Annotated in this window: 50 protein-coding genes (1 of these 50 running past the window's edge); 31 read left to right on the forward strand and 19 right to left on the reverse strand. The window is 32.2% G+C overall.

The window, feature by feature from the left end:
* Positions 1–30: 30 nt before the first annotated feature.
* From AABL85_RS01885 to AABL85_RS01930, 10 genes are all read left to right on the forward strand, one after another.
* Positions 31–2142 (forward strand): RHS repeat-associated core domain-containing protein, encoded by a 2112-nt coding sequence (locus AABL85_RS01885; RefSeq protein WP_341308942.1) that lies wholly within the window; start codon positions 31–33, stop codon positions 2140–2142.
* Positions 2143–2153: 11 nt separating this feature from the next.
* Positions 2154–2624 (forward strand): hypothetical protein, encoded by a 471-nt coding sequence (locus AABL85_RS01890; protein WP_341308943.1) that lies wholly within the window; start codon positions 2154–2156, stop codon positions 2622–2624.
* 491 nt (positions 2625–3115) lie between these two features.
* Entirely contained in the window at positions 3116–4144 is a 1029-nt protein-coding gene (locus AABL85_RS01895) for an RHS repeat-associated core domain-containing protein (protein WP_341308944.1), read from the forward strand.
* Positions 4144–4647, forward strand: coding sequence for a hypothetical protein (locus AABL85_RS01900; RefSeq protein ID WP_341308945.1), 504 nt, complete (start codon positions 4144–4146; stop codon positions 4645–4647). The genes AABL85_RS01895 and AABL85_RS01900 overlap by 1 nt, the downstream gene beginning before the upstream one ends.
* A gap of 422 nt (positions 4648–5069) precedes the next feature.
* Positions 5070–5978, forward strand: coding sequence for an RHS repeat-associated core domain-containing protein (locus AABL85_RS01905; RefSeq protein ID WP_341309248.1), 909 nt, complete (start codon positions 5070–5072; stop codon positions 5976–5978).
* Positions 5932–6591, forward strand: coding sequence for a hypothetical protein (locus AABL85_RS01910; protein ID WP_341308946.1), 660 nt, complete (start codon positions 5932–5934; stop codon positions 6589–6591). The genes AABL85_RS01905 and AABL85_RS01910 overlap by 47 nt, the downstream gene beginning before the upstream one ends.
* A 534-nt stretch (positions 6592–7125) precedes the next feature.
* Complete coding sequence (locus AABL85_RS01915) at positions 7126–7359, forward strand: hypothetical protein (protein ID WP_341308947.1); 234 nt, start codon at positions 7126–7128, stop codon at positions 7357–7359.
* A 50-nt stretch (positions 7360–7409) separates the two neighbouring features.
* Positions 7410–7640 carry an RHS repeat-associated core domain-containing protein gene (locus AABL85_RS01920; protein WP_341308948.1) on the forward strand — a complete coding sequence of 77 codons (231 nt, stop codon included), beginning with the start codon at positions 7410–7412 and terminating at the stop codon, positions 7638–7640.
* A 40-nt stretch (positions 7641–7680) separates the two neighbouring features.
* A complete protein-coding gene (locus AABL85_RS01925; RefSeq protein WP_341308949.1) occupies positions 7681–8490 on the forward strand; it encodes a hypothetical protein in 810 nt (269 codons plus the stop codon).
* A gap of 5 nt (positions 8491–8495) precedes the next feature.
* Complete coding sequence (locus AABL85_RS01930; RefSeq protein WP_341308950.1) at positions 8496–9041, forward strand: hypothetical protein; 546 nt, start codon at positions 8496–8498, stop codon at positions 9039–9041.
* 905 nt (positions 9042–9946) lie between these two features.
* On the opposite strand, the gene AABL85_RS01935 is transcribed toward AABL85_RS01930, so the two are convergent.
* The 3 genes from AABL85_RS01935 to mnmE form a co-directional block, all read right to left on the reverse strand.
* A complete protein-coding gene (locus tag AABL85_RS01935; protein ID WP_341308951.1) occupies positions 9947–10240 on the reverse strand; it encodes a helix-turn-helix transcriptional regulator in 294 nt (97 codons plus the stop codon).
* 120 nt (positions 10241–10360) lie between these two features.
* Positions 10361–11494: a site-specific integrase gene (locus AABL85_RS01940; RefSeq protein WP_341308952.1), complete on the reverse strand. Its 1134-nt coding sequence runs from the start codon at positions 11492–11494 to the stop codon at positions 10361–10363.
* Between the two features lie 180 nt (positions 11495–11674).
* The gene (gene mnmE, locus AABL85_RS01945; RefSeq protein WP_341308953.1) at positions 11675–13066 is read right to left on the reverse strand and encodes a tRNA uridine-5-carboxymethylaminomethyl(34) synthesis GTPase MnmE; all 1392 of its coding nucleotides are present in this window, start codon (positions 13064–13066) and stop codon (positions 11675–11677) included.
* Between the two features lie 318 nt (positions 13067–13384).
* On the opposite strand from mnmE, the gene AABL85_RS01950 reads away from it, so the two are divergent.
* On the forward strand, positions 13385–14218 hold the full coding sequence (locus AABL85_RS01950) for a universal stress protein (protein WP_341308954.1): 834 nt from the start codon (positions 13385–13387) through the stop codon (positions 14216–14218).
* Between the two features lie 653 nt (positions 14219–14871).
* Here the strand turns inward: AABL85_RS01950 and AABL85_RS01955 are convergent.
* Both AABL85_RS01955 and AABL85_RS01960 read right to left on the reverse strand, forming a co-directional pair.
* Positions 14872–15519: a DUF6891 domain-containing protein gene (locus tag AABL85_RS01955; RefSeq protein WP_341308955.1), complete on the reverse strand. Its 648-nt coding sequence runs from the start codon at positions 15517–15519 to the stop codon at positions 14872–14874.
* Positions 15520–15521: 2 nt separating this feature from the next.
* Positions 15522–16631 (reverse strand): enoyl-CoA hydratase/isomerase family protein, encoded by a 1110-nt coding sequence (locus tag AABL85_RS01960; protein WP_341308956.1) that lies wholly within the window; start codon positions 16629–16631, stop codon positions 15522–15524.
* 1062 nt (positions 16632–17693) lie between these two features.
* Between AABL85_RS01960 and AABL85_RS01965 the strand changes: the two genes are divergently transcribed.
* Complete coding sequence (locus AABL85_RS01965) at positions 17694–18602, forward strand: DUF6268 family outer membrane beta-barrel protein (protein WP_341308957.1); 909 nt, start codon at positions 17694–17696, stop codon at positions 18600–18602.
* Positions 18603–18638: 36 nt separating this feature from the next.
* Here the strand turns inward: AABL85_RS01965 and AABL85_RS01970 are convergent, their stop codons facing one another.
* From AABL85_RS01970 to AABL85_RS01980, 3 genes are all read right to left on the reverse strand, one after another.
* Complete coding sequence (locus AABL85_RS01970; RefSeq protein ID WP_341308958.1) at positions 18639–18815, reverse strand: hypothetical protein; 177 nt, start codon at positions 18813–18815, stop codon at positions 18639–18641.
* Positions 18816–19169: 354 nt separating this feature from the next.
* Positions 19170–19913: a LytTR family DNA-binding domain-containing protein gene (locus tag AABL85_RS01975; protein WP_341308959.1), complete on the reverse strand. Its 744-nt coding sequence runs from the start codon at positions 19911–19913 to the stop codon at positions 19170–19172.
* The gene (locus tag AABL85_RS01980; protein WP_341308960.1) at positions 19904–20971 is read right to left on the reverse strand and encodes a sensor histidine kinase; all 1068 of its coding nucleotides are present in this window, start codon (positions 20969–20971) and stop codon (positions 19904–19906) included. Before AABL85_RS01980 ends, AABL85_RS01975 begins: the two co-directional genes overlap by 10 nt.
* A gap of 809 nt (positions 20972–21780) precedes the next feature.
* Between AABL85_RS01980 and AABL85_RS01985 the strand changes: the two genes are divergently transcribed.
* Complete coding sequence (locus tag AABL85_RS01985; protein ID WP_341308961.1) at positions 21781–22239, forward strand: copper resistance protein NlpE; 459 nt, start codon at positions 21781–21783, stop codon at positions 22237–22239.
* A gap of 87 nt (positions 22240–22326) precedes the next feature.
* Here the strand turns inward: AABL85_RS01985 and AABL85_RS01990 are convergent, their stop codons facing one another.
* The 7 genes from AABL85_RS01990 to tsaD all read right to left on the reverse strand — a co-directional run bounded on the left by AABL85_RS01990 (position 22327) and on the right by tsaD (position 28260).
* Positions 22327–22542 carry a hypothetical protein gene (locus tag AABL85_RS01990; RefSeq protein WP_341308962.1) on the reverse strand — a complete coding sequence of 72 codons (216 nt, stop codon included), beginning with the start codon at positions 22540–22542 and terminating at the stop codon, positions 22327–22329.
* Between the two features lie 219 nt (positions 22543–22761).
* Entirely contained in the window at positions 22762–23202 is a 441-nt protein-coding gene (locus AABL85_RS01995; RefSeq protein WP_341308963.1) for a hypothetical protein, read from the reverse strand.
* A gap of 288 nt (positions 23203–23490) precedes the next feature.
* Positions 23491–24069 carry a hypothetical protein gene (locus tag AABL85_RS02000; RefSeq protein ID WP_341308964.1) on the reverse strand — a complete coding sequence of 193 codons (579 nt, stop codon included), beginning with the start codon at positions 24067–24069 and terminating at the stop codon, positions 23491–23493.
* A 172-nt stretch (positions 24070–24241) separates the two neighbouring features.
* The gene (locus AABL85_RS02005) at positions 24242–25420 is read right to left on the reverse strand and encodes a class I SAM-dependent methyltransferase (RefSeq protein ID WP_341308965.1); all 1179 of its coding nucleotides are present in this window, start codon (positions 25418–25420) and stop codon (positions 24242–24244) included.
* Positions 25421–26512: an AI-2E family transporter gene (locus AABL85_RS02010; RefSeq protein WP_341308966.1), complete on the reverse strand. Its 1092-nt coding sequence runs from the start codon at positions 26510–26512 to the stop codon at positions 25421–25423.
* Between the two features lie 11 nt (positions 26513–26523).
* Positions 26524–27228: a 16S rRNA (uracil(1498)-N(3))-methyltransferase gene (locus AABL85_RS02015; protein WP_341308967.1), complete on the reverse strand. Its 705-nt coding sequence runs from the start codon at positions 27226–27228 to the stop codon at positions 26524–26526.
* A 9-nt stretch (positions 27229–27237) separates the two neighbouring features.
* Positions 27238–28260, reverse strand: a complete 1023-nt coding sequence (gene tsaD / locus AABL85_RS02020) for a tRNA (adenosine(37)-N6)-threonylcarbamoyltransferase complex transferase subunit TsaD (protein ID WP_341308968.1) — start codon at positions 28258–28260, stop codon at positions 27238–27240.
* A 76-nt stretch (positions 28261–28336) separates the two neighbouring features.
* Here tsaD and AABL85_RS02025 point away from each other — a divergent pair, with 76 nt between their 5' ends.
* The 6 genes from AABL85_RS02025 (at position 28337) to AABL85_RS02050 (ending at position 38046) form a co-directional block, all read left to right on the forward strand.
* Positions 28337–32899, forward strand: coding sequence for a translocation/assembly module TamB domain-containing protein (locus AABL85_RS02025; protein ID WP_425355288.1), 4563 nt, complete (start codon positions 28337–28339; stop codon positions 32897–32899).
* A gap of 71 nt (positions 32900–32970) precedes the next feature.
* The gene (pfkA, locus tag AABL85_RS02030) at positions 32971–33957 is read left to right on the forward strand and encodes a 6-phosphofructokinase (RefSeq protein WP_006259209.1); all 987 of its coding nucleotides are present in this window, start codon (positions 32971–32973) and stop codon (positions 33955–33957) included.
* A gap of 26 nt (positions 33958–33983) precedes the next feature.
* Positions 33984–34985 (forward strand): type I glyceraldehyde-3-phosphate dehydrogenase, encoded by a 1002-nt coding sequence (gap, locus tag AABL85_RS02035; RefSeq protein ID WP_041890678.1) that lies wholly within the window; start codon positions 33984–33986, stop codon positions 34983–34985.
* Between the two features lie 13 nt (positions 34986–34998).
* Positions 34999–35844, forward strand: a complete 846-nt coding sequence (locus AABL85_RS02040) for a BadF/BadG/BcrA/BcrD ATPase family protein (protein WP_341308970.1) — start codon at positions 34999–35001, stop codon at positions 35842–35844.
* Between the two features lie 8 nt (positions 35845–35852).
* Positions 35853–36227, forward strand: coding sequence for a methylglyoxal synthase (locus tag AABL85_RS02045; protein ID WP_341308971.1), 375 nt, complete (start codon positions 35853–35855; stop codon positions 36225–36227).
* A gap of 763 nt (positions 36228–36990) precedes the next feature.
* Positions 36991–38046, forward strand: a complete 1056-nt coding sequence (locus tag AABL85_RS02050) for a linear amide C-N hydrolase (RefSeq protein WP_341308972.1) — start codon at positions 36991–36993, stop codon at positions 38044–38046.
* A gap of 75 nt (positions 38047–38121) precedes the next feature.
* Here the strand turns inward: AABL85_RS02050 and AABL85_RS02055 are convergent, their stop codons facing one another.
* Entirely contained in the window at positions 38122–38502 is a 381-nt protein-coding gene (locus AABL85_RS02055; RefSeq protein ID WP_016649569.1) for a RidA family protein, read from the reverse strand.
* Between the two features lie 60 nt (positions 38503–38562).
* Positions 38563–41262, reverse strand: a complete 2700-nt coding sequence (locus tag AABL85_RS02060) for a putative LPS assembly protein LptD (protein ID WP_341308973.1) — start codon at positions 41260–41262, stop codon at positions 38563–38565.
* 121 nt (positions 41263–41383) lie between these two features.
* Between AABL85_RS02060 and AABL85_RS02065 the strand changes: the two genes are divergently transcribed.
* From AABL85_RS02065 to AABL85_RS02100, 8 genes are all read left to right on the forward strand, one after another.
* Entirely contained in the window at positions 41384–42529 is a 1146-nt protein-coding gene (locus tag AABL85_RS02065; RefSeq protein ID WP_341308974.1) for an N-acetylmuramoyl-L-alanine amidase, read from the forward strand.
* A 56-nt stretch (positions 42530–42585) separates the two neighbouring features.
* On the forward strand, positions 42586–43551 hold the full coding sequence (locus AABL85_RS02070; protein ID WP_341308975.1) for an MlaD family protein: 966 nt from the start codon (positions 42586–42588) through the stop codon (positions 43549–43551).
* A gap of 64 nt (positions 43552–43615) precedes the next feature.
* The gene (locus tag AABL85_RS02075) at positions 43616–44941 is read left to right on the forward strand and encodes a (Fe-S)-binding protein (protein WP_341308976.1); all 1326 of its coding nucleotides are present in this window, start codon (positions 43616–43618) and stop codon (positions 44939–44941) included.
* Positions 44942–44992: 51 nt separating this feature from the next.
* The gene (locus AABL85_RS02080; protein ID WP_041890710.1) at positions 44993–45784 is read left to right on the forward strand and encodes a (Fe-S)-binding protein; all 792 of its coding nucleotides are present in this window, start codon (positions 44993–44995) and stop codon (positions 45782–45784) included.
* 3 nt (positions 45785–45787) lie between these two features.
* Positions 45788–46273 (forward strand): ABC transporter ATPase, encoded by a 486-nt coding sequence (locus tag AABL85_RS02085; RefSeq protein WP_341308977.1) that lies wholly within the window; start codon positions 45788–45790, stop codon positions 46271–46273.
* An 85-nt stretch (positions 46274–46358) separates the two neighbouring features.
* Positions 46359–49229, forward strand: a complete 2871-nt coding sequence (locus AABL85_RS02090) for a glycoside hydrolase family 3 N-terminal domain-containing protein (RefSeq protein WP_341308978.1) — start codon at positions 46359–46361, stop codon at positions 49227–49229.
* A gap of 278 nt (positions 49230–49507) precedes the next feature.
* Positions 49508–51868 (forward strand): TonB-dependent receptor, encoded by a 2361-nt coding sequence (locus tag AABL85_RS02095; protein WP_341308979.1) that lies wholly within the window; start codon positions 49508–49510, stop codon positions 51866–51868.
* A gap of 10 nt (positions 51869–51878) precedes the next feature.
* A complete protein-coding gene (locus tag AABL85_RS02100; protein ID WP_341308980.1) occupies positions 51879–53084 on the forward strand; it encodes a hypothetical protein in 1206 nt (401 codons plus the stop codon).
* 184 nt (positions 53085–53268) lie between these two features.
* On the opposite strand, the gene AABL85_RS02105 is transcribed toward AABL85_RS02100, so the two are convergent.
* A complete protein-coding gene (locus AABL85_RS02105; protein ID WP_341308981.1) occupies positions 53269–54078 on the reverse strand; it encodes a hypothetical protein in 810 nt (269 codons plus the stop codon).
* Positions 54079–54292: 214 nt separating this feature from the next.
* On the opposite strand from AABL85_RS02105, the gene AABL85_RS02110 reads away from it, so the two are divergent.
* A complete protein-coding gene (locus AABL85_RS02110) occupies positions 54293–54865 on the forward strand; it encodes a hypothetical protein (RefSeq protein ID WP_341308982.1) in 573 nt (190 codons plus the stop codon).
* Between the two features lie 30 nt (positions 54866–54895).
* On the opposite strand, the gene AABL85_RS02115 is transcribed toward AABL85_RS02110, so the two are convergent.
* Complete coding sequence (locus AABL85_RS02115; RefSeq protein WP_341308983.1) at positions 54896–55477, reverse strand: thioredoxin family protein; 582 nt, start codon at positions 55475–55477, stop codon at positions 54896–54898.
* Positions 55478–55571: 94 nt separating this feature from the next.
* Here AABL85_RS02115 and AABL85_RS02120 point away from each other — a divergent pair, with 94 nt between their 5' ends.
* The 3 genes from AABL85_RS02120 to AABL85_RS02130 form a co-directional block, all read left to right on the forward strand.
* Positions 55572–56156, forward strand: a complete 585-nt coding sequence (locus AABL85_RS02120) for a Crp/Fnr family transcriptional regulator (protein ID WP_341308984.1) — start codon at positions 55572–55574, stop codon at positions 56154–56156.
* Between the two features lie 61 nt (positions 56157–56217).
* On the forward strand, positions 56218–57243 hold the full coding sequence (locus AABL85_RS02125; protein ID WP_341308985.1) for a saccharopine dehydrogenase NADP-binding domain-containing protein: 1026 nt from the start codon (positions 56218–56220) through the stop codon (positions 57241–57243).
* Positions 57243–57671 carry the 5' portion of an NAD(P)H-dependent oxidoreductase gene (locus AABL85_RS02130; RefSeq protein ID WP_341308986.1) on the forward strand. Its footprint extends 150 nt past the window's final position, so only the first 429 of its 579 coding nucleotides appear in the window; its start codon is at positions 57243–57245; its stop codon lies beyond the right edge, outside the window. Before AABL85_RS02125 ends, AABL85_RS02130 begins: the two co-directional genes overlap by 1 nt.

Here is a 57671-nt window from a genome sequence, read left to right on the forward strand (position 1 = left end):
TTTTAGGTGGTCACTTTCCACCGGAATGACATGGTCACTTTCTCAGGAATCTACACAAGAGTGCTAACCAATAGTAACGAACAGAAAGCAAATATTACTTTTATGTTGTATGATTATAACAGTCGTGTTCTTAGAAGTTATACTAAGAATTATTTACAAGGATATACACAAGTAGATACAAAGTATACTTTTACAGGACTTCCATTAAAAGTAACCACTAAACACAAAAGAGATAACGTTGCAGTGCAAAGTATTGTTGAAGAAAACTTTGTTTATGATCACGCAGAAAGGTTATTACAGCAAACTCATAAGGTTAATAATTTAGCAGAGGTTGTACTTTTTAAAAATGTTTATGATGAGTTAGGAGCTTTAGAGAAAAAGGATGTGGGAGGAAATCTTGCTAAAAATATATTTTTTAATACAAATCTATACTTATACAATGTTAGAGGATGGTTAACAGACATAAATAGTATAGCTAATTATTATCACCCTAACTTGAGACGTCCATTATTTTTATTAAAACTTAACTACAACAAACCTGAGCAAAGTATTACAGGTGTAAACGCCCTTTATAACGGTAATATCTCAGAACAGATATGGACAAGTGGTATAGATAATAAAAAGCGTAGTTACGGCTATGTCTATGATGGAGCTAATAGATTAGTATTAGGTTCTTTTAAATCTCCAGACTTAGGATCAGCTTCAACAGCTAATCTATATGATGAAAAACTAGCCTATGACAAAAATGGAAATATTTTAAAACTTGATAGAAACGGAGCTTCTGTAGGGGGAGTAACAACAGTAATTGATAAGCTTACTTATGGATATGAATCAGGGAGTAATAGATTATCCACTGTAAGAGATGCTTCTGGAAATCAAGAAGGTTTTAAACAAGTAAATACAGTAGGTTCTGATTACACCTATGATGAGTTTGGTAATCTTACTAGTGATAAGCACAAGAAAATAACTAAGATTAAGCATAATCACCTAAATTTACCTGTAGAGATTAACTTTGGAACTGATAAAATAGAGTATCTTTATACAGCTAGTGGAGAGAAACTACAGAAGAAAGTAACAGAGAAAGGAGTTGTAACTCTAACGGATTATCTAGGAGGGTTTCAGTATGTAAAGGGCAAGCTTAGTTTTTTACCAACAGCGGAGGGATTCTTTAATGCTGAAACAAATTCTTATGTGTATCAATTTAAAGATCATCTGGGCAATGTGAGAGTATCCTATAGTGATATTAATAATGAAAATTTAATATTACCTCATAAGATCATTGAAGAAATAAACTATTATCCTTTTGGATTGGCTCATAAAGGTTATAATCAGAAGAATGATGCTTTAATGAAGGATTATAAATATCAATACAATGGCAAGGAGAAACAGGAAGAGTTAGGTCTTAACTATTACGATTATGGCGCTCGTAACTATGATGCAGCTATTGGTAGATGGATGAATGTGGATCCGCTGGCGGAGCAGATGCGTCGTCACAGTCCTTATAACTATGCGTTTAATAATCCGATTAGGTTTATTGATCCTGATGGGATGAAACCAGCTGAATTTGAAAATGATGATACCTTTACAGTTACTCAAGGAGGAAAAATAGAGTATTTAAATAATGAAAGACATGAAGATAAAAATGGAAAAGAAGTTGATAAGTTAATTGTATTAGATCAAAAGAATAAACAAACAAATAAATCAATTTATGTTGATAGAGGAATTTTAAAAGAAAATAAGGATAAATCACTTTCTGGAATTAAATTCTCATATTATTTTGGTACTAATAGAAGTAAGATGAATCAATTATTTAATTTTTTATCCCATAATACCTTGGTTGAGTGGTCTTTGATAAAAGAAAATAAAACAAATAATAATTGGATTTCCACTTCATATTCTAGAGATACAGAAGGAGGAGGAGCAACATTATTAACGCGTTTTTTGGAAGAAGATGAAACACAAAGTTATGACTTCATACATAATCACCCTAATGGAACTACAATTCCTTCAGGGTTAGATGGAAAAGATAATAAAAATGGAGGTAATGATATAAAATTAAAAAACTTTATTCAGAAAAAATTTCCTAACAAGGTCAATTGGTATATAAATGCCAAAGGACAAAAAGAGTTAATTAAATATTAAATCAAAGACTTATGAATAAATTTATTAAAATTAGTATAATTGCAATAATATATATAGTATTGACATCTTTTAATTCAATTGATTATAATGAATTATTATCTCAAAAAGTAAGTTTTCAGATCACCTCAATTAAGTTAAAACGTTTAATTGATGAAAAAATAAAAGAAAAAGATCCTGTTTTTGTAGAAAATGAAGTGTTTTTATTGTTAGTTAATCAAAAAAATAATTATTATGAAATTTATATAGGGAAAACTGACTTTAATGTTTTTGATAAATATAGACCAGATACATTTAAAAATTTTATTGGATACACTTTATATAAGGGAAAACCTGTATTATTATTTGGAGATTATCCTAAAAAATTAATTGTAAGTACTAATAATGTTTTTTGCAATTTTTTAGGTAATGTTTATGATTATGACAGTGATTTTCCACCAATAATTTATGAGCCGATATTAATCAAATATAAGATTAATTATTAGCTTCAACAGCTAATCTATATGATGAAAAACTAGCCTATGACAAAAATGGAAATATTTTAAAACTTGATAGAAATGGAGCTTCTGTAGGGGGAGTAACAACAGTAATTGATAAGCTTACTTATGGTTATGAATCAGGAAGTAATAGACTATCAACAGTAAGAGATGCCACAGGAAATCAAGAAGGTTTTAAACAAGTAAATACAGCAGGTGCTGATTACATCTATGATGAGTTTGGTAATCTCACTAGTGATAAACACAAAAAAATAACTAAGATTAAGCATAATCACTTAAACTTACCTGTAGAGATTAGCTTTGGAAGTGATAAAATAGAGTATCTTTATACAGCTAGTGGAGAGAAGATACAGAAAAAAGTAACGGAGAAAGGTGTAGTTACGCTAACAGATTATTTAGATGGATTTCAGTATGTAAAGGGAAAACTTAGTTTCTTACCTACAGCAGAAGGATTCTTTAATGCTGAGACTAATGCTTATATGTATCAATTTAAAGATCATCTAGGTAATGTAAGACTGTCCTATAGTGATAAGAGTAAGAACAACACAATTGAAGCAAGTGAGATTATAGAAGAAACAAACTATTATCCTTTTGGGTTAGCACATAAGGGCTATAATCAGAAGAATGATGCTCTGATGAAAGATTATAAATATCAATACAATGGCAAGGAGAAACAGGAAGAGTTAGGTCTTAACTATTACGATTATGGTGCTCGTAACTATGATGCAGCCATCGGTAGATGGATGAATGTAGATCCGTTGGCAGAAGAATTCCCTGCATGGACACCATATCATTATGTACACAATAACCCAATGAATTTAGTTGACCCTACAGGGATGAGTGCGAATCCAGTTTTTGGATCTAATGGTGATTATCTAGGAAATACGAAAGAAGGATATACAGGAGATGTTATTATTTATGATGGGAATAAGAATTTTAGTAATATGTCTGCTGATGAGCTTCTTTATGACAATTTTGATGTAAATACACAACGTGGAGAAGGGAATACTTATGACAGAGTGAGAGGAGAATTATCAGGAAATGCTAAATCGAAAATATGGACTCATATTGCCTCTCAATTAGAAGGGCAACAAATATATGATGAAACGTTTAGTATGAGCGATTTAGAAGGCAGTAAGATATACCACAATTCTAATGATTCAGGAGGATGGAATTCGAGACCTAAAAGTATGTATGCTGGATGGAATGATAGGATAACGGGAACTGATAAGTATGGATATGAAACAACTGTAGAAAATATTCAGTCTTCAATTGCAGTTCATGAATGGTATTCTCATATCAAGAAGGGACAAGGAAATGATTCAGATGATAAGTCGCATAGGTTGGCCTATAAGAATGTAATAAATTTTAAAAGTTTGTGGAATAAAACAACAGACGGGTATAAAAGTTTTAATCTCCAACAATTGAAAAATTATACCAAAAAAGAAACGGGAAAAAATCAAGTGGATGTTTTGTATAGAAGGTTGTATAATAAATATGTGAAGTAATGAAAAATGTATATTTTATTTTATTTTGTTGTTTAGTTGTATCTTGTATTTCAAAAACAGATAATAGTAAAAACGTTTATACTAGTAAGGAGAATCAAGTGGGAAAAGTTAATATCTTAAAATTAGGTAATAATGTTGATCGAGTGGAAATAGAATGCTTTTTTTTTGGAGAGTTTAATGATAGAAGTTTCGTCGTGAGATTAACAAATGATAAATTAATAATTTTACTCAATGATGATGAATCCGAAATTAAAAATGATCACAATCATCAATATTTAATAAACTATATTAATAAATTTTATATTGAAAAGAAGGAAAGAATAGTTGTTTCTAAAAACGCAGAACCTGCACCAGTAGCCGACTATCCCTCAATTCTTGTTAGAGTATTTAAAAATAATAAGGAGATTCTAGTTAAAGAAGAAATTTTATATAGTAATATGGAGTTTAATCCTTCTTTTATAGCATTTTATAGTTTATTAAATGACTTGATTCAGATAGAGTAACTAAAATTTTATAGATTCACCAGCTGAACGTAAACATTTTACTCATGGCCTTCATGAAAAGATAAAAACAAACCCACTAGTCCTTAGATTAGAGGGTTTTATATTTACATAGTACTTTTCAGTTTCGTTTGTTTAAGGAAGGAGTTGTAGGCTTCCTTAATAAAAAATAGGAGAATCAACATTTACTTTTAAAGGATGGGAACTTGCTATTAAAGTTTATAGTGGCGTAGTTACGCTAACTAACGGATTATCGAGGAGGGTTTCAGTATGTAAAAGGAAAACTTAGTTTCTTACCTACAGCAGAAGGTTTTTTTAATGCTGAAACTAATGCTTATGTATATCAATTTAAAGATCATCTGGGCAATGTAAGACTGTCTTATAGTGATAAGAGTAAAAACAACATAATTGAAGCAAATGAGATTATAGAAGAGACGAACTATTATCCTTTTGGATTAGCACATAAGGGCTATAATCAGAAGAATGATGCTTTAATGAAAGATTATAAATACGAATACAATGGTAAAGAAAAGCAAGAGGAATTAGGACTTAACTACTTTGATTATGGTGCCCGTAACTATGATGCAGCTATTGGTAGATGGATGAATGTGGATCCGTTAGCGGAGAAGTATATGAGTTTTACGCCTTATGCTTATGTGGGGAATAGACCTTTAAATTTTGTTGACCCTGATGGAAGAAAGATTGTACCAAGTGCCTATGTTTATAATAGTAAAACAAGATCAATTGATTACCATAAAAATAGATTTACCACCAATTTTGCAAAAGCTACACGAGCATTTGCGTCATCGACTGAAGGTGGAAACTTTTATAGACAATTTATGAGTAAAGGTGATAATTTTGTGGGAATAACAGCTACAGAGGAAGGAAAGTTTTCAAAATATGAATTAAGAATAACCGATATAAATATATCTGATCCAGGAGAAAGAGGAGCATATTGGGGAACTACTGAAGCTTTGTTTAGAGGAAGAATTGATAAGGAAAGTGGAAATTTATATTTTGAGACTAATTTTGATACCATGTATGGAGAAGGAACTCTTTTAGAATCGCTAGGACATGAAAATTTTATGCACGGTTACAAAGTAGAAGATATGATTGAATTTTATGAAAAAAATGGTAGTGAAGCAACAGCTAAAGCATTAAAAAACGGTACTTTTCCTTCGGGCGACAGTGATCATCAAGCTTTGAAAAAAGGAGCAGAAGGAAAAGAAGTAAATCATAGAGGGTATGGTAAATATAAATCTTTTAGAAATGAAATGTCACCTAAATATGAGAAATCATTTAAGAATGCTGATAAAAAGTATAAGTCTTATTAGTTTTACTTTACTTTTGATAGGATGTCAATCAAAGGTTAATGATGAATTTATTCAGATTTCTGTTAATAAAAAAACAAAATACTATTATGAATGTAATTTAGAGGTTATTTATAACAAAGATAGCATAGTTGTAAAAACCACTACTAACGATTCTATTGATACAAATGAAAACTTATTAGTATTAAGAAGACAGAATGAGTCGTTTGTTTTGGTGTCAAATAAAGTGTTAATGAGAAATGACAATAAATTAATAAATAAAGAAATATTGTCAACTAAAAATTTCCATTATAGTGTCTTTGATACGTTAGCTCCGTTGAATGATGTGTATAAGATAGATGTTTATAATTATAGTATAGGAAAGGAATTTATCTCAACGATATCTCAATATTATAGACCGCAATCAATGATTAGAATTTGCTATAATAAAGATTTTCGTATCCATAAAGTTAAGGTAGTATTTGGTGTAGATGAATTTGTTTTTGAAAGTAGTAAGTATAAGATGGATGATATAATAGATGAGAAAACAATAGTTTATCCTAAATTTTTTAATGATATGAAAAGAGATAGTTTAGAATTTCTTAAAGAGAATCAACATGGTGAATGGGCATTGTGATAAAAATAGTTTGTTTAACCATTAAATAAAAACACTACCCCAAACCTTCCAAACGGATCGTTGGGGTTTGTTTTTTAGTTAACAGTAAACTGTTAACGGTTGACGGAAGAATATTCAATACATAGAAAATTAGAACCGTAAGCTGTAAACCGTCCACTGTAAACCAAATAAAACACCCTGCCACCGTTACACTATTAAAAAAGGCTTCGACATTTTAAACGACAATGGTAGAAGTGTTTGCAACGATAAAGTACAGCCTTAGACTACAATAAAACAACAGTGGTGTAGTAAAAAGTGTAGTTGGGCTTTTAGCGATGGTTTAGTATAAAAGCAAAGTATGGAGTACAACTTATTTTAAAAGTAGTTTAAACACTTTTTAAAGTAAATAGTAGTCAAGCTATTATGACAATTATAATTGAGGTAAGGCATTAGAAATGCTTTGCTGTATTTTAAAAGTGGTTTGTTGTCAAAGTGGTAGTAAAGTCAATATAGTAAGACGAATGTTATCACATTGGCGATAAACTTTTTTTTATTGTGGATACTCTTTTTTTTGCTTTAAAGCTAAAGTTTAGGGTATTAAAAATGATGTTCTTTTATATTACAGACATCTTAGGGAAACCATGCCAATATGTAGATTATCTTCCATTTGGAGAGGTTATGACAGAGCAAAGTACTAATAATATATTTGATAACATTTATAAGTTCAACGAGTTTGGAGGAGAAAGCGATGAGCTTTTGGCGAACAAACCGAACACAGTGCTAAATTAGACGAAAGCATAGGCTATTACTATTATGGCGCACGCTATTATGATCATGGAATGAGTATATTTCTGAGTGTGGATCCGTTGGCGGAGAAGTTTGTAGGATGGAATCCGTATAACTATACAATGAATAATCCTATTAATTTAACCGACCCTACAGGTATGGCGCCTGAGGATTTTGTACAACGAAAAGACGGTTCTATTTATTGGGATAATAAGGCTAATGATCAAGTTTCAACTAAAGCAGAAGAAACTTATCATTTACTTTTAATGTTTTATAGCAGATAATTATGATGGTCCTTTAGGAAGCCTTCCAGAGGGAGATAAATTGACAACAACTATAAATCTTTCTGCCACAGAAAATAGTAGTGGGGAATTAACAGGATTAAGTACTACAAAAACTACGGAGATAGGAAAGACTTTTGGTAAATTTCAAGGAAGAGATTTTTATCCAGGAGAAGGTGGAAATAATAATTATTTTACAAAATCAGGCATGTCTATTAATTATGAACAACATGCAAGTGTTTCAAGTTTTGAAAAAAGAGGACTAAACTCTATGGGATACCAAGTTGTAGATGTAGCACAAAAGCTCAATATAAGTTTTGATAAAGGGAGTGTGAACTTATCAGTAAATGCCTATACTAATACTTTTCCATCAGCTACTTTAAAGTTAAATAATACTAACACCACGTTGATGAATTATAAACAACCATCTTTTGTAGGTACACATACAGCACCTATAAAGGGCTATTCTCTATCAGCAAGAGGAGAAGGGCGAACAAGAGGACAGCCAATACGAGATTTTTCTTATTATCCATCATCGTTAGTTGAATTTCCTGGTATACAACATGACTTGGCATATGATAAGTTAGGAATTACAGGTGCAAGTGAACTGTTAATGGATAGGAGTGCAATTTCGGCAGATTGGACCTTTGTAAGTCAACATATATTTTTGTCTCGATTGGGTTTTTTAAGTCCAGCAGATAGATTCAAATCAGATCTTTTAGGGTATGGTTTGGGAGCTGCCGCAACTCCAAAGACATTGTTAAATTTTGTACTGCCTTCTCCAAAATATAGCTATCCATATACACCTGAACAACGAATTTTAATAAATATAGGTATGTCTAATTTTAGATAGTTTTTATGAAGAAAATAGTTCGATTTTTAAAAATAGTGATTAGTTTTTTAGTTGTTATTATCATTATTAATTTTTTGTATTCTTTGTTTATGGTGGGAAGCCATCCCTATGCAGAACAGTATATCTTAAATGTTTCGGAAGATAAAGCTATAAATGAAATACAAAAATTAAAACAAAGAGAGTTTTCATTACAAGTACCATTAGATAGTTCATCTTTTGGAGGATTAATTGATGAGAAAAATGGAAATATGTATTATGTGTATTTTTTATTAAGAGACAGAAAAACAGTAGTATTGTGCTATGTAAAAAGAATAGATAATTGCACTACCACTTTAGGATTGATATCTGCAGGAGAAGGATCTCGATTTTTAAATAATAGGACAATTAATGCACGAAGTTATTTTTTGTTAAGAGATTTAAGTACAAATGAAAATAAACAATTTAAGAAAGATTTAGAAGAACAAGTTTTAGATAAATTGAATGTTAAATGGAAGAAAAATAGATGGTGGTATAGTATTTTTCCAAGATTTAAAACTAAATTTCCCCACTAGAGAAAGTATTTATTTTATTGATTTATAGAAACAAGCCCCATAATTAGAATTGTAAGAGGCTTTATTTTATAAAATCGATTGAATTTTTCTTTTAGTGATAAACGCATCAATAAAAGAGAAGATGTGATTGTAACCTGTTTCTTCAAACTTAGACACTTTGTGGCTAAGGAGGGTATACTAGAGTATTGATTGACAAATTGGAAAAGCTTTACAAAGTATTGAAATAGGAAGAATACAATTTGGCAAACTTGTCGATTCTGAATAAGATATTGAGATTGTTTTTAATGCTGGAAAAGAACCCAAAGGAGCAGCAGTAAAACAAGTAATGGAAATAAAACAGTAAAGCATCTGATTAAACTTCCATGACCTGAAAAATCATGGAGTGTAGAACATTATCTTTCATAACAAAGCTAATTTTATCGTATAAAATTTGTTTTATGAATTAAATAATTAATTTTGAATTAATTACCTATAAAAAGATGAGTGAGTAATTAGGTGAGTAGGTTTTTTAAAAAGATCTTCAAGTGATTGATTTTAAAGATATTTACAAGGAGTGGTTCGAATCCTGCCACTATTTGAAGTTGACTTATTCCTTTGGTATATAGTTGTAGTAATTAATTTCATTATAATATGTCAAATTTTTATTTACCATATCTCCTATATTTTTTGCTAAGATATTTAGACACATTTGAACTTGTTATTTTAGATGGTCACGTTCCATCGGAATAAGGTGAACACTTTTAATGGGATAGATTTTTTTTCTGTTTACATAATTTTACTTTTTACAATTCTACGCTAACATTTTTTTTCAAATGTAAATTTCAGGTGTACTACATCATCCGTTATCCTTTACCAATAATGGGCCATAACTTTTTGCGCCGACATTTTAGTTCAATAAAAAACTCCTAAATATCTCTCTTTTTCAAAACATATTCACGCGCTTTTTCCTGAATTTGATCATCAGATAAAGACTTGTTTTTTAAAAGCCACTCATTAATTTCGGATTTCTGAAAGAACAAGTATTTACCATTAGGTTTAGAGTAAGGGATTTTACTGTAGTGAACCAGGTGATAGATATATGATTTTTTAAAACCTGTATATTTTTCTAGTTCTTCCACAGACAGAATTTCCTTGTGATTAGAGATAATAAGTTGCTCTAGATAATCAAGCTTGTCAAGTATAAGTTTAATGTTCTCCATAGTCAATTGTTTTTAGATTTAGAAGCAAACTACACTTAAATCATAAACGACTAAAGCCAAGTGTACTTTCAAGTACTACTTGGCTTTATTGTAATTATAATCTGTAATTAAACGTTTAGTTTAAAATCCAAATTTAAGTTCCGGAATAAGCTCAGAGGCTTCTTTCATTTTACTATCTATGATTTTAGCATAGATTTGAGTCGTTCTAATCTCACGATGCCCTAGACGCTTTGAAACAGTGTAAATATCAGCCCCATTTTCTAAGAGTAGGACAGCGTTTGTATGTCTTGCACTATGGAAAGTAATATGCTTGTGAATACCCGCTCTGTTACACCAACGAACGATTTCATTATTGTAAATAGCCGAGTATTTAAGATTAGTAAAAACGAGTTGATTCAGTGATTCTCTTTCTCCTAAGAGTTCTCTTGCTTGTTTGGAGATATAAAGATATTCAACACCTTCTGTTTTTTCTTGTCTATAGATGACTCTACAAACATCATCTTCGTCTCTTACTTCAGACCAAACAAGCTTGTTAATATCCGACCAGCGAAGACCAGTTAAACAAGAGAATAAAAAAGCTCGTTTGAGCACTTCGTATTTACAATCTGTTTTTACAAGACGTTGTACTTCATTAAAAGTAAGATACTCTCTTTGGCTTTCCGCCTGTTTAAAACTCTTTACCTTTTGAGCATAGTTAATCGTTAGATAGCCCTCTTCAAAAGCTAATCTAAGAGCAGCTCTAAACTTATTGAGATAAGAATATTTTGAGTTTAATGAAAGAGGAAGTTTACTTTTAGTAAGGGCTTTTTTATCAATGTATTCTCTAACTCTTTTTAAAAAGTCATCATCTACTTCATCAAAAGTAAGGGTAGGAGATATACAACGTTTTAAATGAAGAAAAGAAGCTGTCCAGTTTCCGTAGTTTTTAGGACTTTCGTATTTCTCTTCCATTTTTTCGTGAAAGAAGTCTAGGAAACAACGTTGTCCTTTGTGTTTGTTTTTAATTCCGTATTTACCTCGAAGGTCTTCACTTTGTCTGATAGCTAAGATATTCTCAGCCATTTGGAGTGCTTCTTTGTTTTCTTTTCTCTCTTTTGGACTATTAGGAGAGCCGTGGAGGAAGAGTTTGAGGTTTTCGAATTCTCTGATATGCCTTTTTTTACCTTCTAGTGAAACTTCAAATCCTTTGTAGTATTCAATTTGAAGACTAATTTTTCCACTTGGCAGTTTTCGTTGTTTAAGTGTGATGTTCATAATTTTCTATATTAGGTTAGGGAGACTTAATTTGTACCACATTTGTACCACATAATTTTAAAGTGTGGTACAAATGCGGTACTAAATATAGGAAATAAGGACATCTTGTAAAAACATTTAACACTTAACTATTTGATTTTCAAAGTATTTAAAATCAAATAAAAGTATTAAAAAGACAGGTTATTTACCAATACAAAAGTTCGCAAAAATATTACCTAACAATTCGTCATTCGTAACCTGTCCTGTTATTTCACCGAAGAAATATAAAGCCTGACGAATATCAATAGCCATTAAGTCTGCAGATAAATTTGTCTGAAGTCCCCATTTAACCTTTTCGATTTCCTCCAAAGCTTTTAGAAGAGAATCGTAATGACGCGTATTGGTTACGATCGTTTCATTATTGCGTAGAGCACCAGTATTAACAAAGCCTAATAGAGCCTCTTTTAGCTCCTCTACACCTAAATTCTCTTTTGCAGACATCAACATAAGGTTGTCGATATTAGCTTGGTATAAAGCGATTTGTTCTTCTGACAATAAATCCTTTTTATTACACACCACAAGTAGTGGTTTTAGTGGATACTTGTTTTTCAGTTTTTCTAATTCAACTTTTATTTCATCTAAAGAACTACTATTTAATTTAGCACCATCGATTAGGTATATAACAACTTGAGCTGCTTCGATCTTCTCAAACGTCTTTTGGATACCAATGCTTTCTACCACATCTTTTGTTTCGCGGATACCAGCGGTGTCTATAAATCTAAAACCAATACCATCGATTACTAATTCATCCTCAATTGTATCACGGGTTGTCCCTGCAATATCAGAGACGATAGCGCGCTCTTCATTTAGTAAAGCATTCAATAAAGTTGATTTCCCTACGTTAGGTTCTCCAACGATAGCTACAGGAATTCCATTCTTAATTACATTACCTACTGCGAAAGAGTCGATAAGGCGTTTTAGCACAAATTCTATGCGGTCGATCAATTCTCTAAATTGCGTACGATCTGCAAACTCCACATCTTCCTCTGAGAAATCAAGTTCTAATTCAATCAACGAGGCAAAGTTCAACAACTGTTCGCGTAGTTTAGTAATCTCACTTGAGAATCCCCCGCGCATTTGCTGCATTGCGATTTGATGACTTGCTTCGTTATCAGAAGCGATTAAGTCAGCGACAGCCTCGGCTTGTGATAAATCTAACTTACCGTTTAAGAAGGCACGCATGGTAAACTCCCCAGCTTGAGCCATCTTAGCACCTTTGCGCAGACACAATTGGATTATTTGTTGCTGGATGAAGGTAGAACCGTGGCAAGATATCTCTACTGTATTCTCTCCTGTATAGGAATTAGGACCTTTAAAAATAGAGATTAACACCTGATCCAAAACGCGATCTCCATCTACGATATGCCCCAAGTGTAGCGTATGTGTTTTTTGTTTTGTCAGGTCTTTGTTTTTAATCGATTTAAAGATACCATTTACTAATGTGATAGCATCTTTACCCGAAACTCTTATGATGGCAATAGCACCTGCACCAGATGGGGTTGCCAATGCTACTATTGTATCTTGTAATATCATATATGCTGAATTATCTCGCAAAGATAATATTAATTCATTTAATCTAATGATGTCTACGATGGTGAAGAGAAGTTCTTTGTATTGCTACTAAGAGAGAGGTTAGTTACGTATAATCTAAATAGGAATGTTTATCACAATAAACTTAATTAAAGGTAGAATAGTGCCCTAATTTGTCTATTTATACCTATTGCGTATAAAAGTAAGTCTTTACATGCTATTTAGGCTCTCTGTCGCATATTTTACAACTTTTAGCCTTTAAAATACTATAAAAACATAAAGATTATTCATATCTTTATACAAATAAAACAATTGGATACCATGAAAAAAATACTATTCCCTACAGATTTTTCAGAAACAGCTAACAATGCTCTAGTATATGCGTTAAGAATGGCAGAAAACCAAAATGCAACTCTTTTTGTACTACATGCTTATGAGATGCCTGTGATTTCTGCAACAGCTAACCCTGTAATGGTACAGGATGTATATAAATCTATTGAGTTGAGCAATTTTGAAAATTTCAAAGATCAAGTACCTCAAATTAGAGATATAGCAAAACAGCATAACTTAGACCACGTTCCAATGCACTTCATTTTAGAAGAAGGTTTCTTGAACACTATCTTGAAGAAAAGAGTTAAAGAAGAAGATATTGATTTAGTAGTGATGGGAACAAATGGTAATTCAGGATTAGATAAGAAAATCTTAGGTTCTAATACTGCTAATGCAATTGGTTCTTTAGGAGTTCCAGTATTGAGTATTCCTCATGATGCTATTTTTGATGGAATTAATTCTATTGCTTTTACAACTTTGTTCAGTTCACAAGATAAAACTACTTTAGAGACTATTGTTAAAATGGCTAAAGGTTTTAATGCAACTGTAAAATGTATTCACGTTGCAACTGCAAAAGATAAAGCAGATCCTGCTATTGTTAATAGTTGGAAAGAGAACTTTAAGAATGACAATGTGAAGTTCTATATTGTAGAAAATAGTGATGTCGAAAAAGCAGTATTTGATTTCTTAGATGAAGAGAATATTGACCTTTTAGTTTCAGTAAAAAGAAATAGAGGTTTCTTCGAAAAACTATTTACAAGTAGTATGACTAAGAAATTAAGTTACCACAATTATGTTCCTGTGTTAGCTTTCCACGAAGAATAAGAATGTTAACTTTATAAGTATATGAGGTGTCCTTTTAGGGCACCTTTTTTATTTCTGCTATTCTAGATTGTTAGTGGTACGGAAAATAAAAAACTCTCTATAAGGGAGTTATAGAGAGTGAAAAAATTGAACTGTAACTCTTATTTAGAAGTGAATGAGAGAGACGTCGTATAATTGTGCGCTATCATACAGTTCTGTCATACTGTGATCTGTCGGATTAAGTACAGGTAATTGTTATAAGGTTACCTGTCAGTCTAAATAAACAGTTTTTTTGTAATTCTATGGGTACTTTGTTTCTATCACAAAGGTAATTTTAACCGTAATTTATTAATATATTTTCTTCTCTTAGTGAGAATACTGATTCATATTTTGTCATTAATTATTTACGACATGGCATAGTTAAAACTATTCCGAATATACTTGTTTTATTAGTGTAATAATTATTCTATTTGTTTATTGTTTTATTTCTTATAACAAATTTAAAATGTTTAATGAGTTGAAAACATGATAAATAACATGTTTTTATAAATATATTCTCATTATTTACCTATAGATACACAGTGTAGCACTATAGTCAATGAAAGAAGACATGGCTATTACGGATAAGATGTAAAAAAGATGAGTAGTACATATCGTACTACTCATTTTTGAAGTTATAGTGTTTTAAGAAGTTTCTCAGCTACTGAATCGTAATCTAATAATAGCGCATTTTCTGGTTTATAGGTTTGTTGCCACGCAAAGTTTAAGATAGTGATCTTTTGGGTAGCAGTACCATCCCATTCTGTCTTAAATCCATTTTCTTGTAAGGTTTGAACAATTTTTTTACCTACTGCGATAGAGTCTTCTTCTTTTTCAGAGTGCATATCTTGAAAAGCAAGAGTTAAATAAGGATCCTTTTCTCTAAAAGCACGTTGTAGGTCCTGTTCGTTATAAAAGCAAATTCCTTTAGACTTCTTACCTTTTGCCTGTAATTGTTCTTCTATTAGATCTACTTCGTAGTATCCGTCATCTATTGTATATCCAGCATAATGAAGCGCAATGATATGCTGGTCTACCAGTTGGTCAAATGCTTTTGCTAATTTTTGTGTTGTAGTTGGTACATGCCAATTTTTACTTGCTTTAAGTAGTGCTTTTTCTTCTTTTAGAATAGTTTCTTTCACCCATTTTTCATTGATTTTACCTTGTAAATCATTCTCGTTGATTTCTTCAGTAATAAACTCTTCTACATCTTCACTGTCCCAAAAACCTGATTTAATGAGATAACTAATAGACTCAGCAATGAATTTTTGTTCTTCTGTCATGATTATGCTTGTTTTATATTTTTAAAAGGGTGCTTGTCTTCAGACCATAGAGGAGTGAAGTGGCTTTCTATCCATTCGTTACTCACTTGTTCTAATGTACTAGGTGACCACTTAGGAGATTGGTCTTTATCTATTAATAATGCTCTTACTCCCTCAGAGAAATCTGGGTGTACTGTAAACTGACATGTTAGATTAAGCTCTGATCTAAAGACTTCTTCTAAGCTGTAGTGTTTACTCTCTGTAAGCTGTCTAAAGATAACCTGAACAGATGTAGGAGAACCTTTAGTAAAAAATGAATATCCTGCCGATACCCAAGGATCAGATTTGGCTACAGGTTCTATGATATCGATAAATTCTGCTACAGAGCGTATCTGCTCTAATTTTGCAATAAGTGACTTGTGTAACATGACCTGTGATATAGGCAAGTCTTTACTAGGAGTAGTGCGCTGTGCTAAGAGGGTATTAAGCTTATCTGATAGCTGATCGCTGCTACTGATCTGTACTAATTCGTCTAGTATGATCTCTTTCAAAGTAGAAGGTATAAAGTAGTCTGCAATACCTAGAAATAAAGCATCAGCTCCATCAAAGCGAGTACCTGTTAACCCTAAATATAATCCATAAGCAGAAGGCATCTTATTTAGGAAATAAGATGCTCCAACATCTGGATATAATCCGATGCTAATCTCAGGCATAGCTAGTAGACTGCGCTCTGTGACAATGCGGTGTGAGGCCCCTGCTAATAATCCTAAGCCTCCCCCCATTACTATACCATCTCCCCAGACAACTATCGGCTTAGGATACGTATGGATTAAGTAATCTACACTGTATTCTGTTATAAAGTATTCTTCACAGATAGGAGGTACTTGAGTAGGATCTATCGTTTTATAGTCTTCTATTGCTTTTCTTACCTGGCGAATATCTCCGCCAGCACAGAATGCTTTCTCACCAGCACCTTGTAAAAAAATACATTTTATATTGTTATCAGTTTTCCATGATTCTAGAATACTTTTTAGTTCACTCACGATTTCAAGTGATAGCGCATTAAGTGATTTTTCTGAATTAATGGTGATAATTCCTAAGTTCTCTTTTATGTCTGTTAGTACTATACTCATATTTGACCTGTTTTGATTGTTTAAAGTTATGAATAATAATCAAACGGTATGCATATCACAAAGATAGTTCTACTACACAGAATAAAGTAGAGTATCTGTAGGATATGACTGCAAATTATAATAATATACCGATGGATTATAAACAGGTATAATGTACATAAAATTTAACTATTTATGAAGCTTTGTAAAGTAGGGAGTTTATTTATTTGCTCATTCTCGCTGTTTGTCATCTGGGAGTAATAGTTCAATAATAGAGTGATTTATATTCATTGTATTTGAAATGAGCAACTTATTAGGTTCATTTATTCTTCTCATTAGTTCCTTACTGATTCATCCTATAATTAGAGAGTTATCGTTTTATTGAAAATACTATCTTATTTTCAGTAGATTATTTGTCCACTTTTTGCTGACGATTTACACTCTAGTATATGTAAAGAGTATAAAATAACCTATCTGATTAAATCTCTTTGTTTAAATAACCACATTATACCATCATTATTATAAAGTCTAAGTATAATGAAAAGAGAATAAAAGGAGTATTCTTGGACAAAAGATGCTTATAGCCAGTTATTGTCCTAGTATTCTCCTATAATTGTCCAAGAAACGTCGTATATAGCTTATATATACTGAGATGGTAAGGTGTTGGTTATGTTGTGCTATATTGAGTGATTTAGTTTTAATATGTTGATTGTTAGGTGTTAATGTGTTTTTTTGGGTGTAAAAAAATAATAAAAATTTGTGCTTTGACTCTTAAGATGACTACTAATTAGAGTATATATGGGTAAAATATAACTTAATAAGGTTCTTAAAATGAATATTTATATCTATTTAGTCAGTTTTTGTAGAAGAATAAATAATTTTTTTATAATAAGTGGAGCTTGTTTGTCTAGTGTAATGGAGAGATTAAGTATGTAAGAAAGAGGAGGTAGAGGAATGCTATTGTGCTTGTTTTGATTACTTAAGTAATTAAATCCTTTATTTATATCCTTTATAACGAGTCACTCGTCAAATAGTTTTTACCATTTAATAGAGCTATTGTTTTTTTGTGCCAAAATAGAATAGATGAGAATAGTAACACATTTGTTGACTTTAGGTTTCATGTTTATAGGTATATATACTACTCATGCACAAAATAAAGTACAAGGAGAGTTTAAGGTAGATTATGTCCCTATGTCTAATTATATTAGACCAATAGATAGTCTGAAGACGGATTCAAAAAGTGATTTTAAAAAGGTAGAACTGACTTTAGAAATCCCTCTATCTATGAAAATGGACCATAGGGATAAGCCAAAGATATGGTCTGTGACAGCTTATGGAGGGTATGCTAGGATGAATCATAAAGATTATGAAGAGCAGTTATTCCCGACAGAATTGTTAAATGCTTCGATAGGTGTAAAACACTTTCGTTCAATAAGTGATTCGTGGTCTTTATTGTTGATGGGGTCTGTGGGAGTATATACAGATATGGAGAATGTAAATAAGGATGCTATCCTTGGGCAAGGTGCAGTGTTCTTTATCAAGCATTTTAGACCTAACTTCTCACTAGGAGGAGGCCCTGTACTAACGAATAGTTTTGGGATGCCTATGGTATTGCCAGGTATTTATCTAAACTGGGAGACTAGAGGTGACTTTTTTGTGAAGGTGGCATTTCCAAAAGGTGTAGAGCTGGGATACAAGTTTACAGATTACTTTTCATTAAGTGCAGCTGTAGATTTGCAAGGAATGACTGCTATCGTAAAACAAGATAATGAAACCAAAATTCTTGGATTTCAGCAGATCGTGGCAGGGGTACGCCCTGTGATTAAGTTTTCTGATAATATGACTTTATCGTTTACAGCAGGTACTACCTTAGTAAGGTCATTCTCTTATAATGAAAGGAAAATCAAGAGTATCTTTAAGGAGAAAAAAGTAGCTGATCCTAAATTCTCTACTACATTCTATGGAGGGATGTCTCTGAAGTGGAGCTTATAGGCAGATAAGAAAAAACGCTTTAAAAGTAGGGTATAGTTAGCCTTCTTTTAAAGCGTTTTTTTGATTAAAGGCATATGGAAAGAAAGTGGTTTGTGAAATGTTTTTTAAATCAATTTCAACTTGCTGGTTAGTCTTATATTTTATTTCTTGGTTGAATATTTTACTGTCAGTTTTTCTTAAAGGTTTAGAGGCTAAGATTTGAATAGGATCCAATTTTTTCTCTTTTTTTAAGTTCTTCTATTAATTCAGTTTTTTAACTTCTTGATGTTTAAACATTCTTAAAAGTCGCTCTTATAACTTCATCTTGTAGAAGAATACTTTATATCTTTAATTTGTAAATGGATGATATTGTCAGTGTAATCTCTAATAAAGCCGAAGTGTTTTTTGTGATAACTTGTTTATTTTATCAATAATATAGAAAAACTATAATTTGGTATTTCTCTAAAGTGCCTTTAATGGATACTTGTTAAGTTTGGTTCATTTCTTAGTATAGTGTGTTAAGAAGAGAACTAGTATCCAAGAGCACTTGATACCTTTTTTTAATTAATTTAATAATTAGTTATTCATTTATTTACTTAGTAGGTTTTTATATACCACTTCATTAAGTAAGGCTTCTTTTCTCATTCTAGAGATAGGTAGTTCTGTTTCTTTAATAAATACTCGACCACCAGATATGGATTCGATATGATTGATATTGATTAAGAAGGATTTGTGAATTCTAAAGAAGTGTTCTTTAGGTAATAATTCTTCTATGGCAATCATGGTCTGATGAATGATTAAACAGCGATTGTTTAGATGGAGCTTTAGGTAATTCTGCATAGCTTCAATATACATAATGTCATTCCAATCTATTTTTACAAAACTATCTTCATGTTTAACATATACTGTAGAATCTATATTAGTAGTAACTTCATTCTGATCAGTGTTTCTTAAATCGAATAACTCTTTTGCTTTTAAAGCTGCCTGATAGAATCTTTTAAACGAAATAGGTTTCAGTAGATAATCGACTACTTGTAGTCTAAAACCATCTAGGGCATGCTCTGAATAGGCTGTTGTGAAAATAACCAGAGGAGGCTGTTTTATAGATTCTAGAAATTCAACACCTGTTAAATAAGGCATATTAATGTCTAAAAAGAGTAAGTCATAAGAGTTGTTTTGTATTACATCTAGTGCCTCAATAGCAGAAGAACATGAGCCTTCGACTTTTAAGAAATCTATCTTAGCGATATAGTCAATGATTGCTTTTCTGGCTAATGGTTCATCATCTACTACTAAGCATTTTAATGGAAAGTTCTTTTTATCTATTGACATATTTCTTCTTTTAGCTGAATGGTTAATTCTACAACATGTTTATCATCTGTATGTTCTATTTGTAGGGTATGCATATCAGGATATTGCATGAGTAAGCGTTCTTTTATATTATTCTCTCCAATACCTCCTTCTTTCTTAGGTAGTTTATATTTTATACTATTGGAGTTTTCTATATATAAATGTAATGTATTATTTGATTCAGTACAGTTGATTATTATATATCCTTTAGTATGGGGTAATCTAGAAACATGCTTAAATGCATTCTCTATCAATGGGACTAGTAGTAGGGGGGCGATTACTAGCTTTTGGTTGGTAATATTCCATTTGCAGTTCACATCTAGCTCATCACCCCATCTTATTTGTTCTATGGCAACTAGATCTTTTAGGTATTGAATTTCTCTGTATAGTAGAACCATCTTGTGATTACATTCATATAGCTGATACCTTAATATATCTGAGAACTTAAGTAATACTGTAGAGGCAAGTTCTACATCATTTTGCATTAAGGTGTAGATATGATTTAATACATTGAACATCAGATGAGGGTTGATTTGATCTTGCAAGAGTTTGATCTGTGCTTCTAAGTGCTCTTGCTTCAGTTTAGTATTTATCTTCTCTATACGATGGTGTTCTTCATAAAAACGTATTCCGCAGGTAGTGGTAATAATGGCCATAGCAGAGGGAATGGTTTTATGTAATTGATTAAAGAATAGTTCTCTTGGGTTGAGAAGCGCATCTTGTACAAATAAATTACTACTACTCAAAAAGTACGGAAATAGTGTAAAGCAAGTAGCTAATAATATCGATAATACAATAATAAAGAATAAAGCGATTAGTAAAAAACTCTTTATTGAGCCTTTTTTGAGCGCTTTAGGTAGTAAATAATCACTTACAAAATGGGAGATACTTATTGTGAATGTCATGACGATCAAAGTAGGTACTAACCAAATATTGTGGTCCTGAGGCGATAGTATCTGTGGATAAACTGAAAAAGTAAGGGTAGTCCAGAAAACTACAAAGAACAATCGCTTAGGACTAGAAAGAAATTTATTTATCATAGTTAAATCATAATCAATTTAAAAGGAGCTATTATTAATACTATGCGAAATACAGTTTTTATTATGTGATTATACTTATTTATTTGACTAAGGGTATATATAAGTTGATGAATGAATAATTACATTCCTTCTTTTAAGACAATTATTATTCCAATCTATTGCAAATAAAAAAATCCGAGTATTAGTGTACTCGGATTAAAAAGCGCTAGTAAGAAAATTAAAATACTCTTTATTGTTATTAAAATTATTTACCGTTTGTTATTATAAATAATTTATTTGAATTACTGTTTTATAATGTGGGCAACAACAAATAACTATTATAATCAATCCAAATATAAGTCTTTTTAAGATAGGATGATAAAATAATCTTTAAGTAGTTAGGGCTAATGGCTTGTTTTTGAATAATAAAGTGATTGTTTAACTGTTAAATAACTTTTAAAAAGATATTAAAAATAAGAAAAGTGACATCTAATGGCATCTTCTTGTGATACAAGAAAATGAAAAATATAATAATATTGAGTGAAGAAAAACCTCTAATAGAGGTGTGAAGTACTTGTGAGTGGGATGGAAGTTAAATATATCATGGTCAAATGAAATATATAGTAGGGTGAATAAAGAGATTTGGTTTATTGACATTTATAGTCTAACCTCTTTAGAACGTTAAAAATAATAAAGAATGAGAGGCAAATATTTGTATTGTATATTAATAACCCATCATATCTTTATTTTTTATATAAAAAAATAGTTAACTATTGTTCGTTATATTATTTGTTGTAATTTTATTATCTCAAATAATAAAAAACAAAGTTATGAAAGGAAAAAAAATGTTAGCTTTAGCTGTATTAGTTACAGGTATTGCATTTGTTGGTTGTAAAGATACAAAAGCAACAGAAACAACAGAAACAGAACAAACTGCTACAACAACAGAAACTGCTGTTAAGGATGAACATACTTCAGAAAACTCATTAGATTGGGCTGGTACTTATGAAGGTACTTTACCAGGTGCTAATAGTGATATTAAAACTACTGTGGTTTTAAATCAGGATAAAACTTACACTAAGACTGCAATCTACGTAGACAAAGGAGAAGAAAAGTTCGAAGAGAAAGGTACTTTTACTTGGAATGCTGAAGGAACTATTGTTACTTTAGTTGCTGAGGGTGAATCTACACAATATAAAGTGCAAGAAGGAAGCCTTTTAATGTTAGACCAAGAAGGTAAAGAAGTTACTGGACCTTTAGCTGATAAATATGTATTAGCTAAGAAATAGTCAACATATCATAAAATTAAAAAAAACCTTTCGAAAGAAAGGTTTTTTTATTATCTCCAAGTTGCTAGTTTTCTTATACTATTATTACTATTCTTTTATTCTTCTAGACCTAATATACATTGTTATTCCAATAAGGAAAGTAAGAATACTAATGAATATTTCTTTATTATACTCTTGTATTTTAAAAGCTTCTATTTGTTGTAAGGTTTCTATATGGATATTATACATATAGATTTGGTGGCCTAATATAAGTAAGGAAGCAATAATGATAAAGCTACTAGTGATTTTTAATTTCTGTCTCATAGTACTTTTCTTTTTTTATTACATAATCTAATATATTAAAAATATGTGAGTATTTTAGTTTTGTCATATTAAAAATACTAAAATAGTTCGTATTGTGTATTTTGATACAGTTGTTCTTAATGAATATTCTGTACGTTATTTATTTAAAAAGACAAAAATTAGGCCAAAAAAAAGACTTACATTCTAAATGTAAGTCTCTATATATAACTTAAAAGTATCTTATTTAATTACGATTAATTCAACTGAAGTTAAGTGTTTATGATCAACTACTACTAGGTCAATTTCAGTATGAGTTAGTTTGTTTATTTTGAAATTGATAACTTCATCTACAATAGATGACTTCAGAGTTAATAGACCTCCATCTAGTGTATATGTGCCTTTGTCACTCTTTTCGCTATATCTATCAAATAAGGTATATTGACCATTTTTTAAACTAATTTCAACAGAAGATACTTGGTATGCTGTTTTGATAGCTTTATTAATATCTGGTGCAAAAGTATAATATGTAGTCAACCACTTTCTCTCTATATTATTATGATTAACAGCTAGAGTTTGTGGTTCATTTAATGTGTTATTATCATCAGAAGATGAACAGCCTTGAAGTATCGTAATCGTCAATATTGATAATAAGGCAACGGAAAAAGCGACAAATTTCTTCATAGTTTGTTAAATTTAGTAGAGTAAAGTGTGGTGGTCTAAACTCGTAATTTTAATTAAAAATATGATAAAGTATTGATAAAAACAAATTATTTTCTGATAATTTTTAGTAAAAATACTATAGTGAAGTTAAATGAAGAGACTGTTAAATTATAATTACTTATCGCTTAATATATTATATTGTCAAAAGCTGACGTATAAAGGTATAAAAAAAGGTTTTTAGTTTTACTAAAAACCCTTTAAAACATCATGTTTTGTGTTTTTATTTTTATATGAATTCGCAAAAAGAACTTATTCTATGCATGGAATATTGTCAATGAAGAATTGTGTTGGTTTTGTCTGAAGATCTACAATGGTTGATTTTAACTCATTTCTAATAATAAAAAGTTCTGAAGTACCTGGGAATCGTATTTGAATCATTGATATAGGTGATGCTTTTAATAAGGCTAAGTGTTCTTTTTTTATAAAGAAATCAGCATCTAATATTCTAATATTATTTTTCTTTTCATGATCATAAGTATACGTTCCACAAACATCGTCTCCTAGGTAATGTGCTGTTATGGTTGTTCCATTAACTAACTTTATTGAAACCATACTTTTTTTTGCAACACAAGTAATTGGAATGAAATCAGGACTTTTTTGGAGATATTGTAAATTTAAGAAGGGATATCCGTTGTTATTTACTAGAGAAAAGAATAATGAACTAGTAGTGGATACTCTGTCAAATTCATAGACAAGTACATTGTTTGTTTTTCTGTAGTTAATTGTATCATTAACTTCTTCATAGTCGATAGAACAATTTCTCTCTTGTGCATGTATCGAAGTAGTAATGCCCAGAGTAAAGATTAGTAAGAGTGCTAGTTTTTTCATTTGTTATTAGTTTGCTGACAAATTATCATTATTTTTTTAATGAAGCAATAATATTGTTATAAATAGTGTGGTTAAAGTATGTGTTGTTTTAAAGATCTCTATTATTTCTATGATTTGGGTGTTCTTGTGGTATAAAAAAAGGCCATATTAAATACTATATGACCTTTATAAGCTATGCGCGTGAACAAATAATAAAGATTCGTTCGTTTTTGATATTTGTTGAGAAAAAGATGTATGTATCTCCTCCATCTTTTATTTTCCATTTCTTTTTTATTTCTTCCACCTTTAATGGGAAGTTTCTAGTGGTGACATTTGCTTTTGTATTTAACAAGTGTTTTTTTGCTTCTTGTTTATTATACGGAATGGTTTGTTCTATTGTAAATCTTCTTCCAGGAAAGTCAATTAGTGAATCACTAGTATAGAGATGACTATGTTGATGAAGTTTGTGTAGATTATATTGTTTACTTACTGCGTCAAACTTACCTGTCTTTAATATAGCAGCATTAGGTTCATACAAATACTGCTTTGGTTCGCTAAATAAAGAAGTGCTTATGTCGTCTAATGTAGAAGTAAATAGTTGTGTATCTTCTTTTGTAAGATTAACAGCATTAAGACCAACAGCCCCAGTATAGCCTTTTTCTAATACCCATAGAAGCTCTTTTACTTCATTATGTAGAGCTACTATGTGAATGTTTTTTACAAACTTTAATTCGTTTAGACCTGCGTGTAAGTCTAAGAGAGGTGAAGTCTTTATTAATATTGTATTACTTCTAGAAAATAATAAATCTAAATGCTCAGGTATGTTAGGCGCGCAATCACTTAAGAAAAAGACTTTTTCTTTCGCGTCATTTCTTCTATGTGGATCTACATAGATATAATCCCAAGGTTGATTATGTTGAGCCAAATAGTCTAAACTATCACCAGTATGGCATATAATATTATCAACTCCTAATGCTTGATTATTAAGACGAACTATTTCGCTAAGGTCTTCTTGCATCTCACAGTGTAATACTTGCTTAATGGTTTTACTAAAATAATAACAGTCTATACCCAAACCGCCTGTTAAATCTATTAAAGAGTCACCAGCTATTAGTGAAGCCTTATAAGAAGCACAAGGTTCAGATGAGGTTTGTTCTATAGAGAGTTTTTTGGGGAATAGAATATTCTCTGTCCCATACCACGTGGGTAGCTTATCTTTAGTTTTCTTTTTTGATTCTATCTGAGTTAATAAGTCACTCATAGAGATATCTTCAAAGGGACTTTTTTTAAAAGCTATTTTAGTTAGATCGCTATCTAAGTGAGCTTGTATATAATGCTGTACTTCTTGTGATAAGAATAGTTCTGTTTTCAATTATAATTTCTTTGTGAGTAATTGTACAAATTTATTGTTTGGTAAGAATTCTTTACCAATTACTTTGATACAAGTGTAAATAGGTACAGCTGCTATCATTCCAAATATCCCTCCAAACATTCCACTTGCGAGAATAACAATAAATATTTCTAATGGATGTGATTTAACACTATTAGAGAAAATTAAAGGTTGATTGATAACATTATCTATTAGTTGTATAAATAAGAAGCCTAACATTACTTTAATTGCCTTAGGTAAGGTAACTTCACTAAAGTTATCACCTATAAAACTTAACATTGTAAATAGAACAGATAGTACATTACCGATAAGAGGGCCAATATAGGGAATGATATTTAATATAGCGACTAAGAATGCAATCATTAAACTTCCTTTAACTCCTACTACAGCTAATAGAATAAAAGCAAGTACAAATATGATAGACATTTGTGCAACTAAGCCTAAAAAGTAGCGCGATAAAAGATTGTTTATCTTATCTATTGATTTCAAAACTTTAATCTCGTGTTTACTAGGAAACAATTTTTTAAATTGATACTCTAGTAAAACTTGATCTTTTAAAAAAAAGAAGGTGATAAATAGAATAGCAAAGACTCCCATTCCAAATTCGCTTAGTAAACCTAAAATAGTATTAAATAGGTTAGGCACAAAGTCTAATTTAAGATGAGATCGGAAGTTAGCTCCTTCAATAATTTTGTCTAAACTAAATCCTTTAGTATCTAAGTAAAAATCTATTTTACGAATAAGACCGTTAAAATCTTCTTGTAGGTGTGATGTGTTTAATACCGAAAGGTTTTGAGCTTGTGTTGTGAATAGAGGGATAAACATGAAAATGAAACTCAAGAAGAAGGCTAAGAAAAGGATTACTGTTAAAGTAACAGCAAATACTTTAGATAGACGAAGTTTTCTCCTTAAAAATTCTACAATAGGTTTACCAATAAGAGCCAACACGAAAGCAAATCCAGTATATATAAATATTGAACTAATTTGCAAAAGCATTTGACCTAGCACAGCAAGGAAAAACAGAATTATAACTGCACGTATTATTCCCTTAGAAATCGTTTTAGCATCCACCATAATAATGACTTTTATTCATTCGTAAATACGAAACTATGCACGGCTACTAAAGCGGCTGTTTCTGTTCTTAATCTTGTGTGTCCTAACGATACTGGGCGATAACCTTTTGCTAATGCCAAGTTGATTTCATTAGTAGAGAAATCTCCTTCAGGACCTACTAAAAGTAAATAATTTTTATGAATCTCTATACTGTTTTTAAGTAAGACTTTTTCTGTTTCTTCACAGTGAGCAATATATTTTTCTCCTTGATGATCTTGATTTAAAAACTCTTTTAAACTTATTGGTTCATTTAGAATAGGTAAATGATACTGTAGTGATTGTTTCATTGCGGATTGAATAATTTTTTCAAAACGTTCTGTTTTCACTATTTTTCTCTCTGAATGGTCACAGATGATAGGGGTTATCTCATGTATTCCTATCTCAGTAGCTTTCTCTAAAAACCATTCATAGCGTTCGTTCATTTTTGTTGGGGCTACAGCTAGATGTAAACGGAAAGGAGTAGGAGCTTGATCTTCAGAAGCGATAATTTCAGTAACACATTTTTTGTCTGAATCTAAAGTGATTTTGGTTGTAAATAAAGTACCTTTTCCATTGGTGACATATAAAAGATCTCCCATCTTACGTCTTAGTACTTTGATGATATGTTTACTTTCATCTTTATCAAAAGTGAAAGATGTTTGTCCTTTTTCAATTTCTGGCGAATAAAATAATTGCATACTTTAGTTTTAGAATTCAATACGTGCTTTAGAAACTACTGAAGAATCGGCAAAAATAGATTCTTTGTATTTATAGTACCCAACTATGCCAATCATAGCTGCATTATCTGTCGTATATTCAAATTTAGGAATAAATGCTTTCCACTTATACTTTTTCTCTCCTTCTTTAAGTGCTTGTCTGATACCAGAATTAGCAGATACACCACCACCAATAACAATTTGCTTAATACCCGTCTCTTTAACAGCTAGTTTAAGTTTGTCTAGTAAGATCTGAATAATAGTATATTGAATAGAAGCACATATATCAGCCTTGTTTTCTTTAATAAAATTAGGATTAATGGCTATGTTTTTTTGAATAAAATAAAGAAACTGTGTTTTTAAACCACTGAAACTAAAGTTCAGCCCGTCTACTTTAGGTTTAGTGAATGAAAACGCTTTAGGATTTCCTTCTTTAGCATATTTATCAATTAAAGGACCTCCTGGATAAGGAAATCCCAGAACTTTAGCCGATTTGTCAAAGGCTTCGCCTACAGCATCATCAGTAGTTTCACCTAATATTTCTAAATCAAAGAAACTATTAACTTTAACAATCTGAGTATGACCTCCAGAGATCGTCATAGCTAAAAAGGGAAACTCAGGTTTGTCATAACCATCTTCATCTATAAAGTGACATAAGATATGAGCATGCATGTGATTTACAGCGACTAGTGGAATACCTAATGCTAGTGACAAGCTCTTTGCAAAAGAACCACCCACTAGTAATGACCCCATCAGTCCTGGGCCTTGGGTAAAAGCAATACCACTTAATTCATCTTTTGTTATACCTGCTTTTTTAAGCGCTATATCCACTACAGGAACGATATTTTGTTGATGAGCACGGGAAGCTAGTTCTGGTACAACACCTCCATATTCTTCGTGTATTTCTTGTCTTGCGACTATGTTTGATAATACTTTATTATCTGCCATGACTGCGGCAGAAGTATCGTCACATGAGCTTTCTATGGCTAAAATATAGGTAGGTTTTAAAGACATTTTATTATTCTATAATTGTATAATTTATTAAGGTAAAATCTACTCAACCCTATGGAAAATTATATAAATTTGCTTATTGTTTGGTTTTTATAAAAAACCTAGAGTAGATTGGGGCAAATTTAAAACATTAAAAGTTATCAAAAAATTTAATAAAATACTTTTTCGTCTATTATTGGCTGTGTTTAGCTTGGTTGTAATTATTGCGGGAGCTCTAGCTTTACCTGTGGTGCAAACCTTTCTAGCACAGCAAGCTATGGATAAAATAAATACTCAGTTTGGTACTAAGCTAGAGATAGAAAGATTGGCTGTAAGTGTGTTTGGTCGTGTTACTTTAAAAGAAGTTACGGCGAAGGATAATCATGATACTAATTTTATAGAAATCAAAGCATTTACAACAAGTATTTCTGATTTTAATGAGCTTATCCAAGGGCGATTATATTTTGGTAAAACAAAAGTTGATGGTCTGTACCTAAGAATACACAAATACAAAGGAGAGGAATTTACAACTTTGGATCAACTGATTAATGCATTTGATGATGGAAAAGAAGGGGAGGGAAAGTTTAGATTGAAATCCTCTCATCTTACAATCAAAAATACTCATTTAGTTATTTCTGATGATGAAGCTGAAACACCAGTAGCGATAGATTTTAAAAATATTAATGGAGAAGTAGAAGACTTCTTTATTAAAGGGCCTAATATTTACGCTAATGTTTTGAAATCTAGTTTTGATGATAATTGGGGTATGGGGGTAACTAATCTTTCTGGTAATTTCACCCATACTAAGACTAGTATTTCTATGGAGAAATTAGATTTACAAACTAGAAAGTCAGCTATAGAAGGAGATCTTAAGTTCACTTATGCCTTAGGTGATATGAAATATTTTGTAGATAAGGTAAAGTGGGATTTTGAGATTAGAAAAGCAGTATTGAATTCTTCTGATTTGAATGCATTTACAGGTATATTCGCAGAGAATAAAATGGTGTATGTTACTGGACATATTGATGGTGTGATGAATGATTTCACAATGAAAAATGTAAATCTTGTTGATGACAATATGTCTAATGTGAGAGGATTGTTCAGTTTTAGAAATGTATTCGATAAACTAAAACCCTTTTGGATGAAGGCTAATGTGGATCGACTATTTATTACTCGTGATCACATTGTAGGGTTAATGCCTGAGTTATTACATGAACTACTGCCTACAGAATTAACTAATCTTGGACAAGTAGATATTAAAGGAGATATCGAAATGACTAAGCGTACGTTAAAGACGGATATAGAGTTATTAACTTCTATCGGAAAAGGAAAAGCAGTTATAGACATTGAAAATCTTGATAATCCTAATCTAGCTGCTTATAAAGGGGATATTGTCCTAGAGAAGTTTGACTTAGGAGAATTTATTAAAAATAAAAACTTTGGATTAACTTCTGTTGATTTAGAGGTTGATGGAGTAGGATTTAATCAAAAGTCACTGAATACAAGTATTAAGGGAGATGTGTTCTCTTTTGATTTCGCTAAATATAAGTATACTAATATTGCGGTAGATGGATTGTTAAAGATGCCTTATTATCGAGGTTTATTACACAGTCAAGACCCTAATTTAAAACTAGACTTTAACGGGATGATAGACCTGAGTTCTGAAGTTAAGAATTATGACTTTATCGCTGATGTGGAATACGCAGATTTATATGCACTACATTTAGTAAACGATACGCTTTCTAAATTTAAAGGACAGTTTGAGTTTAAGGCTTCAGGAAACACACTTGACGATTTGGCTGGAGAGTTTACAATGCAAAATACTACTTATATCAATAGTAAAGATGAATATGTATTTGATCATTTTAAATTAAACTCAACCTTTAATCCAGAAGACGAACGTTTGATTTCTTTTATATCTCAGGAGGCAATAGAAGGGTATATTAAGGGAAAATTCTTATTTAAGGATTTAAGAGCGCTATTTACTAATGCATTAGGTAGTTTATACACTAATTATTCACCTTACAAGATTAAAGAAGAACAATACTTAGATTTTGATGTTACTGTTCACAATAGGTTGATAGAAGTGTTTTTACCACAATTGACATTAAGTGCATCAACACATGTTGAGGGTAATATAGATAATGATGACAATATTTTTAAACTAAACTTTTCTTCACCAAGTATTGGTATTGAGGATTTTAATTTTTATAATGTATTGTTAGATGTAAATAATTCTAATCCTTTATATAATACTTATGTTTCACTAGATAGTATGAAATCTAAGTTTTATCGTATTACTGATTTTAATCTTTTAAATTTAACACATAATGATACATTATTTGTTCGTTCTGAGTTTAAAGGAGGAACGCATGGTAAGGACAAGTTTAATCTAAACTTGTACCACACTATTAATGAAGAAAATCTATCTGTGGTAGGATTTAAAAAGTCAGACATCTTCTTAAAAGATTTCTTGTGGAGTATTAACGAAAGTGACAATAAGAAGAATAAAGTTATTTTTAATAAGAAGTTAGAGGACTTCACTATTGATGATTTATCATTATCACATAATGGACAAGAGGTTAATCTGACAGGAGCAGTAAGAGACTCAACTTATAAACACTTTGATTTAGAATTTAAACAAGTAGACTTAGCTAAGTTTGCTCCTGATATTTCTAATCTGGAGTTCGCTGGTAATATAGATGGTGATTTACATTTTTCTCAGGTTAAAGATGTGTTCCAACCTAAGGTAAATATCAATATAGACGAATTAGCTGTCAATAAGGTTAGACTAGGAGATTTAGCGTTCCATGTTGACGGAGATGAGCGTTTAAAGAATTTTAAGGTTCAGTCTAGTATTGTGGATAATGAGAAAGAAAAGTTTTATTTAAATGGTGATTTATCCATTGTTAATAAGCAGATGCAGTTAAATCTAGAATCTGGATTTAAAGATTTCTCTGTTAAACCGATAGAACCTTTACTTAAAACAATTGTTTCTGATGTAAGAGGAACTACGTCAGGAAAAATTAATATTCAGGGTACAGCTAAGAAACCTGAGGTGAATGGACGATTACACCTAAATAAGGCAGGTATGAAGTCTAAGTTCACTGGAGTAGATTATAATTTTGAAGAAGATGCAGCATTAGATTTAACAGAGCGTCAGTTCATATTGCGCAAAGTGCGTATTATAGATAGTAAGTATAAAACTGAGGGAATTATAGATGGAGATATTTCTCATAAAGCATTTAATGATTGGGCATTGAACTTAGTGTTGTCATCTCCTAATTTACTTGCTTTAGATACTAATTTTGAAGAGGGAAGTATCTATTACGGTAAAGCCTTTATTAATGGAATGGCTAAGTTAAGTGGACCAGTAGAAATGTTAGCTATTAATATTAACGCTACATCTAATAAAGGAACAGCTATTAAAATTCCGTTGAAAGAAGCACAAGGTACTGGGGAGAATAACTTTATACACTTCTTGTCACCTCAAGAAAAGGCATTGCGTCTTAAAGGAAAAGAGTATGATATGTATAGATATCGAAATAGTGGTATAGAGCTTGACTTTGAGTTTGTATTAACTCCTGATGCAGAAATCGAAATAATACTTGATCGTGAGTCTGGACATGCTATGCGAGGTAGAGGAGCTGGGTTTATCACAATGGAAATTAATACGTTGGGTAAATTTAATATGTGGGGTGACTTCCAGGCGTATGAAGGGGAGTATAACTTCCGATATGGCGGATTGATTGATAAGAAGTTTGTTGTGAAAAAATATGGTACGATTCGCTGGGATGGAGATCCTATGAATGCAATGTTAGACTTGCAAGCAATTTATCATACTGATGCGAATCCTAGTGTTATTATAGATAACTCTATTATCAATAGAAAAGTACCTACGGATGTAGCTATTGTATTAAATGGTAGTTTAAGTAATCCTGAGGTAGACTTTGAAATTAATTTCCCAACAGTGAGTTCTGTGGTGAAGTCAGAGTTAGATTATAGGTTGAGTGAACGAGACATGCGTGAGCGTCAAGCAATGGCTCTGTTAGCTACAGGAGCTTTCTTCTCTTCTGACAACTCTTCATCTACCCTAGCAGGAAGTTTATTTGAGCGAGCTAGTAGTATTTTTGATGAGATATTCTCTGATGAAGATGACAAATTTAAAGTAGGACTGAACTATGCGCAAGGAGAACGAAATCCTTACACTCAAACAGAAGGACGTGTAGGTGTGACCTTCTCTACTAAAGTTAATGATCGTATTTCTGTCAATGGTAAGCTAGGAGTACCGGTGGGAGGAGTAGAACAATCTGTAATTGTAGGAGATGTGGAGGTGATGTTGCGTTTGAATGAAGAAGGGTCTTTAAGTGCAAGAGTATTTAATCGCGAAAACGATATTAACTATATCGGTGAAGGAATAGGTTATACACAAGGTGTAGGATTGTCGTATGAAGTAGATTTTGATACTTTTAAGGAATTGATCTCAAAAATATTAAATAGAGCTAAAACAAGAGAGAAAGATCAAAGTAAAACTAAGAAGCAAGACTCTAATCGATCAGAAGAGCTACCAGACTCTGATTTTAATAGGGATTTTATTAAGTTTTATGAGAATAGAAGGAAGTCATCTACAGCTCCGTCAGACACTTATAATTTAACAAAATAGAGGTGGAATAAGAGCCTTCTATTTTTGTTAAAATGGTCTATTATTCGTAAATTTACTCAAAACGATAAAATATGAGTAAGGCGATTAAAAAGATCGGTGTCTTAACTTCTGGAGGAGATGCTCCAGGGATGAACGCAGCAATTAGGGCAATTGTTCGTACTTGTTCTTTTCACGATGTAATGTGTGTAGGAATATTTAGAGGATTTCAAGGATTAGTTGAAGGTGATTTTGAAGTATTGGGTCCTCGTGATGTAAATTACATTATTAATAAAGGAGGTACTATCCTTAAAACAGCTCGAAGCGTAGCTTTCCGTTCTGAGGAAGGGCGTAAAACAGCTTATGAGAACTTAAAGAATGCAGGTATTGATGCATTGATTGTTATTGGTGGAGACGGAAGTTTTACTGGAGCTATGATATTGAGCAAGGAGTATGACATTCCAGTAATGGGAATTCCTGGTACTATTGATAATGATATACATGGTACAAGTCATACTATTGGATTTGACACTGCCTTAAATACAGTAGTAGATGCTGTAGATAAAATTAGAGATACTGCTAGCTCACATAAACGTTTATTCTTTGTAGAAGTGATGGGGAGAGATGCAGGTCATATCGCACTAAATGCAGGTATTGGAGCTGGAGCAGAAGAGATTCTTATTCCAGAAGAGAATATGGGAATGGAGCGTCTACTAGAATCTCTAAAGAAAAGTAAGAAATCAGGAAAATCATCTAGTATAGTTATCGTAGCAGAAGGTGAAAAATTAGGTAAAAACGTATTTGAAATAGGAGAATACGTAGAAACTAATTTACCAGAATACGAAGTGCGTGTGTCTGTATTAGGACATATGCAAAGAGGAGGAGCACCATCTTGCTTCGACCGTGTATTAGCAAGTAGATTGAGTGTGAAAGCGGTTGAAACGTTATTAGCAGGAGAACGCAACTATATGGTTGGTTTAATCAATGATCAAGTAGCGCTTACACCATTAGAACAAGCAGTAAAAGGACATTCTCCAATAGATCAGGAACTACTTAGAGTATCTGATATCATCACAATTTAAAAGAAATAATAAAACGAAATAGAATTATGAAAACAAGAATTGGTATTAACGGTTTTGGACGTATTGGACGTTTAATGTTAAGAGAAGCGGTAAAGAATCCTAATGTTGAGATAGTAGCAGTTAATGATTTAATGGCAGTAGAGCACTTAGCTTATTTAATTAAGTTTGACTCTGTTCACGGTCGTTTTGATGGAACTGTAGAAGTAAAAGATGGTCATTTAGTAGTAAATGGACAAACAATCCGCGTAACTGCAGAGAAAGATCCTTCTTTATTAAAATGGGATGAAGTAAAAGTAGATGTAGTAGCTGACTGTACAGGTATCTTTAAAGAATTAGATAGCGCGCAAAAGCATATCGATGCAGGAGCTAAGAAAGTATTAATCTCTGCTCCATCAGGAACTGCTCCAATGTATGTTATGGGAGTGAATGAGAAAGATATGAAAGCTACAGATACTATTGTTTCTAATGCTTCTTGTACGACTAACTGTTTAGCACCATTAGCTAAAGTGATTAATGACAATTTTGGTATTGTAGAAGCTTTAATGACTACTGTACATGCTGTGACAGCTACACAGTTTACAGTAGACGGACCTTCTAAGAAAGATTTTAGAGGTGGACGTTCTGCTATGAATAACATTATTCCTGCTTCTACAGGTGCTGCCAAAGCTGTAGGAAAAGTTATTCCAGAATTAAAAGGAAAGCTTACAGGGATGTCTATGCGTGTTCCTACCGCTGACGTATCAGCTGTAGATTTAACTGTTAAAGTAGCAAAAGAAACATCTTATGAAGAAGTGTTAGCTGTATTGAAGAAAGCAAGTGAGAACGAACTAAAAGGGGTGATGGCTTATACAGAAGAGGATGTAGTATCTCAAGATTTTGTGTCTGATACACATACTTGTATTGTAGATGCTAAAGCAGGTATTGGATTAAATAGTACTTTCTTTAAGATTGTTGCTTGGTATGATAATGAGTATGGTTATTCTGCTAAGATGGTTGATATGGCTATCTTAATGAATAATTTAAAATAATTAAATAGTTTAAATGAAGATAATCGTCGATAGTGGTTCCACTAAGGCTGATTGGATTTTCTTTGACCAAAATAACAATGTTGTAACTTCGGTGACTAGTCTAGGACTTAATCCCGAAGTTATTACTTTAGATGAGTTCTTTACCCGCGTTAATACAGTTCCAGATATCTGTAAGAATAAAGACGAGGTTAAGGAACTTTATTTTTATGGTTCAGGGTGTGGATCTGATCGTACAAAAAATATCGTCAAAAGATTCGCAGAGGATTATTTTACGAATTGTAAAAACATTAATGTTCATGAAGATACTTATGCGGCTATTTATGCCACTGTAGGAAAAGGAGAAGAAGGGATAGTCTGCATTAATGGTACAGGTTCTAATGTATCTTACTTTGATGGAAAAAAAGTACATCAACGTATAGAATCATTAGGGTTTATGGCTATGGATGACTGTAGCGGAAGTGCTCTAGGAAGGTTGATGATCAAAAGTTTCTTTTTAAAAATGATGCCTAAAGAATTAGCAGATTTATTTAAAAGTAAATACGATGTAGATGCTGATGTGGTAAAATATAATTTTTATAAGAAAGAAAATCCTAATGCTTATATGGCTTCTTTTTTGCCATTTTTAATAGAGCATAAGGATAAACCTTTTTTTAAAGGAATGATAAGGGAACAAATATCTTTTTTTATAAATCATTATATCAAGAATAATCCTGAATACACTACAGTGCCAGTTCACTTTGTGGGTTCTGTAGCATATTTTTTACAAGATGAATTTAGAGAAGTGATGGCTGAACATAATATTCTGGTTGGAAAGATAATTCAAAAACCATTAGACGGATTAATCGAATATCATAAATAGTAAGGACTATGGAAATAGCAATTGTAGCACATGATGCTAAGAAGAAAGAAATGTTAGAGTTTATCAAAAAAAACAGAGAAATTCTATCAAGTGAAGGAGTATCATTGATTGGTACAGGAACTACTGGAAGTATGGCTGAGGATGCAGGTTTTAAAGTGAAGCGTATGCTTTCTGGGCCATTAGGAGGTGATGCACAGATTGCTGCAAGAGTAGCGGAAGGAAAGACTGCAATGGTTCTATTCTTTAAAGATCCTTTAGGAAAACATCCACATGAGCCAGATATTAATATGCTATTGCGTGTGTGTGATGTGCACAATGTTCCATTGGCAACAAATGAAGCTTCTGCTCAGTTGTTGTTAAATGCAATTAGCACATTGAAATAAAGAGATTATAAAAGAGTATAGAACATATAGAGAATAGGTGCATAAGTATTATGTGCCTTTTTTTGTTGGTAAAATTTTAAATTCGATTAATTGATAGTTTTTCGCGATTACTTAAGGTATAAAATATGGGAAAATCATATTTACAAGATTGTATGTATGAAATCTATTTCTTCTCAGTATTAAGTAATGTACTAAAAATGGTTTGGTACTGCTCTACTAGGAGATTGCTTGTAGGTTTCTTGAGCATTTCTTCGAGAAAGATACCTTCTATGCAAGGAAAGCTCAAGAAATCCCCTAGTAATCCCCTAAGAAGTGCAAGCTGAACATGCTAAGTATTCATATATAAATAAACAAGTCAAAATTTATGTCTTAATTTGAAAGTCTTAATTGCTGTTTTATTTATTGGTTACATTTAAGATTCACTAAAGAATAGATTTTATAAAAACTAGATCTTTTTCTCTGTATGAGACTAGAAATAATAGACTAAAGATAAAAAAAATAAATAGACAAGATCTCCGGAGTAGACTGTTTTTTAAACTGGAATAAATGATAGACATATAAACGAAAACAAATTATACAAAATAGATCTGAATTAGATAAAAACGTACAGTAATATGGTTTTAGGACTAAGGAATAGAGTGCGAAGTATTTGGCTAATGCTGATTTTTAGGTTTAAATTACAAAAAGGTTTTTAAATTTTGTTTAATTGCTTTTGAGTAATTAATTAAATAGTTAATTTAGTAGGAACTTAACTATGCTTATTATGAGAAGAATAAAAAGAGTGTTTACAGGTGCTTTAGTATTAGGAGCGTTTGTCTTTGGTTTGACTGAAGCGGAAGCTTGTACTAGAGTTGTTTATAAAGGACCTAATAATACAGTTATCACTGGGCGTTCAATGGACTGGAAGGAAGAGATTATGCCTAATATTTGGGTTTTTCCTAGAGGAATGGAACGCAATGGGGAAGTGGGAAAAGCTTCTGTAAAATGGAAGTCAAAATACGGAAGTGTAGTTACTTCAGCTTTTGATATTGCTACTACTGACGGTATGAACGAGAAGGGACTTGTGGCTAATATTTTATGGTTAGTAGAATCTCAATATCCTGAGTATAATCCTGACGGTAAGGATAAAGGTATTAGTTTGGCAGCTTGGGCACAATATGTATTAGATAATTATGCGAGTGTTGATGAAGCAGTTAAGGATCTGCAAAAGAACCCTATTATCGTAGTAACTGCTAATACGCCAGGACGAAATTCTTTGGCAACTGTTCATTTGACAATTTCTGATGCCCAAGGAGATAATGCTATTTTTGAATTTATTGATGGTCAACTGAAGATATATCACGATCCTTCATATACAGTAGTGACTAATTCTCCTACTTATGATAAGCAGTTGGCTATTAGAGATTATTGGAATTATTTGCCAGGAAATAAAGTGTTGCCTGGTACGGGTAGATCTGAAGATCGTTTTGCACGTGCTTCATACTATGCAACTGCAGTAGAACAAAGTGCTGATGAACGTGTTTCTGTTGGTGCCGTATTTAGTATTGTACGTAATGTATCTGTACCTTATGGGGTGCATATAGATGGTGAACCTAACTTGTCTTCTACTAAGTGGAGAACAGTTTCTGATCAGAAGAATTTAGTGTATTATTATGAAGATCCGATTGCGTTAACACCAATGTGGTTAGATTTAAAATCAATTGATTTTACTGATAAATCAGGGGTTAGAAAGTTAGATGTTTCTAAGAAACAGCAGTACGCAGGTGTTGTAAATAGTAAATTAGAGAAAACTAAAGCTTTTCAGTTTTTAGGAATCTAGAAGTAAATAATAGAAATATTAAAAAGGGGTGATTATTAATTAATAATCACCCCTTTTTAATAATGTGCTTTCTGATTATTTAGAAGCTATCATAGATATTTCTACATTTACATTTCTAGGTAACTTTACTACCTGAATACATTCTCTAGCAGGCGCTGTAGCGGCTGTAAAGAAGCTACCATAAATCTCATTTACTTTAGCGAAATCATTCATGTCTGTTAAGAAAATAGTTGCTTTTACAACGTTTTCGAATGTCATATTTGCTGCTTCTAGTATAGCTTGTAGATTAGCCATTACTTGTTTTGCTTCGTCTTCAATACCTGTTGTTACAAGTGTTTCTGTAGCTTGATTAAAAGGGATTTGACCTGAGATGAATAATAAGTCACCAGTCATTACTGAGTGATTGTATGGTCCTATAGGAGCAGGAGCCTTGTCTGAATTGATAATTTTCTTCATAAAGTATAGTTTTAAAAAAAGAGGAGGAGTAAAAATACGCCTCCTCTTTCTGAATTATTTTTATCTGTATATTTTGTCTGGAGCTTTACGTTTTTCCCACTTGATATCGCTTAACATTGATGAGCGAATACCGATAAAGAATCCCCAACTTGTATAGGTTCCGATAGGTACCCAAGAGAAGTCCATTCTCCAACTCTTTAAGTCACGTTCAAACCTTAATTGAGTAAAGGTAACTCCTTTCTGAACAAAGTCATAACCTGTAGAGAAACCAACTTTCCAATTAGGTGTGACATCTACATTCCCTGACACCATGACGGAGTTATTGACTATTTCGTTCTGCCTCGATGAATTATTATACGTCATGGAGTAGGCAAAGGTTAAATCCCAAGGTAGTTTAGCATTAAAGAAGCCACCAAACGGTTTGTCCTCATCATCGTCACTTAGTGTACTTCTTTTTTGATTCCCTAACTCTACCGCTCTACCAAATAAGTCATCAGCACGTCCACCATTGTCTAAAGAATTTTGATTCTTTTTGTCTTCCGCGTTACCAAACATGGCATCTTTACTAGATAGAGACCAGTTTACAGTCATATTGGCACTTGTCAGACGAAATAAACTTCCTCCATTGTTGATATTGTAAGTATCTATACGTCTATTGTTGTTGTCTAAAGCGTAAGGGTCAAGCGTTGCTCCAAAGTTTATTTGCATTTTATCTTTAAATAGAGCTGTACCAGCGCTTACACGTACAGGAGCCCATTTAAGAGAGTCAGCAGACATATTATAGCTAGTAGAGAAGTTCAAACTGTTTAAAAGCATTACTTTTTTAGGTTCTCCCTTTTCGTTTTCATCATCTCTAACTTTCGCCTCAAAAGTATTGCTCAAGTTAAAGTTCATCATATTAGAGTTATATCTACCTGGAGCTCCAAAAATACCGTTTTGGAAGCGAGTATAATCTTGGAGAGTTTGCCCTGTAGCATCTATGGCATAAGTGTCATAGTACTGTTCAAAACTAGGTGTGTAAGAATATCCTACGCTAGGACGCATAACGTGACGTATAGCTTGGATTCTCTTATCTTCACCAAAGTTGAATGTACCATAAATAGTCGTACCTATACTTGCGTTCGCAGAGTAGGTTCTAAAGCTATCGAATCCATTAACTCTAATGTCATCAACTTTGTTTGTTTGAGCATTGTATTTTTTCTCTATGGTATTGAAGTACCATACTTCATTATATGAAGCACCTGCTGTTACAGAGAAATGTTTGAATATTTTAAAGTTGGTAGCAATCGGAATACTGTGTTGAAAAGCAGTATTTAAACTGTCAAACATTTCTTTTTTAAAGAAATAATCTTCGTGTGTTTTTACGCGATTCTCTCCACGTACTGAATACGAGAAGTTTAAGTTCTTAATAATTCCTTTTTTAGAACCATATTTAGGAGCAAAAGGGAATACACGATCTACGTTTACTTGTAATGTAGGTAGAGTCATGTTAATCTCCTTCGTATTTGTTGATTGAGAGTGAGTAGCAGTAAGAGACATATTTACTTGTGGTACACTTTCAAAAGTACGTTGGTAACTAACAGATGAACTCATGGTATTGTTCATAGAAGCACCTACGTTATAGGTATTATTTGATTGTCTGAAATATTGGCTACTACCTAAGTTTACAGATGCAGAGAATCGAGAGTTAGGATTAGCTTTACCATCTTGACTATGATTCCACTGAATATTGTATAGCTTACTTGATGCGTAATCTGGAAGTCCTTTTTCAGAGAAAATATTATTTTCATAACGGATTAAAACACGACCATTATATTTATAACGTTGGGCATAAGAACTGTTAAAGCGCAATCCCCAGCTACCATTGGTATAGTAATCTCCTAATACGTTTAAATCCATTTTATCACTTATCGCAAAGTAGTATCCACCATTTTGGATATAGTATCCTTGTTGGTTAGTGTCACCAAAGCTAGGGATGATAAATCCTGACTCCGCTTTCTCTGACATAGGGAAAAAGGCGAAAGGTAACCCTAGTGGAGTAGGTACATCAGCAATAACCATATTAGTAACTCCTGTAACTACTTTTTTTCCAGGAACTAATTTTACCTTATTAGTACGGAAATAGTATTCAGGATCATCCAAATCTTTAGCAGTAGTAAAGATCACATCTTTCATGAAGTAAACAGAGTCATTCTCCTTTTTACTCACTTCTGCTTTGATTCTGAATTCTCCTTGTGAAGTACGCGATTTAAAAACTAAAGCTTTCTTTGTTTTAGTATTGAAGCGGATAGAGTCTGGTTCTACGATTTGTGAACCTTGTTTAAAAACAGGGTACTGTGACATATTACCAACACTATCTTTAATACCTCCTGCATAGATTTCGTTTTTTTCATAATTAAAAATGATCTTACCAGCAGTCAGTTCATAATCTTGATAACGAATTTCAGCTTCGTTATATAATGTTATTTCTTTTTTTGCTAAGTTTAAAGCTTCATAGTCTTTTGCTTTTCTATATACCATCTCTTCCAAAAGAGGTTTATTAGCAGGAGCTATTGTGTCTTTGTGTTTTTTTATTGTGTCCTGAATAGGAGGTACAGTAAGTTGTTCTATAGTATCTGGTGTAGTAACTATAGAATCCCTTTTTAGTGTAGTATTTACAGCTGTAAATTTCTTATTGTTATCTTGTGCAATCCCTTTTTGTGTTAAAGTTGCTCCAAAAACCAATAAAATGAAAACGATATTAAAAATATTTGTTCGCAAACCTATATATATGCTATTTTTGTAAAATTAAGCGCGTTGTTTTTAACGTGTCAAACTTACATATATTTTTTTTGAAAATGTATTTTTATTTAAATTATAAAACGTTATAAATACCATTTATATGAATTACAGTCGTTCTAAACTGTTTGCCTTACTGACCATTCTTTTTCTGAGTTTCTCTATACAAGCACAGAATGTTAAAAAATTTAAAGTTGTGTTAGACCCTGGACATGGTGGAAAGGATACAGGAACAAACCATAAAAAGAATGTAGAAAAGGACATTGTGTTAGCGGTAGCTTTAGAAGTAGGTAAGATATTAGAAAAACAATCTGATATAGAAGTATTCTATACTCGTAAGACAGATGTATTCGTTCCTGTAAAGGAGAGATCTGTCTTAGCTAATGATAATAATGGAAATGTATTTGTATCTATTCACTGTAATGGTGTTAATAGTGAATCAGCTTATGGTACTGAAACTTATGTGATGGGACTTAGTAAGAATAAATCGAATCTCGATGTTGCAAAAACGGAGAACTCAGTAATTATGATGGAGGACGATTATAAGACTAAGTATGCAGGCTTTGATCCTTCTTCTCCAGAGTCTATTATTGGTTTAACACTATTACAAGAGGATTATATTCATCAGAGTATTGATTTAGCAAGTAGAGTACAAGATGGTTTTACCAATGATTTAAAGAGAAAAAACAGAGGAGTAAAACAAGGTCCTTTTTGGGTATTACACGGAGCATTCATGCCTAGTATATTGATAGAGTTAGGATTTGTTTCTAATACAGCAGAGGGAAGTTATTTAACTTCAAGTAAAGGACAAAAAGAATTAGCTCGTTCTATAGCACAAGGTATTATTGATTATAAAGCAGCTTATTATGGAGGTAGTAAAACTCTAGTGTTAGCAGACTCTAATGACAAGGCAGCAGCTAAAGCTGATAATACTCGAAATACAGCAACTAAAGGAACAACTACTAATAATCGAAAAGAAAGTAGTTCAAACACTAGTAAAGTTGTTTTTAAAGTGCAAATTGCAGCAGGATCAAAAGTATTAGCTTTGAAACCAGAGAATTTTAAAGGACTAAGAGGAGTTACAACAATGCGAGTGGGAAATCTTAGTAGATATTACTATGGTGAGACAAGTGACTATGAGACAGCAAAACAGAATCAAAAAGTAGCGAAGGATAAGGGACATAATTCTGCATTCATAGTCGCATTCAAGGATGGTAAAGTGATTACAGTAGAAGAAGCATTAAAATAATATCAAGCGCTTTAGAAATAAAAGTTTATTTTTGCGTGTTATAAAAATGAAAAGTTTTGAAAATATCAAGAGAAATTAAAACAGCGATTTTAGTATTAGGAGCAATTGCTTTGTTCATTTGGGGGTATTCTTTTCTAAAAGGGAGAAACTTATTTGATAATAGTACTAGATTTTATGTAGAATATGATAATGTTGAGGGATTAACAACTTCTTCAACTGTTACTATTAATGGATTAGTGGTAGGTAAAGTATCTAAAATCGATTTAGATAATACATCAGGAAAATTAAAAGTAGAGTTATTAATGACTCAAAAAATAAATATATCTAAAAATAGTGTCGCTAAAATCTATTCTCCTGGTTTATTAGGAGGAAAAGGAATTATGATTGACCCTGTTTTTGGTGATACAAATTTCGCAGAATCTGGTCAATTGTTAAAAGGTGAGGTGGTTTTAGATATGACTGAAAAATTGACAAAACAAATCGAACCATTACAATTAAAAATTGAAGAGGCTTTAGTAAATTTAAATAAGATGCTATCTTCTGTTAATAATATAATGGATGAGAATACACAACAAAGTTTAAAAAGTGCAATGACTCAATTAGATGGTACTCTAGCAGGTGCTAATAAGTTAATGGCTACTACTAATCAGATGGTTGCAGCGACTCAACCTAAATTAGACGGTACTTTAACTAACTTAAATACGATGAGTAGTAACTTTGCTTCGATTTCTACAGATTTAAAAGCTTTGGATATCAAGTCTACTTTTACTAACTTAGATAACGCTACTGCAAGTATGGATAAAATCATGGGAGATATCCAAGGGGGCAAGGGATCAGTTGGTAAATTATTGAAAGACGAACAATTATATAGTAACTTAGAGGGAGCAAGTAAAGAATTAGAAGCTTTATTACGCGACTTAAAAGAACATCCAAAACGTTATGTACATTTCTCTTTATTTGGTAAGAAAGCGACACCTTATCAAGCAACAGAAGAAGAGAAAACAGCAGAGGTTAAGGAATAATAAACTAAACAACTAAACCAACTAACAAGAAAAACTAACAATTACTGAAACAATTATTACGACTATGGAGTATTTAGGCCAAGTATTATTTTTACTTCTTTTAGTTGTGGGGTTTGGATTCTTTATCAAAAATATAAAGAAACTAATCCGCAACATCAAAATAGGAAGAGATATCGATCGAACAGATAATCCTTCAGCACGTTGGAAAAACATGATCCGCGTAGCTTTAGGACAGTCTAAGATGGTAAAAAGACCTATACCAGCTATTTTACATATTTTTGTGTATGTAGGTTTTGTGATTATTAATATTGAGATGTTAGAAATCATCGTTGATGGTTTGTTTGGTACACATCGAGTGTTTAGCTTCTTAGGTGTAGGCTATGATGCATTAATTGGAATTTTTGAAGTATTAGCTTTCTTAGTTATCTTTGGAGTTGTTGTATTCTGGATTCGTAGAAATGTAATAAAACTTAAACGTTTTAATCAACCAGAAATGGAAGGTTGGGCTAAGCGTGATGCAAATAATATTATCTACATTGAGACTGTGTTGATGTGTTTCTTTTTAATCATGAACGCTGCAGATTACTATCTACAGAGTATTGGTTATACACATTATACAGCAGTAGGATCATTCCCTATTTCTAGTTTTATCAGCCCTATATTTGATGGAGTTAACCCTGCAACAGTTGCATTCATTGAGCGTTTTTGTTGGTGGGGTCACATAGTAGGGGTGATGTTGTTTATGAATTATTTATATTATTCAAAACACTTACACATCTTCTTAGCATTCCCAAATACATATTATGCTAACTTAAAACCTCAGGGAGAGTTTAATAACTTAGAGTCTGTTAAGAAAGAAGTTTCTTTAATGATGGATCCTAATGCAGATCCATACGCTGCTCCAGCAGAACCAGTGGGAGAACCAGAGAAATTCGGTGCTCAAGATGTAATGGATTTAAATTGGGTACAGTTATTAAATGCTTATTCTTGTACTGAGTGTGGCCGTTGTACATCTTCTTGTCCTCAAAATACGACAGGTAAAAAGTTATCTCCACGTAAGATAATGATGTCTACTCGTGACCGTTTAGAGGATGTAAGTAAGATATTAGATGCGAACAATGGTCAGTTTGTAGATGATGGTAAGACATTGTTAAACGACTATATCACACCAGAAGAATTATGGGCTTGTAATACATGTAATGCATGTGTTGAAGAATGTCCTATAGACATTAGTCCACTTTCTATCATTATGGATATGCGTCGTTTCCTAGTTATGGAACAAAGTGCCGCTCCTGTAGAGTTAAACAACATGATGCAAAATGTTGAGAATAATGCTGCTCCATGGCAATATAGCCAAATGGACAGATTAAACTGGAAAGACGAAAACTAAACATTAACTATCATAATCCTTTTCTAGGATTATCTCAATAAACACAAGATTATGTCAGCAAATTTAGTAGTGCCTACCATGGCGGAAATGATGGCAAGAGGAGAACAACCAGAAGTATTATTTTGGGTTGGTTGTTCAGGAAGTTTTGACGATAGAGCAAAAAAGATTACAAAAGCATTCGTAAAGATATTAAATAAAGCAAACGTATCATTTGCTGTACTTGGTACAGAAGAAGGTTGTACTGGTGATCCAGCAAAGAGAGCAGGGAATGAATTTGCATTCCAAATGCAAGCGATGATGAATATCCAAGTATTGGATGGATATGAAATTAAAAAAATTGTAACTGCTTGTCCACACTGCTTTAATACACTTAAGAATGAATATCCTGATTTAGGAGGAAAATATGAAGTTGTACACCATACACAGTTTTTAAAATCACTTTTAGATGATGGAAGATTGACTATTGAAGGTGGGCAATTTAAAGGAAAAAGAATTACTTTCCACGACCCGTGTTATTTAGGACGTGCTAATCAAGTTTATGAAGCTCCGCGTCAATTGATTGAAAAATTAGATGCAGAGTTAGTAGAAATGAAGCGTTCTAGACAAAATGGTTTCTGCTGTGGTGCTGGAGGTGCTCAACTTTTTAAAGAACCAGAACATGGTGATAAAGAAGTGCACGTAGAGCGTACAGAAGAAGCTATAGGGACTAATGCAGAGATTATCGCTGCTGGATGTCCTTTCTGTAATACAATGCTTACAGATGGAGTAAAGTTTAAAGAAAAAGAAAGCTCAGTAAAAGTATTAGATGTAGCTGAGTTAATTGCAAACGCAGAAGATTTATAAAATATGTTTAAACCATTTGAAGAAATGCCTGATCATTCGAGAGTTTGGATTTACCAATCTAATCGTAAGTTCTCAGATGAAGAGGTTCAAGATATAGATAAGGATTTAGCTGCTTTTACAGCAGAGTGGGCAGCGCATGCTACACCATTAGAATCTTCTTATAAGATATTTTACAATAGATTTATTGTACTCGCAGTAGATCAAGAGATACACCCTGCTTCAGGATGTTCGATAGATGCTTCTGTTCGTGTAATTCAGGATATTGAACAAAAGTATAAAGTAGATTTACTAGATAAGATGAATGTTACTTATAAAACAGGAGAATTCATTGCTTTTAAAACTTTATTAGAATTTAAAGATTTAGTAAAGTCTAAGTCTGTATCAGCTAATACGATTGTATTCAATAATTTAGTAAATGATTTAGGAGAGTTTAGAGAGTTTTGGGAAGTTCCAGCATCTGAAAGTTGGCACTCTCGCTTTTTTAAATAGATTCTAATTTTTATATTTACGATATCAAAAATCACCATCAAATAGACTTTTGATGGTGATTTTTTTTTGACCTAAAATAAAACTAATGAAAAGATTGACTGTTGTACTACTTCTTGTGGCTTCTAGTGCGTTTGGGCAAGTTAAATTTAACCAAGCTAGACAGAAACAATGGGTAGATAGTGTATATAATACATTGAATTTAGAGGAAAGAATAGGACAACTGTTTATGGTTGCGGCTTACTCTAACAAAAATGAGGCTCATGTTCAAAGCTTAGAGAAGCTTGTGCAAGAACAGCATATTGGAGGATTAATCTTCTTTCAAGGAGGACCTGTTCGACAAGCTGAAATGACTAATCGCTTACAGACTCTAAGTAGAGTGCCTATGCTAGTAGGTATAGATGGAGAGTGGGGACTGAGTATGCGTTTAGAAGATACTTATCGCTTCCCTTATAATATGACATTAGGTGCTGTTCAAGATATGGACTTGATTTATCAAGTGGGAGAAGCGATGGCAAAACAAACTAAGCGATTAGGTATGCAGTTTAATTTTGGACCTGTATTAGATATTAATATTAATCCAAAGAATCCTATTATTGGGGTGCGTTCTTTTGGTGAGACAAGAGAGATTGTAACAGATCGCGCTAGCGCATTTATGCAAGGATATCAGAGTCAAGATATTTTTGCAACAGGAAAACACTTTCCTGGACATGGTGATACTTCTACAGATTCACACCACAAATTACCTGTAATTGATTTTGATAAAGGCCGACTAAATAGAGTTGAATTATATCCATATAAGAAATTATTTGAAGAAGGACTGTCTAGTGTGATGATAGCCCATCTAAATTTACCTGCTTACGAACCTAATGATATTCCTACTTCGCTATCTTATAATATTGTAACGAAGTTGTTGAAAGAGGAGCTAGGTTTTGAAGGGTTGATCTTTACTGATGCTTTAAATATGAAGGCAGCTGCTAATTATTTAAAGCCAGGAGAAGTTGACTTAGCTGCTTTTAAAGCAGGAAATGACTTATTGCTTTTCTCTGAAGATGTACCTACAGCATTAACGAAAATATTAGATGCTTATAATACAGGAGAAATATCAGAAGCACGTCTCTCGCATTCAGTAAAAAAAGTTTTGGCATACAAGTATAAATCGGGTATGACAAAGTTCTCAGCTATTGAAACAGGTAGTTTAGTTAAGGATTTAAATGCTCCTGTCTACGATGATTTAAATCAGAAGTTGTATGAAGAAGCAATGACTTTAACGAAGAATGAAGATAGGTTAATTCCTTTTAAGCATTTAGAAAAGCAAAAGATAGCTTATGTAAAGTTAGGAGATGATGATGGTAGTCAATTTCTAAGTATGCTTCAGAATTATGATGATGTAACAGAAATTACAGGTGATAGCTTAGAAGATATGTCTGCGTTTACAACTATTATCGTAGGATATCACAAGGTTGATAATCCATGGCGTAAGCACGATATGTCAGATACTGAAAAGGCGACTTTACGTAATTTAGCAGCTAGAAAAAATACTGTGTTAGTATCTTTTGCTAAGCCGTATGCACTTGAGTCAATGCCTTTAGAGAAGGTGAATGCTGTATTAGTTGGGTATCAAAACAATAAATTTGCTCAGCAAGCTGCGGCTCAAGTATTATTTGGGGCTATAGGAGCTAAAGGAAAGTTACCTGTATCTATCAATGGTTCTTTTGCTGTTGGAACAGGACTTAAAACCAAAGCTATCGATCGATTAGGATTTTCTACTGCAGCAAATGAAGGGATGGATCCTGATGTGTTACATAAAATTGATGCCATTGCTCAGGGAGCAATAGATAAGCAATACACACCAGGTATTCAGATTGTAGTGACTCGTCATGGTAAGGTAGTATATCAAAAAGCTTTTGGGTATCATACTTATGATAATAGCACAAAGGTTTTAAATACAGATCTATATGATTTAGCTTCTTTGACTAAGATTTTAGGTACATTACCAGTATTGGTAAAGATGTATGATGATCATAAAGTGAGAATGGAAACTAAATTAGGACAGATGTTACCGATGTTTAAACATACGGATAAAGAGGATATCACTTTTAAAGATTTGCTGACACATCAATCAGGTTTGCCAGCTTGGATTCCTTTTTATAAACGTACACTTGCAGAGAATAATAGACCAGATCCGAGTTTATATAGCTTCTTTTACACTCCCGAGTATCCAACTCAAGTGTCAGAGAATTTATATATTAAAAAAGGATACACAAATGAAATTTTACAACAAATAGCAGATTCTAAATTATCTAAAAAAGAATATAAGTATAGTGATCTAGGTTTTATTATGATGAAGGAGTTTGTGGAGAGTAAGTATCACAGAACACTGGATCAAGTAGTAGAGAGTGAATATTATAATAAGATTGGAGCTTGGCGTTTAACTTATTTGCCATTGCGCAAATTTGACTTGAATGTAATTCCTCCTACAGAAATTGATAATTATTACCGTTATACCACTGTACAAGGGTATGTGCATGATATGGGAGCAGCTATGCAAGGAGGTGTTGCTGGACATGCTGGACTATTTGGATCAGCATTAGATGTGGCAAAAATGATGCAGTTATATCTGAATAAAGGGGAATACGGAGGTGATCGTTTCTTCTCGGAGGATACTTTTAATACATTTAATGAATGCGCTTATTGTAGTAAAGGTAGTAGAAGAGGAATAGGATTCGATAAACCTCAAAAGCCTGGTTCTCCAGGTCCGACATGTGGATGTGCTTCTATGTCTAGTTTTGGTCATACTGGGTTTACTGGGACCATGGCTTGGGCTGATCCTGATAAAGATTTAGTATTTGTATTTTTATCTAATAGGACTTATCCAGATAGTAATGTAAATAACTTATCGAAGGCTAATATTAGAGAGGATATTCAAAATGTAATTTATGAGTCTATCATAAACTAAACAGAAATATGACGTAATGGCGTAGCGATGGCTACGCTTTTTTTATGAACTGTATTTAAAGCTTAGTTGTTATCTGGTTTGTTATGAGTAAGTTGAATAATTATGTCATTGTGTTCCTATGAAAGAAATAGTAATATCTTGATTTGGTAATTTATTGATATTATGCTTGTTAAAAGTTAATGTGTATAGACTAATTAGACTCGTTAAAAATAAATGATTAATTCTTTGGTTTTTATTAACATGACTAATACTTTTGTTATTTAAAATTAATTTAAATAATGAGACCGTTTAAGGAAGTGTTTTTTTGTTTTTTACTGCTTCTGTTACCTTGTTTAGTAAATGCTCAAGGAACCGTAGGTAAAATAAAAGGAATCGTTTATGATTCACAGAAAACTCCCATTATAGGAGTATCTGTTTCTATTAAAGGAAGTGCAATTGGTGTTCAGACAGATTTAGATGGGAAGTTTGAATTACAGCACACAACAGGGCAACATACAGTACTTTTTAATTACGTAGGTATGCTCGAAGAGAGTAGAACTGTTCAATTTAATACAAGTCCAAAATCATTGAGTATTACTATGCAAGATGAGCCTTCTGTTTTAGATGATGTGGTGGTTAGCGTAAAAGGTAAAGTAGAGACTTTAAAAGATCAAGCTTTTACTGTTAGTGCTGTTGATATGCAGAAGATGGCTAATAGTACTTTTGATTTAAACCAGATACTTAATAAGAGTAGTGGTATTAAAGTAAGACAACAAGGTGGAGTGGGATCTGATTACAACTTTTCTGTTAATGGAATGTCTGGTAAGGCAGTAAAATTCTTTATAGATGGTGTACCATTAGAAATGTTAGGAAAAGGAATTGATATGAATACTATTCCTGTAAATATGGCGCAGCGTGTAGAAATCTATAAAGGTGTTGTTCCTGTACATTTAAGTACAGATGCTATGGGAGGTGCAGTAGATATTATTACGAATGGTAGTTCCCAAGATTATTTAGATGCGAGTTATACAACAGGTTCTTTTAATACCCATAAGGTAAATATTAATGGACAGTTAAAAGATAAGAATACAGGAATTATTATGCGTTTAAATTCATTTTATAATTATTCAGATAATGATTATAAAATGCGCGATATGAAGATTTATAATCCAGCAAAGGAGCAATACGAATACAGAGATGTAAAGCGTTTTAATGATCGTTATAAATCAATGTTCGTAATGACTGAGTTCGGAATAGAAGATAAGTCATGGGCGGATATGTTATTCTTAGGAGTATCTCATTCTCTTTTTGACAAACAAATGCAGACAGGTTCTAATCAAGAAATTGTTTATGGAGGAGTAAATAGAGAAGGTGATGCTAATAATTACTTCTTAAAATACAAGAAGAGAAATCTATTGAATGATCGTTTAGATATCAACTATTATCTAGGATATTCTAAGAGTTTAGAGAAAGGGACAGATACTTTAATGCACAAGTATAGTTGGGACGGTAGTTATGTTCCATCAGCAAGTAGTGAATTAGGAAACCCTTCTCTAAGTAGACAACACAGAGACCGTGTTTATTCACAATTAACTACAGAATTCAGATTAAATGACTTTCATAAATTGAATTTCAACTATATGATGGATTACGTTAAGAACCGTTCTTATAATAAATTACATGAAGAGAAGAAAGATGCATATCCAACGAAGATGACTAAACAGATCTTCTCAATGAGCTACCAACAAGATTGGTTTGATAAGAGGTGGACGAATGTGTTTTTTGGTAAATACTACTTAGTGGATTTAAATAAAACAGTTTTTGACAATTCAACACGTACTGATATACCTGTGCATAATCAAACAGGAGATTGGGGATATGGAATTGCTTCTACATTTAAAATCACAAATGAGTTTGGAGTAAAAGCTTCATTTGAGAAATCATACAGACTATTAGAGCCTGAAGAAATCTTTGGAGATGGTGTTTCTGTAACGAGTAATTTAAACTTACGTCCAGAGAGCAGTAATAATTTCAATGTAGGAATGTATTACAGTCAGCGTTTTAATGACCACTTCGTACGTGTAGATGCAGCAGGATATATTAGAGATACAGAAGACTATATCTATACAGTTCCAAACTTGTTCAACAGTACATTTAAATACGAAAACTTATCTAATATTTTTACTAGAGGAGTAGAGGCAGAGTTTAACTATCAGTATAAAAATATTATCAATGTAATGGCTAATATTACATATAATTACGCGTATGATAATACCAAATATGCTAATGGAAGTAATACTGTAGAATCTGCTACATATAAAAAAGAAGTACCTAATCAACCTTGGTTGTACGGTAATATAGATGTTAGCATAGGACAAGATAACTTATTCCAAAAGGATTCTCGTATAGAATTGACTTATGGAGTATCTATTACAGAGTGGTTCTATAAAAATTGGCAGTCTTACGGTAATAAAAAGAATATACCTACTATTCCACGTCAGACATTACACGATGTTGGTATTAATTATTCTATGGCAAAAGGGAAATATAACTTTGCTTTAAATTGTACTAATATTGGCAATGATCTTGCGTATGATAACTTTAAGCTTCAAAAACAAGGTAGAGCTTTTTATTTCAAATTTAGATATTCTTTAAAATAGACGTTTACAAATGAGACATAAATTATATTCAATAACATCCGTTTTCTTTTTATTATTAACTCTTGTAGGGTGTAGTAAGGAGCCGTCAGAGGGTGGAGGATTTCAAGGAGAAGAAACATATAAATACTTTTTGTTGTCTGCATTAGGTAGCTGGCCAAATACAGTACATTATATGACAGCGACTAATGATGTAACACAAGGTGAAATGGACTTAAATAGAGAAGGTGATGAGATCAACTCTAAAGGGACATATTCTTATATTGTTAAGAATGGTTATATCTATAACTATAAAACTGATCAAGGTGTATTTAAGAAAATGAAGTACACGAATGATAAGTTAGTAACAGAATTAGAAGTTCCTTATTCATTTACGAATGATGTAAGTGCTTATACTTGGGTAGATGATCATACATTAATTATTATTGGAAATACTAGTGATATAGAGCGTATTCGTTATACTGTTTTTGATACCAAAACACTTAAAGTAATTAAACAAGGAGAAGTAACAGGTTTAGAACCTTTCCCTGAAGGATTTAATTACTACTCTATTGGTTCGGCTACTTATATAGATGGAGTAGTTTATCTACAGTACGGATTTAGAAATGATAAATGGTTATATCCAGACTTCTATAATTTCGCTACTATTTCGTATGCTGACTTTACTGTAATTAAATCTACAGCTGATAACCGCAGTAGTGGAGCTAGTAATGGTTCTCCTTACTTTAAGACATCATTTGTAAGTGATAGTAAGAGTTTTTATTATAGCTGTTTTACACGTACTAATTCTGAGAAGAATGATATTTTCTTATTTAGAATTAATGCAGGTGATGAGACAGTAGATAAATCGTTTGAGATTAATTTGACACAAGTTTTAGGAGGTCTAAAGCCTGAAACAGCGATGGATTGCATAGGTGATAATAAAATGATTGTTGGTTATAGAGATCCTGCTAAAGGAGGAAGCTATAACGGAAAATACGCTATTATTGACTTAGAAACAAGAACTGTAGTAAGGCAGTTGACTGAGTTACCACTTGATGAACCTTATGAACTAGGTTTCTTTACACAAGATAAGAAAGTATATTTAGCGATAAATAGTTCAGAAGAAGGTAATTATGTTTGGATTTATGATCTAAAGACAGACAAGGTCACTAAGGGAATGACTCTTCCTGATAAAATATCTGGTTTTGCTAGATTTGATAAATTCTATGATAAGTAATCAATTAGTATAATTATAATTCAAAATCATTGCCCCAGACTTATTAATATACAGCTTCATTAGTAAGTAGTGAATTAAGAAAAAGTATGGGTTAAACAGGTTATAAAAGGATGTAGATTAGTCTATTTAACTTTTATTGGTTTGGTTAGGTTAAAAGCCACTTCCTTGGGAGTGGCTTTTTTATTTAGGGATATTCTTCATAAGCTTTGAATAGATTTCGGAGCATCTTGAATAGAGTTGTACTATTTTCTTTAGTGCTTTTGAGTTTGCTTTTTCGCTTAGCAGTGAAGGAGAATGATTCATTAGGGGTAAGGATAGTACCTTTTAAGTGATTTGTATCAATTAAGGTAGTCTGAAGAAGCGTAGGTCTATCTTCAGATATAGATGAACATATAAAACCGTCTTGAGTCATTACTCCATCAAAACCTTCATTTCTTGTCGTACGTGCTATAAGAGTACCTTCATTTTGGAATAGATGAAAGGTTTCTATTTTAGAGTATTCTGTAAATTTAATTAAAGAATCTTGTTCTGAGAAGGTAAACTCCCACTGACCAGTTACATTAATAGTTGTATATCTGGTAGGCATAGGAAAACGTGGTTCATTTGTCTTATAGGCTATAAAAGGGATAATAACAGCAGTATCTTTATCTTTCTTGTCTTCAAATATTCCTTTGATTGTATCACTTTGTATAATTCCTTTTAGAAGTACATGACCGCGGTAATCCAAAGGATTGAAAAAACTATCACCAATTATTTTAGTGTATTCTTTTTGATTTTTGATTGGGCCGTCTGTAAATATAGTTCGATAACCATGAATATTAAGTGGAATACTATCTAGTGTGAAAATAATAGGAATATTCATTCCTTTTATAGCGAAGTTGGCTTTCCAGCGAATAGAAGAATCAGTATTATTTTGATTACTTAATTTGTCTGTACAACTATTCAAAAGAATGATCATTAGAAAAGAGATAAGAATATATCGGACGATAGACATGAAAAGAAAATGTAGTGAAACAATAGGGAATATAAGCTAAAACTTTTGTTTAGAATGAAATTATTTATTCAAATGTAAGCTTTTATAGTTAACTACCATATTTTCTATCTATTACTTTAATATAAACAAAAGGGGTAATAGTTTTTGTTTATTCTAGGTCAAAAAAGTATATATTTGATATAAACATAGAACTTGTTTTGTATTATTCTTTTTTATGGATGAAAATATAGTGAAAACACTTGTCAATAAATTAATGAAATCAGCACAACTGATAATGACTTTTGCTTATTTGTTGGCTATAGGAATAGGGATGTTGTTTAATGATCAGAAGTATGGTGCTTTTGGTATTAATATTTTTGATTACTCCTCGATATTTGATTTCTTGATAGCTCCTTTTGCAGACTTTAGAATAATAGTTTTTGCTATTGTTACTATGGTGTTTACTTATGTATTGTTTAAAGGTGATGCTTATTGGAAAGAAAAATTCCCTTCTAGCTATAGTAAGTCAATCTTTAATTTAGAACAGTACTCTTGGTACAGAAAGATAAAAGGAGGAATATTTTTAGTTATTTTTGTTTGGTATCTTGTTCTGATTGCGCACTACTATGGTAAGCAGACTTATGCTGAAATACTACAACAAGAATTTACTAAAATAGAGTATATAGGGGGAGATGTCATAGAAGGAGTTTTAATTGGGAAGACTAGCGACATGTTATTTTTATATGTAAATAAAGAGGTAAAAGCTATACCTATATCTGCGAATTTAAAAACTATACAAATTAAATAATAAAGGCTGTCCAAAGGACAGCCTTATAGTTTATTTCTTAGGAGCGTTGTCTATAAACATTTGCTTTACTTTAGCTATGTCATAACTCTTATTTGCTTCTAATTCACCAGAAGGGATTACATTAGTTGTTTTTCCTTCTCCATTGATTACGATGAAGAATGGATAGCCTAACTTTTGTCCTTCAGGAGCATATTTTTCAAATGCTTTAGCATTCTTATGTTTAGCAGTATAATTTAAGTGGTAATAAACATAGTTTGCATCAACTATAGTTTTTATTTCTTCATTTTTTTGTACAAAATCATTAAAACGAAGACACCAGATACACCAGTTACCACCAGCTTGTACAAAAACGTTTTTTCCCTCCGCTTTAGCCTTTGCGATTAGTTCCGTTATTTTAGCATCACCATCTTCTTCTTCATTATATGGTTTGGCCAACTCTTCTTTTTCTTTAGCGATAGCCTGTTTAGCAGCTGTTGTATCTATTGCAGTAGTCGGTGTATTATCAGAGGTAGTTGTTTCTGTTGCTACTTGTTCTGTTTTAACCTCTTGTTTACAGCTTACTAATGTTAGTACTGTAGCTAGTACTAGAGATGATAAAACTAATTTTTTCATATTTGTTAGGTTTATGTATTGTTGTTTTAAAATAAAATTTGGCGAAATGTAATAAAAAATAATAAGATATTGTACATATAAGATTACATTTACCATGAATATGGTATCTGTTATGCTCAATACATTTTTTAAACGTTTTAATCTATTCTCAGAGGAAGAAATAAATACTATTGTCGCTTTATTCGTAAAACGGAATATTGCTAAGCATGACTACCTTGTGAAAGAAAATGACTATTGTGAAGAAATAGCTTTTATTGAATCAGGTGTTTTTCGCTCTTTTTATACAAACGAAAGAGGTGATGAACTGACGTATTGTTTTCGTTTTCCAGATGATTTAATAGGGGCTTATTCTGCATTTATCACTGGAGGTAAGAGTATAGAAAGTATTCAGGCTATTGTTAATACAGTAGTCTGGTCTATTCAGAAAAAAGACTTAGATGCATTAGCAAATAGGTTACCTGAGTGGACTACTTTCTTAAAGATTATTGCAGAGCAACAGTATTTAGAATTGGAGAATAGAGTGATACAGTTTCAGCGAGAGACTGCCTCTGAACGTTATAAGAACCTATTGATTCATCATCCTAGTTTTGTTCAGTATATTCCGTTACAGTATTTAGCTTCTTATTTAGGAATTACCCAAAGACATTTGAGTCGTATTAGAAAGGAAATTGTTTTTTAGACATTTGTCCAGTATTTGAACCTTTATAGGGTATTAGTTTTGTCTGCAAATCAAATCAATTATGCAGAACAATATTTTAATCATAGGAGGTAAGGGATTAGTAGGGAGTACTATAGCGCGTATCTTAAAAGATAGAAACCCTCAATACAATATAATCATAGGGACTAGAACCCCTAAAGAGTCACAGAAAGAAATACTGATAGATGTCAATACCCCGTCTTCATTAGAAGCTATTCTACCTCGAAGTATTAGCTTGATTATTTTATCTGTTAATGATCCAAAGGATTATGTACTGCGCTTTGCAATAGAACATGGAATAGATTATTTGGATATTACTAAGCCAACACCAGCTTTAAATAAAGCATTAAAAATTACTAGAGAATATACTAAATATAATAGCCGTATTGTATTTGGCTCAGGTTGGATGGGAGGGATTGTTCCTGGTTTAGTAAAATCTTCTGTGCCTGCAACAGAAAAAATAGAGAGTGTACAGCTGATGGTGTACTACTCTATAAAAGATAAAGCAGGAGAAAGTTCAGCACATTTTATGGCTGAGCATGTTGCAACTCCTTTTATTAATTATCAAAAGAATCAACCTAAGGAGGTTCTACACTTTTTAGATAGCGAATCTTATTGTTTCTCTTTTGGGTTGAGAAATAGACAAGTTTACAACTTTGACACTCCTGATTTATATATCTTGAATCAAGTAGAAAAGGTACCTACTGTCTGCGTTAAGATGACTTATAATTCTAAGTTTGTCACTCGTGTACTAGGCTGGATGCAACAGTTTGGAGTATTTAAAAGAATGTCTTTAAAGGCAAGGAAAAAGACATTTGGGGGTAGTGGAGCAGGTGATATCTCAGTATTCGAAATTATTATTAAAGGTACCCAACAAGTGAGAAGGATCCTATTAAAGAGTGAGAAGGGGCAGGCAGAATTAACAGCTTTATCAGCAGTATTACATACAGAGGCATTAGTTAATAATGAAGCTTTACCTGGACAGTATTTCGCACATCAACTTCACGAAGAAAAAGCACTTTTCACAGGTTTACAACAATATGAATCTATAACAGTAAAAGAGATATAATGAAGAGAATAACGGTTATCAATGGGCATCCCAATAAAGATTCTTTAAATTATGGTCTCGTAGAGGCTTACATTCAAGGGGCTAAGGAGAATGGAGTAGAGGTGAGAGAAATCACAGTAGCAAATATGAACTTTAATGCGAATTTGCAATATGGCTATCAGAAACGCATGGAGCTAGAACCAGATTTGGTAATGGCGATAGACAATATTAAATGGGCTAATCATTTAGTATGGATACATCCTGTATGGTGGGGTGGGCTTCCAGCTTTATTAAAAGGATTTATTGATAGAATATTTTTACCAGGTATTATGTATCAGTACAGAGAGAATAGTATGTTATGGGACAAATTACTAAGAGGCAAAACAGCACATATTATCACCACGTTAGATCAGCCAGGTTGGTATTATCGCTTGATGTATGGAAGACCT

The sequence above is a fragment of the Myroides odoratimimus genome (assembly GCF_038039805.1).
GTDB lineage: Bacteria > Bacteroidota > Bacteroidia > Flavobacteriales > Flavobacteriaceae > Flavobacterium > Flavobacterium odoratimimum_B.

What these genes read in the sequence shown, in the direction of transcription:
- AABL85_RS02080 (WP_041890710.1), top strand. Translation starts at nt 44,993, where the DNA reads ATGTCAGCAAATTTAGTAGTGCCTACCATGGCGGAAATGATGGCAAGA.
- AABL85_RS02105 (WP_341308981.1), bottom strand. Translation starts at nt 54,078, where the DNA reads ATGTCTATCGTCCGATATATTCTTATCTCTTTTCTAATGATCATTCTT.
- AABL85_RS02000 (WP_341308964.1), bottom strand. Translation starts at nt 24,069, where the DNA reads ATGAAAAAACTAGCACTCTTACTAATCTTTACTCTGGGCATTACTACT.
- AABL85_RS02040 (WP_341308970.1), top strand. Translation starts at nt 34,999, where the DNA reads ATGAAGATAATCGTCGATAGTGGTTCCACTAAGGCTGATTGGATTTTC.
- AABL85_RS02090 (WP_341308978.1), top strand. Translation starts at nt 46,359, where the DNA reads ATGAAAAGATTGACTGTTGTACTACTTCTTGTGGCTTCTAGTGCGTTT.
- AABL85_RS01935 (WP_341308951.1), bottom strand. Translation starts at nt 10,240, where the DNA reads ATGGAGAACATTAAACTTATACTTGACAAGCTTGATTATCTAGAGCAA.
- AABL85_RS02095 (WP_341308979.1), top strand. Translation starts at nt 49,508, where the DNA reads ATGAGACCGTTTAAGGAAGTGTTTTTTTGTTTTTTACTGCTTCTGTTA.
- AABL85_RS01965 (WP_341308957.1), top strand. Translation starts at nt 17,694, where the DNA reads ATGAGAATAGTAACACATTTGTTGACTTTAGGTTTCATGTTTATAGGT.
- AABL85_RS02075 (WP_341308976.1), top strand. Translation starts at nt 43,616, where the DNA reads ATGGAGTATTTAGGCCAAGTATTATTTTTACTTCTTTTAGTTGTGGGG.
- AABL85_RS01885 (WP_341308942.1), top strand. Translation starts at nt 31, where the DNA reads ATGGTCACTTTCTCAGGAATCTACACAAGAGTGCTAACCAATAGTAAC.
- AABL85_RS01910 (WP_341308946.1), top strand. Translation starts at nt 5,932, where the DNA reads ATGAGAAATCATTTAAGAATGCTGATAAAAAGTATAAGTCTTATTAGT.
- AABL85_RS01920 (WP_341308948.1), top strand. Translation starts at nt 7,410, where the DNA reads ATGAGTATATTTCTGAGTGTGGATCCGTTGGCGGAGAAGTTTGTAGGA.
- AABL85_RS01895 (WP_341308944.1), top strand. Translation starts at nt 3,116, where the DNA reads ATGTATCAATTTAAAGATCATCTAGGTAATGTAAGACTGTCCTATAGT.
- AABL85_RS02015 (WP_341308967.1), bottom strand. Translation starts at nt 27,228, where the DNA reads ATGCAATTATTTTATTCGCCAGAAATTGAAAAAGGACAAACATCTTTC.
- AABL85_RS02050 (WP_341308972.1), top strand. Translation starts at nt 36,991, where the DNA reads ATGAGAAGAATAAAAAGAGTGTTTACAGGTGCTTTAGTATTAGGAGCG.
- AABL85_RS01975 (WP_341308959.1), bottom strand. Translation starts at nt 19,913, where the DNA reads ATGTCAATAGATAAAAAGAACTTTCCATTAAAATGCTTAGTAGTAGAT.
- AABL85_RS02065 (WP_341308974.1), top strand. Translation starts at nt 41,384, where the DNA reads ATGAATTACAGTCGTTCTAAACTGTTTGCCTTACTGACCATTCTTTTT.
- AABL85_RS02055 (WP_016649569.1), bottom strand. Translation starts at nt 38,502, where the DNA reads ATGAAGAAAATTATCAATTCAGACAAGGCTCCTGCTCCTATAGGACCA.
- AABL85_RS02085 (WP_341308977.1), top strand. Translation starts at nt 45,788, where the DNA reads ATGTTTAAACCATTTGAAGAAATGCCTGATCATTCGAGAGTTTGGATT.
- pfkA (WP_006259209.1), top strand. Translation starts at nt 32,971, where the DNA reads ATGAGTAAGGCGATTAAAAAGATCGGTGTCTTAACTTCTGGAGGAGAT.
- AABL85_RS01990 (WP_341308962.1), bottom strand. Translation starts at nt 22,542, where the DNA reads ATGAGACAGAAATTAAAAATCACTAGTAGCTTTATCATTATTGCTTCC.
- mnmE (WP_341308953.1), bottom strand. Translation starts at nt 13,066, where the DNA reads ATGATATTACAAGATACAATAGTAGCATTGGCAACCCCATCTGGTGCA.
- AABL85_RS02010 (WP_341308966.1), bottom strand. Translation starts at nt 26,512, where the DNA reads ATGGTGGATGCTAAAACGATTTCTAAGGGAATAATACGTGCAGTTATA.
- AABL85_RS01950 (WP_341308954.1), top strand. Translation starts at nt 13,385, where the DNA reads ATGAAAAAAATACTATTCCCTACAGATTTTTCAGAAACAGCTAACAAT.
- AABL85_RS02115 (WP_341308983.1), bottom strand. Translation starts at nt 55,477, where the DNA reads ATGAAAAAATTAGTTTTATCATCTCTAGTACTAGCTACAGTACTAACA.
- AABL85_RS01940 (WP_341308952.1), bottom strand. Translation starts at nt 11,494, where the DNA reads ATGAACATCACACTTAAACAACGAAAACTGCCAAGTGGAAAAATTAGT.
- AABL85_RS02100 (WP_341308980.1), top strand. Translation starts at nt 51,879, where the DNA reads ATGAGACATAAATTATATTCAATAACATCCGTTTTCTTTTTATTATTA.
- AABL85_RS02125 (WP_341308985.1), top strand. Translation starts at nt 56,218, where the DNA reads ATGCAGAACAATATTTTAATCATAGGAGGTAAGGGATTAGTAGGGAGT.
- AABL85_RS01995 (WP_341308963.1), bottom strand. Translation starts at nt 23,202, where the DNA reads ATGAAGAAATTTGTCGCTTTTTCCGTTGCCTTATTATCAATATTGACG.
- AABL85_RS01955 (WP_341308955.1), bottom strand. Translation starts at nt 15,519, where the DNA reads ATGACAGAAGAACAAAAATTCATTGCTGAGTCTATTAGTTATCTCATT.
- AABL85_RS02045 (WP_341308971.1), top strand. Translation starts at nt 35,853, where the DNA reads ATGGAAATAGCAATTGTAGCACATGATGCTAAGAAGAAAGAAATGTTA.
- AABL85_RS01900 (WP_341308945.1), top strand. Translation starts at nt 4,144, where the DNA reads ATGAAAAATGTATATTTTATTTTATTTTGTTGTTTAGTTGTATCTTGT.
- AABL85_RS02110 (WP_341308982.1), top strand. Translation starts at nt 54,293, where the DNA reads ATGGATGAAAATATAGTGAAAACACTTGTCAATAAATTAATGAAATCA.
- AABL85_RS02120 (WP_341308984.1), top strand. Translation starts at nt 55,572, where the DNA reads ATGAATATGGTATCTGTTATGCTCAATACATTTTTTAAACGTTTTAAT.
- AABL85_RS01980 (WP_341308960.1), bottom strand. Translation starts at nt 20,971, where the DNA reads ATGATAAATAAATTTCTTTCTAGTCCTAAGCGATTGTTCTTTGTAGTT.
- tsaD (WP_341308968.1), bottom strand. Translation starts at nt 28,260, where the DNA reads ATGTCTTTAAAACCTACCTATATTTTAGCCATAGAAAGCTCATGTGAC.
- AABL85_RS01930 (WP_341308950.1), top strand. Translation starts at nt 8,496, where the DNA reads ATGAAGAAAATAGTTCGATTTTTAAAAATAGTGATTAGTTTTTTAGTT.
- AABL85_RS01985 (WP_341308961.1), top strand. Translation starts at nt 21,781, where the DNA reads ATGAAAGGAAAAAAAATGTTAGCTTTAGCTGTATTAGTTACAGGTATT.
- AABL85_RS01960 (WP_341308956.1), bottom strand. Translation starts at nt 16,631, where the DNA reads ATGAGTATAGTACTAACAGACATAAAAGAGAACTTAGGAATTATCACC.
- gap (WP_041890678.1), top strand. Translation starts at nt 33,984, where the DNA reads ATGAAAACAAGAATTGGTATTAACGGTTTTGGACGTATTGGACGTTTA.
- AABL85_RS01890 (WP_341308943.1), top strand. Translation starts at nt 2,154, where the DNA reads ATGAATAAATTTATTAAAATTAGTATAATTGCAATAATATATATAGTA.